The sequence below is a fragment of the Bartonella sp. AP150HLJHH genome (assembly GCF_042196385.1).
Lineage (GTDB): Bacteria > Pseudomonadota > Alphaproteobacteria > Rhizobiales > Rhizobiaceae > Bartonella.
In genome coordinates this window covers 1-57,671 of the sequence record NZ_JBHIQC010000010.1, presented here as the reverse complement: position 1 = coordinate 57,671, position 57,671 = coordinate 1, and the positions used below count along the sequence as shown (strand labels likewise).

43 protein-coding genes and 4 pseudogenes are annotated in these 57,671 nt (G+C 38.0%); 29 read left to right on the top strand and 18 right to left on the bottom strand.

From position 1 onward, the window contains the following. Positions 1-907: 907 nt before the first annotated feature. The 7 genes and pseudogenes from ACFING_RS05775 to parA all read right to left on the bottom strand — a co-directional run. Positions 908-1,107 (bottom strand): annotated as a pseudogene (locus ACFING_RS05775) (EexN family lipoprotein); the annotation flags it as partial. A gap of 3 nt (positions 1,108-1,110) precedes the next feature. Next, entirely contained in the window at positions 1,111-1,380 is a 270-nt protein-coding gene (locus tag ACFING_RS05770; RefSeq protein WP_375621544.1) for an EexN family lipoprotein, read from the bottom strand. A 46-nt stretch (positions 1,381-1,426) separates the two neighbouring features. Beyond that, entirely contained in the window at positions 1,427-1,639 is a 213-nt protein-coding gene (locus tag ACFING_RS05765; RefSeq protein ID WP_375621543.1) for an EexN family lipoprotein, read from the bottom strand. A 3-nt stretch (positions 1,640-1,642) separates the two neighbouring features. Continuing rightward, the gene (locus ACFING_RS05760; RefSeq protein ID WP_375630158.1) at positions 1,643-1,909 is read right to left on the bottom strand and encodes an EexN family lipoprotein; all 267 of its coding nucleotides are present in this window, start codon (positions 1,907-1,909) and stop codon (positions 1,643-1,645) included. Between the two features lie 189 nt (positions 1,910-2,098). Next, the gene (locus tag ACFING_RS05755; protein WP_375621541.1) at positions 2,099-2,386 is read right to left on the bottom strand and encodes an EexN family lipoprotein; all 288 of its coding nucleotides are present in this window, start codon (positions 2,384-2,386) and stop codon (positions 2,099-2,101) included. A gap of 1,088 nt (positions 2,387-3,474) precedes the next feature. After that, entirely contained in the window at positions 3,475-3,705 is a 231-nt protein-coding gene (locus tag ACFING_RS05750; protein ID WP_375613561.1) for a plasmid partition protein ParG, read from the bottom strand. Continuing rightward, positions 3,702-4,331: a ParA family partition ATPase gene (gene parA / locus ACFING_RS05745; protein WP_375613562.1), complete on the bottom strand. Its 630-nt coding sequence runs from the start codon at positions 4,329-4,331 to the stop codon at positions 3,702-3,704. The genes ACFING_RS05750 and parA overlap by 4 nt, the downstream gene beginning before the upstream one ends. A 997-nt stretch (positions 4,332-5,328) precedes the next feature. On the opposite strand from parA, the gene ACFING_RS05740 reads away from it, so the two are divergent. Next, positions 5,329-5,658, top strand: a complete 330-nt coding sequence (locus ACFING_RS05740) for a TIGR01244 family sulfur transferase (protein ID WP_375613563.1) — start codon at positions 5,329-5,331, stop codon at positions 5,656-5,658. 2,100 nt (positions 5,659-7,758) lie between these two features. Here the strand turns inward: ACFING_RS05740 and ACFING_RS05735 are convergent. Both ACFING_RS05735 and ACFING_RS05730 read right to left on the bottom strand, forming a co-directional pair. Next, positions 7,759-8,760 (bottom strand): bifunctional riboflavin kinase/FAD synthetase, encoded by a 1,002-nt coding sequence (locus ACFING_RS05735; protein ID WP_375621540.1) that lies wholly within the window; start codon positions 8,758-8,760, stop codon positions 7,759-7,761. After that, positions 8,760-9,605: a TIGR01459 family HAD-type hydrolase gene (locus ACFING_RS05730; protein WP_375630157.1), complete on the bottom strand. Its 846-nt coding sequence runs from the start codon at positions 9,603-9,605 to the stop codon at positions 8,760-8,762. Before ACFING_RS05730 ends, ACFING_RS05735 begins: the two co-directional genes overlap by 1 nt. A 1,194-nt stretch (positions 9,606-10,799) precedes the next feature. Between ACFING_RS05730 and ACFING_RS05725 the strand changes: the two genes are divergently transcribed. Beyond that, complete coding sequence (locus tag ACFING_RS05725) at positions 10,800-11,159, top strand: helix-turn-helix domain-containing protein (RefSeq protein ID WP_375630156.1); 360 nt, start codon at positions 10,800-10,802, stop codon at positions 11,157-11,159. Positions 11,160-12,194: 1,035 nt separating this feature from the next. Here the strand turns inward: ACFING_RS05725 and ACFING_RS05720 are convergent. Then, positions 12,195-12,317: pseudogene (locus ACFING_RS05720) on the bottom strand (hypothetical protein); the annotation flags it as partial. 1,144 nt (positions 12,318-13,461) lie between these two features. Continuing rightward, positions 13,462-14,187, bottom strand: coding sequence for a hypothetical protein (locus ACFING_RS05715; protein WP_375630155.1), 726 nt, complete (start codon positions 14,185-14,187; stop codon positions 13,462-13,464). A 398-nt stretch (positions 14,188-14,585) separates the two neighbouring features. On the opposite strand from ACFING_RS05715, the gene ACFING_RS05710 reads away from it, so the two are divergent. The 26 genes and pseudogenes from ACFING_RS05710 to ACFING_RS05585 all read left to right on the top strand — a co-directional run bounded on the left by ACFING_RS05710 (position 14,586) and on the right by ACFING_RS05585 (position 47,308). Next, the gene (locus ACFING_RS05710) at positions 14,586-14,906 is read left to right on the top strand and encodes a TrbC/VirB2 family protein (protein WP_375610628.1); all 321 of its coding nucleotides are present in this window, start codon (positions 14,586-14,588) and stop codon (positions 14,904-14,906) included. Further along, positions 14,907-15,215, top strand: coding sequence for a type IV secretion system protein VirB3 (locus ACFING_RS05705; protein ID WP_212112790.1), 309 nt, complete (start codon positions 14,907-14,909; stop codon positions 15,213-15,215). Positions 15,216-15,237: 22 nt separating this feature from the next. Further along, positions 15,238-17,592: a VirB4 family type IV secretion/conjugal transfer ATPase gene (locus ACFING_RS05700; RefSeq protein ID WP_375612194.1), complete on the top strand. Its 2,355-nt coding sequence runs from the start codon at positions 15,238-15,240 to the stop codon at positions 17,590-17,592. Continuing rightward, positions 17,589-18,074 (top strand): type IV secretion system protein VirB5, encoded by a 486-nt coding sequence (locus ACFING_RS05695; protein WP_375630154.1) that lies wholly within the window; start codon positions 17,589-17,591, stop codon positions 18,072-18,074. Before ACFING_RS05700 ends, ACFING_RS05695 begins: the two co-directional genes overlap by 4 nt. Beyond that, positions 18,061-19,047 (top strand): type IV secretion system protein, encoded by a 987-nt coding sequence (locus ACFING_RS05690; protein WP_375610597.1) that lies wholly within the window; start codon positions 18,061-18,063, stop codon positions 19,045-19,047. Before ACFING_RS05695 ends, ACFING_RS05690 begins: the two co-directional genes overlap by 14 nt. A gap of 210 nt (positions 19,048-19,257) precedes the next feature. Next, positions 19,258-19,560 carry a type IV secretion system protein VirB7 gene (locus tag ACFING_RS05685; protein ID WP_375610598.1) on the top strand — a complete coding sequence of 101 codons (303 nt, stop codon included), beginning with the start codon at positions 19,258-19,260 and terminating at the stop codon, positions 19,558-19,560. Beyond that, complete coding sequence (locus tag ACFING_RS05680) at positions 19,514-20,218, top strand: virB8 family protein (RefSeq protein WP_375610599.1); 705 nt, start codon at positions 19,514-19,516, stop codon at positions 20,216-20,218. The genes ACFING_RS05685 and ACFING_RS05680 overlap by 47 nt, the downstream gene beginning before the upstream one ends. Further along, a complete protein-coding gene (gene virB9, locus ACFING_RS05675; protein ID WP_375621532.1) occupies positions 20,215-21,081 on the top strand; it encodes a P-type conjugative transfer protein VirB9 in 867 nt (288 codons plus the stop codon). Before ACFING_RS05680 ends, virB9 begins: the two co-directional genes overlap by 4 nt. After that, positions 21,074-22,234: a type IV secretion system protein VirB10 gene (virB10, locus tag ACFING_RS05670; protein WP_375612191.1), complete on the top strand. Its 1,161-nt coding sequence runs from the start codon at positions 21,074-21,076 to the stop codon at positions 22,232-22,234. The genes virB9 and virB10 overlap by 8 nt, the downstream gene beginning before the upstream one ends. Then, positions 22,231-23,301, top strand: a complete 1,071-nt coding sequence (gene virB11, locus ACFING_RS05665) for a P-type DNA transfer ATPase VirB11 (RefSeq protein ID WP_375630153.1) — start codon at positions 22,231-22,233, stop codon at positions 23,299-23,301. The genes virB10 and virB11 overlap by 4 nt, the downstream gene beginning before the upstream one ends. Before the next feature lie 61 nt (positions 23,302-23,362). Further along, complete coding sequence (locus tag ACFING_RS05660) at positions 23,363-23,581, top strand: antitoxin VbhA family protein (RefSeq protein WP_375621556.1); 219 nt, start codon at positions 23,363-23,365, stop codon at positions 23,579-23,581. A gap of 10 nt (positions 23,582-23,591) precedes the next feature. Then, positions 23,592-25,226 carry a BID domain-containing T4SS effector gene (locus tag ACFING_RS05655; RefSeq protein ID WP_375630152.1) on the top strand — a complete coding sequence of 545 codons (1,635 nt, stop codon included), beginning with the start codon at positions 23,592-23,594 and terminating at the stop codon, positions 25,224-25,226. A 155-nt stretch (positions 25,227-25,381) separates the two neighbouring features. Next, positions 25,382-27,298, top strand: coding sequence for a Ti-type conjugative transfer system protein TraG (gene traG, locus ACFING_RS05650; protein WP_375630151.1), 1,917 nt, complete (start codon positions 25,382-25,384; stop codon positions 27,296-27,298). 516 nt (positions 27,299-27,814) lie between these two features. Next, positions 27,815-29,443, top strand: coding sequence for a BID domain-containing T4SS effector (locus ACFING_RS05645; protein ID WP_375630150.1), 1,629 nt, complete (start codon positions 27,815-27,817; stop codon positions 29,441-29,443). A gap of 248 nt (positions 29,444-29,691) precedes the next feature. Further along, positions 29,692-29,877, top strand: a pseudogene (locus ACFING_RS05640) (type IV secretory system conjugative DNA transfer family protein); the annotation flags it as partial. Positions 29,878-30,295: 418 nt separating this feature from the next. Next, on the top strand, positions 30,296-30,451 hold the full coding sequence (locus tag ACFING_RS05635) for a hypothetical protein (RefSeq protein WP_375630149.1): 156 nt from the start codon (positions 30,296-30,298) through the stop codon (positions 30,449-30,451). Positions 30,452-30,784: 333 nt separating this feature from the next. Then, positions 30,785-32,383, top strand: a complete 1,599-nt coding sequence (locus ACFING_RS05630; protein ID WP_375630148.1) for a BID domain-containing T4SS effector — start codon at positions 30,785-30,787, stop codon at positions 32,381-32,383. A 309-nt stretch (positions 32,384-32,692) separates the two neighbouring features. Next, entirely contained in the window at positions 32,693-33,964 is a 1,272-nt protein-coding gene (locus tag ACFING_RS05625; protein ID WP_375630147.1) for a BID domain-containing T4SS effector, read from the top strand. 344 nt (positions 33,965-34,308) lie between these two features. After that, positions 34,309-35,154, top strand: coding sequence for a BID domain-containing T4SS effector (locus ACFING_RS05620; protein ID WP_375630146.1), 846 nt, complete (start codon positions 34,309-34,311; stop codon positions 35,152-35,154). Between the two features lie 354 nt (positions 35,155-35,508). Beyond that, positions 35,509-36,792, top strand: coding sequence for a BID domain-containing T4SS effector (locus tag ACFING_RS05615; protein ID WP_375630145.1), 1,284 nt, complete (start codon positions 35,509-35,511; stop codon positions 36,790-36,792). Positions 36,793-37,097: 305 nt separating this feature from the next. Beyond that, complete coding sequence (locus ACFING_RS05610) at positions 37,098-39,062, top strand: BID domain-containing T4SS effector (RefSeq protein ID WP_375630144.1); 1,965 nt, start codon at positions 37,098-37,100, stop codon at positions 39,060-39,062. A gap of 316 nt (positions 39,063-39,378) precedes the next feature. Continuing rightward, positions 39,379-42,624 carry a BID domain-containing T4SS effector gene (locus ACFING_RS05605; RefSeq protein WP_375630143.1) on the top strand — a complete coding sequence of 1,082 codons (3,246 nt, stop codon included), beginning with the start codon at positions 39,379-39,381 and terminating at the stop codon, positions 42,622-42,624. Positions 42,625-43,413: 789 nt separating this feature from the next. Next, positions 43,414-44,985 carry a murein biosynthesis integral membrane protein MurJ gene (murJ, locus tag ACFING_RS05600; RefSeq protein ID WP_375621521.1) on the top strand — a complete coding sequence of 524 codons (1,572 nt, stop codon included), beginning with the start codon at positions 43,414-43,416 and terminating at the stop codon, positions 44,983-44,985. A gap of 60 nt (positions 44,986-45,045) precedes the next feature. Further along, positions 45,046-46,116 carry a tryptophan--tRNA ligase gene (gene trpS, locus ACFING_RS05595; protein ID WP_375630142.1) on the top strand — a complete coding sequence of 357 codons (1,071 nt, stop codon included), beginning with the start codon at positions 45,046-45,048 and terminating at the stop codon, positions 46,114-46,116. Between the two features lie 62 nt (positions 46,117-46,178). Further along, positions 46,179-46,670, top strand: a complete 492-nt coding sequence (locus ACFING_RS05590; RefSeq protein WP_375612177.1) for a universal stress protein — start codon at positions 46,179-46,181, stop codon at positions 46,668-46,670. Positions 46,671-46,729: 59 nt separating this feature from the next. After that, entirely contained in the window at positions 46,730-47,308 is a 579-nt protein-coding gene (locus tag ACFING_RS05585; RefSeq protein WP_375612176.1) for a NifU family protein, read from the top strand. Positions 47,309-47,754: 446 nt separating this feature from the next. On the opposite strand, the pseudogene ACFING_RS05580 reads toward ACFING_RS05585, so the two are convergent. From ACFING_RS05580 to ACFING_RS05570, 3 genes and pseudogenes are all read right to left on the bottom strand, one after another. Next, positions 47,755-47,835 (bottom strand): annotated as a pseudogene (locus ACFING_RS05580) (DUF4102 domain-containing protein); the annotation flags it as partial. Between the two features lie 876 nt (positions 47,836-48,711). After that, positions 48,712-49,047, bottom strand: coding sequence for a zinc ribbon domain-containing protein YjdM (locus ACFING_RS05575; protein ID WP_375621518.1), 336 nt, complete (start codon positions 49,045-49,047; stop codon positions 48,712-48,714). 1,076 nt (positions 49,048-50,123) lie between these two features. Next, positions 50,124-51,752 carry an alpha-D-glucose phosphate-specific phosphoglucomutase gene (locus ACFING_RS05570; protein WP_375630141.1) on the bottom strand — a complete coding sequence of 543 codons (1,629 nt, stop codon included), beginning with the start codon at positions 51,750-51,752 and terminating at the stop codon, positions 50,124-50,126. Positions 51,753-51,969: 217 nt separating this feature from the next. Here ACFING_RS05570 and ACFING_RS05565 point away from each other — a divergent pair, with 217 nt between their 5' ends. Next, positions 51,970-52,494: a peroxiredoxin gene (locus tag ACFING_RS05565; RefSeq protein WP_375613588.1), complete on the top strand. Its 525-nt coding sequence runs from the start codon at positions 51,970-51,972 to the stop codon at positions 52,492-52,494. Positions 52,495-53,371: 877 nt separating this feature from the next. On the opposite strand, the gene ACFING_RS05560 is transcribed toward ACFING_RS05565, so the two are convergent. From ACFING_RS05560 to pyrF, 4 genes are all read right to left on the bottom strand, one after another. Then, entirely contained in the window at positions 53,372-53,905 is a 534-nt protein-coding gene (locus tag ACFING_RS05560) for a replication protein (RefSeq protein WP_375621516.1), read from the bottom strand. Positions 53,906-54,494: 589 nt separating this feature from the next. Next, positions 54,495-55,979 carry a histidine--tRNA ligase gene (hisS, locus tag ACFING_RS05555; RefSeq protein WP_375630140.1) on the bottom strand — a complete coding sequence of 495 codons (1,485 nt, stop codon included), beginning with the start codon at positions 55,977-55,979 and terminating at the stop codon, positions 54,495-54,497. Positions 55,980-56,021: 42 nt separating this feature from the next. Then, positions 56,022-56,279, bottom strand: a complete 258-nt coding sequence (locus tag ACFING_RS05550) for a hypothetical protein (protein WP_375630139.1) — start codon at positions 56,277-56,279, stop codon at positions 56,022-56,024. 49 nt (positions 56,280-56,328) lie between these two features. Next, on the bottom strand, positions 56,329-57,174 hold the full coding sequence (pyrF, locus tag ACFING_RS05545; RefSeq protein ID WP_375630138.1) for an orotidine-5'-phosphate decarboxylase: 846 nt from the start codon (positions 57,172-57,174) through the stop codon (positions 56,329-56,331). Between the last annotated feature and the right edge of the window lie 497 nt (positions 57,175-57,671).

Here is a 57,671-nt window from a genome sequence, read left to right as displayed (position 1 = left end):
TCCACACGGCTCTCCCCGCTTGTACCATGCAAGAAGATGGTTTTAATTAATTCAACCGAGAACAGATTTGGAATAAGAGAAGCTTACGTTATTCGAGATCCTTATTCAACATAAAATAATTAAATTATTTTTATAAATCAAAGTGTTATTCAGAAAAACATTCATCACACACTCGAGAACAAAAAACACCTCATACGTAAAGTTTTATATGCGCTCCACCGCTCAACATGATAATATCACAACACAATTAAGATAAAAAAATAACAAGGAAAACCCTTGTAAACTCAGAAAAGAGAGGAGAAAAATGAAAAGATGTGGAGAGCGCTCAATTCCTCACACATCCAGCAAAACCGTCCTAGCAAAACTGTCTCACAACTTAACTAATGTTATAATATTCTCAAATCAAAAGAAATTTTTTAAAAATAGTTTGAGAAAAACATTTGAGTATGAAACGATAATAATTCTATTCTGAATGTTTTTCTCTTTATTAAAACAGAGAAAGTAATTTCCAAACAAATGTTTCCTCCTAATTTTTCCGAAATTAGCCGCAACACTTAAAGACGATCTTAGTGTGATGAAACATTTATTTGTGATAAACGCAAAAAAACACCCCAAAGATAGATTTAATCTCATATTTTAAATACATGTAACCAAAACATTAAAAAATTAGCAGTAACACGTAACAACTCATTGGGAGGCAATACTATCTACAATTAAAAACACTTTTGGGCTGAACAAATGACAGTATAGCATACGTTTACACAAAGAGTACTGATCGTAAACAACTAATTCTTGAAGCCATAAAAAGACTCTCTAAAAGTTAGAGAGAGCCTAAAAACGCAATAGAATCAAGAACTAAACAATTCCTTATTTATTGAACTGTATGTTTTTAATTAATGCCAAACATAAGTTCCATATATGCTTGTCTGGCATGTTGGCAATTTTTAGATTTCTCCATAGAAGATTGATCCAGCTTTTCACATTTTTTTGCCCACTCTTCAAGTAAGATTTTATCTTTCTTAAATTCCGCTACGCTGTAGTTTTTTCGCAACCAGCAACGACAAGTCCAGTACAAAGCAGCAATGCTGTAATAATAACTTTATTCATGATTTAATTCCCTTCCTTTTTCTCTTCAGTTTTTTTCTCGTCATCATGTACAAAGCTTGAACCAGGCCAATCTCGGGCATGAACTTCACGATACGCTTTATCTGCATTTTTACAATTTTGAGAATCTAAATCCTCTGATATCATGCATTTCATTGCCCATTGCTCGAGTAATTTGGGATCCTTCTTAAATTCCGCTACGCTATAAGTTTTTTCACAACCAGCAACGACAAGTCCAGTACAAACCAGCAATGCTGTAATAATGGCTTTATTCATCAATAAAATTCCCCTTTTTTCAAATTTACAAAGTTTAGGACACAATTTAGGGCCTTAAAAAAAGTTCTACATATGCTTGTCGAAGGTTTTTACAATTTTGAGAGGATTTGAGCGGTGAATCATCGTTCTCACATTTCTTTGCCCATTCCTCGTATAATTTTTCATTTGTTTTAAATTCTTTTACACTATAAGTTTTTTCACAACCAGTAACAGCAAGTCCAGTACAAAGCAGCAATGCTGTAATAATGACTTTATTCATAATTTAATTCCCTTCCTTTTTATCTTCAGTTTTTTCTTGGTCGTCCTTTCCAGAGCCAAAAATTCCCCATTTTTTACGAGTTTCTAATTCAGCTTGTTCTGCGTTTTTACAATTTTTTGAATCAAAACTTCCTGCAATAAAACATTTCTCTAACCACTGATTGAGTAATTGGGGATCTTTCTTAAACTCTGCTACGCTATAAGTTTTTTCACAACCAGAAACGACAAGTCCCACGCAAAGCAGCAGCGCTGTTATAATGGCTTTATTCATCAATAAAATTCCCCTTTTTTCAAATTTACAAAGTTTAGGACACAATTTAGCACCCGATTAAAATTGTACATTCGGTTCATTGTGCATTTTCAAAAATTTAAAAATCTACTTCTGTACGCGATTTTTCCCAACCTATGATGATAAATCGCGTACAAAGAAAAATACCGCTATCAATATATTTTTTATGATTTAATTGTTATCCTGCTTTTTTTCAGTTTCATTCCCCTTTTTGCTACTTTCACGAAGTTCCTTTGCAAGATTTCTATAATGCTCTTGAAAAAGTTCCATATCGGCTTGCATGACATTTTGACAATTCTTGGTTTCAAAAGCAGAGGGGCCCATTTTATCGCATTTCTTTCCCCATTCTTGCATCAATTTTTTATCTTTCTTAAACTCTGCTACGCTATAAGTTTTTTCACAACCAGAAACGACAAGTCCCACGCAAAGCAGCAGCGCTGTTATAATGATCTTGTTCATGATTTAACCCCTCTCTTTGTTTTATATTTTATTAACAATAACTTTGGGTTCACATCCCCTCCTATATTGTGACCTTGCGTCTAATTTTCCTTTGCAAATACGCACATTTTCAACGCAAACATGTTAAATCATGAGAGCCGCTTTCATTTATCAGACTTGCATTTGTAACATTATCTGCACGGCAGCTCTTTGTATTTGAAGTGTTAAAACTTCAGCAAAAATTCTGATATCTTGACATTCTCAAAAAGCTTTTTAATCATTTCTTTTCCTTCAAGAACCTCTTGGTAACGAGAAGCAGCACGATTTCTTACCCCAAATTCGTCATGCCTATACCCATTGCAAATTCCCTGCAAACGAAAGAATACAGCTTTTAGTCAACTAATTGCGCTCTTATCATTTCTAAACCACCGGAAAAGAAAGAAAGCTTTAAGTCCCCTGCACTTTTTAAAAGCCAATAGAAATGCTAAAAAAGCAATCTTATACATTCCAATTGAAGAAAAAAGCCTATTGCCTTGCGTACCATTACAGCTGGCATTAACTATTTAAGACTATAAAATCATATAAATGTAAGAAATATTGTCTATAATATGCTCAATGAATTCTTTTGTTTATTAGGAAAAATTATAGCGCGTCAATATCAGTAAATTTTACTTATTTTTATCCCCCCCCCTTTATAAACATGAATATAATTTAATAAAACGGATTACTGCATAACAGAAAAAAATAATCAACGCTACTCTTAATTACATTATTGACGCATGTATTAAGTACAATAAACAAAAATAACCTGATGTTTAAAATCATTATCAAGATAATTTTTATGGAAGAATAAACTTATCTACTCATCTAGCGGATAAGATCACAAGTAGTATGATGATTATCACATTTATAGGGAAAAGTTTGAAACGGAGAATTTTTCGCAAACTCATAGCTCTTTCATGCGATGATACAGAACCTTATGAAAAACAACTTGAATGAAGCAACCATCGTGAAAAAAGAAGAGCACTTTTATTATTAACTTCGTATAAAAACAATCGATATCATCTCTAGAAAAAGAACTCAAACCAATGAAATTATCGTATCATTTTTTACACTTTTCCGTATTTTTGTGAAAGCAATTCGCGGACCTCATCAGCTATTTTAGTTCCACGACTTGCACAACTGACCTTAATCAACCGATGCAAACTTTCTGGTATATCAATCGTGAGGCGCTTCATACCTCCACTCATGCTCCCTTTGTGGCTTCCTATCCATGCATCCGCTGTTAAAGGAATTGATTTATTGGTTGGTTTTGTGCCAATTTTAATTTTTTTACTCATCGTGCTAACTCCTTGATTTCCGCTGCAACCGCTTCAATCTCTGCCGCTGCGGGTCCTTGCTTATCAACTTCATAAACGGCCTTCCCCTGTGCTGCTGCTTCTGCAAAAATCACGCGCTGCGCAACACTAGAAGAAAGAACATGCACAGGGTATATGCCAAGAGCTTCGTTCACATCGCGCCCTATCGCTGTATTGACGATTTTACGATTAATAACAAAAGCAGATTTGAGATTCTCTTTATAAACGCGTGCTTCATCAATCAGCTTTACAATTCCATCCGCTGCCCAAATATCATAGGGACTAGGCAAAACAGGGATAAGCACCAAATCCGAAGCCATAAGAGCACTACGAGCAAGATCCGTCACACGCGGAGGACCATCGATAATAATATGATCATAACCATGACCAATCTGTGTAATCTCTTTGTGAACCGTTGCACGCGGTAAACCAATAACTGAAAACAAAGGAGCATCTTCACGTACAGCAGCCCAATCCAATGCGCTTCCCTGTGGGTCAACATCAATAAGCAATACCCGTGTACCAGTACGTGCAAAACTGGCAGCAAGATTAACACTCAACGTCGTTTTTCCGACACCTCCCTTTTGATTCAAAAGTCCAATGATCATCCATTACGCCTTTCAGTATTATCGTTTTTACGATTATACTGAAAGTAATAAAAGAAACAAGCATCCAATACGTGCAAAATAACCATTTCTCCCATTTTCAGGATAAATAACAATAGCCCGCAATTTTTTATAATATTCTTTAACATGAGCAAAACATTATGAAGATGATATTCTTGAAAATAACAAAATAAATTTAAAAGAGGCATGCTCTTCTTCCCCCCCCACCCTAAAACGAAGATTCTTAAATCCATGTCGATCTGTAAACAATGCGCTGTAAATGATCCAGCTTCTTATTTTGCACCGGCCTTTTGGGATTCTCCCTTCATGCAATCCACTTAATGCAACTCTACAAACAAGCTCCACTCTGAATATACAACAAACTATAAGGAGAATTCATTGTTTTGCACGTTGAATGAGAGAGCCGAAATCAGGAAGATTCTCTCATTTCATGCCTCTTATATTAAATTAATCAAAATCATATCTCTTGTACGTACAAGCAGGGCTGGCGTGTGGGTAAAAACTGTACAAGAAAGGATTTAAAATGCTTCTTATGCAGAATCTCAAGTACCAAGAACTATTACAATATTGGAGGTTGGCAAATATAACAATGGTACCGACTTCCTTCTTCATAAGCGTAAAAAGGGTGGTGATCCATGAATTTTATACTCTTTGACGCTCGACAGAGTAAAATGGGCTTAAGAGAAATAAGGGTACCTCTAGCAAACGCGTAAACAAACAACACAATGAAATGTCTATGCTGAGTAAACACTATAGATTATCCATAAAGACCAAACATCCGTCTTTCATAAGATCGCATAACGAACATGTTGCGGAGTGAGATATTTTGCATCTTACAGCTCATTTTTCCCAAATAGATCTTCTCGACAAAAAGAATATTTTTGTTAAGATGCCACTGAAAAACTTACCTTCATTATGTTCTTTCTATATACCAGACCAGAGGGTATCGTGAAGATCGTGCAATTGGGAATAAACAAAAATGAATTTACAACAAATTGAACCTGATATTTTTATCAGCGCCCAAATTAGCATAGAAAATATCAAAACATTGGCACAAGCTGGTTTTAAAACAATTATCTGTAACCGCCCCGATCACGAAGAGCTCCATCAACCTGACTTTTCTAGCATTAAAACGGTCGCAAATGAATATGGCATAAAAGCCTATCACATTCCCATTTCTCCTCCAACTATAGAAAAGTCAGCTGTTGAAGCCATGCAAACAATTTTAAAAACAGCCTCTCTGCCTCTTCTTGCCTATTGTCATCACGGATCACGCTCGCTGCATCTTTATCGTTTAGCGCGTCTTTAAACAGAGGGTTCGCACATTTCCTCCGCACCTTAAAAGACGAAGATTCTTAAATACGCATCGATTTGTAAAAAACAATCTGTCAATAATCTTTGTCTTGCGCCTTTCCCTTGGCTTGCCACTTCATAAAACTCTACAAGCAAGCTTTGCTCCTCAATATACAACAAGCATACACACCCGAAGCCATAAAAATGCGTGAAAATTCATATGATGATCGAAGAAAATTATTTTCACCTCACCTTTTATCACTGCTCCACCTTCTTTTTCTCTTCCTTTACCAATACGAACTCATTCGTACGCCACAGACACCTAAAACGACAGTAAAACCACTAAGAAAACCCTATAAGGCATGCAGAGTATTTTATAAAAAAAGCCGTAAGCCATAATCTATGGTTAACTACAACATATTGATTTATAACAATTAATTATTTTGCACGTTGAATGATAAATCCTAATACCGTAAGATTCTCTCAAGCCTATTTATATTGAAGCAATCAAAAGCGTGTTTCTTGCATGTCATAAGCAGGAAGTGTTCGTGTGAAATAAAACGAGTTAAGAAAAAACTCTCATAAGCGCTCTCAAATAGCCTAGACTGTACAACACTAAAGGCTTGTCAATATAACGGATGGTGTCGGATTGCTCTTTTATTAGGCATAAAGATGATAGCGCTCAACGAAACTTGTATGATACCATTCATGAGAGCCATCATGAAAATGAATATGAGAAGCGTTGAGAGATATTTCTTTAAAAGAAGTGCATAAATTAGCAAAACAAGGATATTCCAGCATTTTATTTTACCTGTGGGACGTGATATCCTATTCAAAGAACAACAAAAGCCTGAAGCTGTTATTTTCATGATTTAAGAGATATTGCTCTGGACCCTTTTGAAAGTGGCAAACCCGAATGTAAAAAAGACTGTCATCTGGACTGATTTTCCCCTTGATAACTTCATATTTTTCCCCAATAAGGCTGTAGATTGATTTCAGAGATTATCCAAATGAATATAGCAATAGACTCTCCCCATCTGGTATACAAAAGCTGTAACAGTAGAGAGAGCACTAAAGCGCCTTAATCCTTATCTCAAACATACTGCTCGCGTTGAGAATCGCTAAACAAAAAGTTTTATGAGAAAAACAACACCATAAAGTCATGAATAGACCGAACATAGATTGGAAAGATGTTCTAACTTTTATCCAATATTTCTATCAAAAAACAACAAAACATTATTGGCTTTGTGTTTTCATATCCTTACAAGACTGTCTTTCCTTTGCATTATAGGCGTTACATTTGTGAAAGACAAAGGAAATATATAGATAGTTTTTAACTTGAAAATCTGAAAGATTGACGTGTTACGACAACAAAATTGTGCCTTTATCCATCAAAAGCATTAGAAATTTTGAAACAATACACCTGCTTTCTCGCAATGATTTCTTTTATCTACAATCAATCGCAGTCTCCTTAATATGCATTCCCCATCACAATATACAAGAGAAACGAAACTTAAAGCATTTTCCAGCAGCTTCATTCTCGTTTACGTGATTGGTTAGCACGAAAACTGCTGCTGACCACTAATCTTCTTCACAAGACTCGACAAACAAAACTTTTGTAAAAATATTCATTACATAATACAAAATATCACATGCGTAAGGTTACACGAACCAACTCTCATCATAAACGATGATACGGCATAAATGACATAATAAAAAAAATTAGAAAGAAGAAACAATAAACTTTTAAAATAAAAAAAGTCATCAATTAAATTTTATCAAACTATAAGCTTAAAATCGCAAGAAATTTTAAAAACAGCCTTTCTCCCTCTTCACGTCTATTATTGCTAAATAGGCTGGTTGCTTATTCTTTACTGCATCTTTTATGACGAGTTTTAACGGATCAGAAAGAAACAAGCAGTAAAGTTTTGAATGACAACAAAAACCATAAAGTTAACTTTGAAAAAAATGATGCCAAAATCAGATCTTCAGATATTCGATTCTCCCTCTCAACAACGGAAAAAACATATATTCCACGATGTTTTGGAATATATCTTTGTGATTATAATCACTTTAAGTGCTATTTTTACGGCTCTTCTCTCTTTTTCAGATCAGTTTAGGACATATTTTTAAAAGTAAGCAGCCTATCCAACGTTGATAATGGTTGTACTGTCTTTAAAATTTCTTTTGCTTTCTTTTCATCACGATGCATTTGCGCAATCAAAGGTTCAAGTCCATCAAATTTTTCTTGTCCTCGCAAAAACTGGAAAAAAGAAACGGTACAGCTTTCCCCATAAAGGTCGTCGTTAAAGTCAAACAAATAGGTTTCCAAAAGGGGCGCCCCATCCTTAACAACCGTTGGACGACAACCAAAGCTTGCAACACCATCATACAAAACACCGTTCGCACGACGCAAACGTACCGCATAAACACCATGAGCCAAACGAACTTGGGGAGGCAACATTTGATTAGCGGTAGGAAATCCCAAAAGACGTCCAAGTTTTTCACCTTGAATAATATTGGAGCGTATCCGATAGTGATACCCTAACAAATGGGCTGCTTTGTCCACTTCCCCTTGTGAGAGAAGTTGCCGAATAAAACTCGAGGAAATGATCAAAGATTGTGACTCTTGAGGACGAGAAACGCAAGAAACTTGCACAACCTCAAATCCATATTTCTCTCCCCTTTGGCAAAGAAGATGTACATTTCCGCTTTTCTGATGACCAAATTGAAAATTTTCGCCTGTCACCACAACTGAAACATCAAAAACTTCCTTTAAAAACGACTTAATAAATTCGTCCGCTGAAAGAGCGGCAAACTGTGCATCAAAGGGCTGTTCAATCACGCCGTCAAAACCAAGGGTTTTAAAAATTTCAGCTTTTTCAGCTGCCTCTGTCAAACGATAGACAGGAGCTGAATGTTGAAAAAAACTTCTTGGATGGGGTTCAAAAGTTAAAACAACAGATGATTTCTTTTTTATACGCGCGAAATCAAGTGCTTTTTGCAACACCACCTGATGCCCACAATGAACACCATCAAAATTTCCAAGTGCCAACACTGCTCCCCGCCAAGCCGAGGGAAACATATGAATTCCCTGAAGACGCAAAAAATTAGTCATTACTGAAGTGCCCACATGATTGCTTGTGGTTTATAACCATGATGTTCAAGAAAAGAATGCAAAGCTTGCTTATCAACCACACCCTTTTGCGTATAATCATAATGATGAATCCCCCCCATAATATAAAGGGCATCAAGACCAAAGTGAGCCGCCCCCTTAATATCCGTTAAAAGACCATCACCAATAGCTAAAACTTGACTTTTTTCTACTGTTCCCCGTAGTTTTTGAAGTTTTTCAAAGGCACATTCATAAATAGGCGCGTGAGGTTTTCCAGCAATGCGCACTTCCCCCCCTAATTGTTGATAAAGACGAGCCAATGCACCAGCGCACCAAAATTCTTTATTTCCATAATGGACAATCACATCTGGGTTCGCACAAATAAAAGGTAAATTCCGCGACCGTATACGACGAAACATCTCCTCATAAGCAGAGGGTTCTTCGTCAAAATCTTCAAGAAAACCGCTACAGACGACAACAGAAGCCTCCCATTCTTCAACAAATTCACACTCTAACCCTTCAAACAGCACCAAATCACGTTGTGAACCAATGAAAAAAACTTTACGTGGAGCAGTCTGAATGAGATCGCGCGTTACATCCCCTGAAGTGATAATGGCATCATAATAGTCGCTATGAACATTCATGCTTTGTAATTGAGCAGCAACATCTTCCCGTAGCCGAGGAGAATTGGTTAATAAAATGACAGTTTTTCCCATTTGTCGGATTTTATACAACGCCTTCAACGCTGGTTCAAATGCATGTACACCGTTATGCACAACACCCCACACATCACAAAAAACAGCATCATAATGCGCTATAATAGTCTCAATATGGGTAAGTTCATTCATGGTGCACCTATCTCTATTTGTCATTTAAAGCTGTCTTTTACTTCAAAAATACTTACCGAAAGATAATACTTGTGTCATCTGCTTTCTCAAACCATATCCCAACTTTTTATCGTCTATAGAGATCATAAGAAATGATAAAATAACTAAGTTATCATTAAGTTGTGCAAAATTCTAAAATGCTTGATAGCAAAAGCTTATCATTCCCCAATGCTATTTTTCTCATAAAAATTTTAATTCTAACAACAACGACGTTGATAGAGTTTTTTATCTAAAATACTCAAATTCTTCACTGAGAAAATAAACGTATCCCCCTCTTAAAAACATGCATCATGAGAAAGCCCAATATATTTTCTCATTTCAAATTTGTTTATATTGAATCAATCAAAACCTATTCGCTTACATATTATAAGCAGAGAGCGTACAGATAAAAACACGTGAAGAAAGAAAAAATAGCTCTTATGCTCCCTTTCAAAAGCAAAAACTGTCGTAATATTTTGAACTGGCCGAGAGTATATGTCGTCCGAGCATCTTTTTTTCAGTAAAGATAGCAATATAGCTTTTATCCCATTCATAGAGGCTTTTACGCTATATACTTTACGAAGCGCCATTGTAAAATAGGCGCTAACATTGAGAAATATCTTCCAAAACAAACATGTGAATATACAACAATCAGATCTATAATGTTTTGAGTTTATTTTGCATGAGGGCTCTTTACTCATAAAAGCTTTCCCCTATCATCATGATATCTCAGACGCATCAAAACAAGTCATTTTGATTATTGGTTAAGGACAGCACCGTAAGCGGTGACTTGAGCTTAAAAACCAAGCTTTACCTTCGTAAAATGCATATCTGATGTCATGAGTTGAGTAAGCAAACCTTAAAACTTTGAAAGGCAAACAACCTCCTATTTAAAAAAATCTATCCGTCTCAAGAAAAACTATTTTTATTGCCAATCTCCTAAAATTACTTTATGAATCGAAAAATGTTTTGATCGCATACGCAACGATCAAAAGGGGTCTTGAAAACCCGAAACCCTAGCGTAAAAATAAACCCACTATGTGGGTATCCCGGAATTCCGGGAGATTTTGCTATGTCCAGGTGCTCCAAGCACTAAAAGCAAAATGCTGACTAGGGTTCAGTGTTTTCAAGCTCCCGGAATACCAATGCGAGGGCGCTCGCACCTGGAGGGGGAAAATGCAAGCTCAAAATCTTAATATTGATCTTTTTGTAGACAAAAAAGTTCGCTTTAGGCGAAAAGTGCTAAAAATGTCTCAAAAAACATTAGGGCATCATTTAGGTGTCACTTTTCAACAAATCCAGAAATATGAAAAAGGCTTAAATCGCGTGAGCGCAGAACGTTTAAAGGAAATTTCCGATATTTTGAATGTTCCACTTGCCTTTTTTTACACTGATATCATCAAAAAAGACAACGCCCCGTACCATTATGATGAAATCGCCTCGAGCAAAGAGGAATATTTGCTTTTAAAAAGTTTTAGAGTCCTCACATCTGTCAAGCAGAAAGCGATTTTAAACTTAATTTGTGATCAAAATTAAAACGCTTTAAAAGCATAGCTATAAAGTGCTACACACCCTATTCTTGTCTTTCTCCCCACACCCCAAAAGGATGCCCCCCTCCTCAAACCGGTTGATAAACGATCCGCCTTTTCAAAAATAGCTCCTTCTCAGCTTCCCATTTCATATGGTTCCTTTCACAAAATTATATAAACAAGCCCTCCCTTGAATATTCATCACACTCTCTTATCAAAACACCCCATGTATAAAGTTTTATGTCTTATATCACCACACCCGCAAACAATAGCGTTTTACAGCACAACAGAATAAGTATTTATCTGTATTTAAAGAGTGGCCCCCTTTTCGCTATGGACGCTCTATTTATTTTAAATGATGTACATTTAATATACCTGCTATTAAAGACTTAGTATCTGTTATAGAGTCTTAAAGGCATATTTTCCCTCTAAAATCTCAATGCTACACCAACTCTATCATAAGGCAAAACATTGATTTATAAAGAAAATTTATTGTTTTACATGTTGAATGAGAATCCAGAATATCGTAAGATTCTTTCATTTCAGACTTGTTCCATGTTGAATCAACCAAAACTATATCTCTTGCAGGTTACAAGTGGGAAGAGGCGTATGGATAAAAACTATTAAGTAAGAATTAAAAATGCCTCAAACGAACCGTCTTAATGCAAGATCTGTCGCAACATTGGGGGCTGGCAAATATAATGATGGTGCCGGCTTATTCCGTTATGAAGCGTAAAGATGGGGGGCTCAATGGATTTACCCTTATACCCCTTTACGAACAGCGTCGCAAAATAGGCTTGGATACCTTAAGAGATGTTTCTATAAGACAATGCTATCCTGTTTTCTCATGATCATAATCCTCAATCTAACAAAGATGAAACAAACAATAGGATTGCGAATATGATTTGGGGAGCTCATCTGAAAGATGAAAAATGATAAAAAAATCCGCTATAACAATTGAAGAAGCGAGCATTCGTTGAGCCGTAACTTCTTTATTTTAGAATTTTTATATCACACTTTACTGTTGAGTAATATGTATTTATTAAAATACATGACCACGGTCTAGAGCATCAAGCTTTGGCGAGAAAAACATTTCAGTATCTGCTTGTAAGACATTTTGACAATTTTTAGATTCCTTAACAGCTTGTCCTGAAAGAGAACACTTCGTTCCCCATTCTTCTCTTAATTTTGCATCTTTTTTTAAATCTTCTACGCTATAGGTTTTTCACACCCCACGACGAATAATAGAGTCATGCATAATAAATAATTTTTTTCATTTTACTCCTCTTTAAATACCTTATCTGTTAATATCATCTCCCCAAATGAGGGTTGAATTTCTGTATGAGAATACAGCCTCACTATCACTTGCTTACTTTCAAAGTGAATACTCTGAGTAAAATAACGCAAAGAAGAGCTCACAATAGCTATCGTATGAGTTTGACATTAAAACGCAATAAGAAGGGAAAGGGCAAAAACTGAACACAAATGACGAAATCAGAAGACGCATTAATGCTTTTGTCCAACTGATTTCAAATAGTTACATTGCAATAGGCATCGCCCCTAGCCCTATAGAAAGCCTATGAGCATTATAATACTTAAATCTCACGATCAATGGACTATGCAGCCATAACAAAAAAGTATGAGCTCTTTTTACCTATTTGTATGTTGATTATTGTTCCTCCATCGAGGCCTAAATAGAAACGTTTTGTGATATATAGAAAACAATCAGCAATGCAAATCATTTTACGAAGATTTCTTCGTGTAGAGTCTATTTGAAATCCATCCATCATTTGGAAGTCTGAATTTAAAAGCAGATAATTATGAAAGCTTTTCAAGGAATGCAACAGATTGATCACTTTTAAAGAAGTAAAAAACGTGATCCAATCCTGAAGACAAAATTCTGATGAAAAAACTTTTGTTATGAATTCTTTTAAGGCATTGTGAAAGATTTTATCCATTATATCAAACGTTACACCATTTTTGGGTCTGTTTATTTTTTACTTTTATCAACACCGCTCTAGAAATCCGTTTCTTGAGCGTTTTTTATCGCCTCACTTCTCCTTCAAACACAAATACTCAAAAATGCTTTGCCACCAACAATGACATTTTCCTGCTTTTATAAAACACATAAGTAAAAATAGAGAAGCGATTTTGAAAGCAACCCTACCTTGAAAAGGGAATTACCATCCATTTACTTCCTAAACGAAAATAATCTCACCGTTTATTCAAATTTGCTCTACGATTTGGTACAATTTTATTGATAAAGTTTTCTCTATAAAAATTTAAGTAAATATGTTCGTTAAAACCAATCATGGACTAGCAAAGGGGTTATAGGATCCATTATCTCGCCGCCATTTTAAAGGTTCAGTGAAATCACTCGACCAAAGACCAATCTTGTTGCCACGTGCTTTTTCTTCCGCATGATGATACTGGGATGGAATAGGATTTTTCCCCTCTTTTGAGAGTACCAACATACCTTCTTTAAGACCTTCCTCAGCTAAATCAACCCCTTGAACAAAACATTGCGCATAATAAACACCATTGTGCATCAAAGCCTGTTTACAGGATAAATCCTGCCCAAGTGTTTTGGTGACAAGCCAAGCCGTTGTAACCGCACCACAGGGCCATTCTTGATCATTTAATCTTGCTTTTTGACGGGGTGCACATGTGTCCACACCATAAAGATGAATATCACGGGAGATATGTGAGCGCCAAGATTGTGCAGCAGGCGTCAGTAATTTAAATGTAGCCCCACTTGTAACAGAAGCCTTACCATGAAAAACAACAGCATTATTTGCAACATCATTTAATGAAACACTCTTCTGCAAATCGAGAGCTGGTTCATTTTTTTCTAATTGCTGTTTGGTGATAGATCTACCCAACTTTTTTTCTTCTCGATAGAGATCGACAATATCTTGGATATCTTGCATCTCAAATGTTTTAAGAATGCTGAAATCCATTTTATCTTTATATTGGCTTAATCCCCACACCGTAGCCCCCATAATGTAAATAATAACAATCAATTTAAATAGCATCTCTTAACACGCTCGCTCAAAAAATTCGTTTTTTTCCTATCATGTCAGATTATTGATCAGCAATCCCCTTGTTTTTAAAGAAAAAATCCAAATATAAGTGTTGCAGATTAACTACATTTTGTAAAGAATGATATTCTTTCTTTCATTATTTTAATATTGTTATTTTTACCAATATACACAACTTAAAATTGCCATTTTCATGTAACACAATCTCAATTTGAAAAGACTTCTGTCTCTTTACGAAGAAGAGCTTGAGAGTGAACAGATCCACGATCAAGGCTTTTAAAACAAACAAACGAGAAGAATTAAACTGTCATCAAATGACAGCACTTTCCAGTTTGTTAGAGGCAATGGAATGTCGACATATGAACAAATATTATTTGTTAAAGAGAGGTAAAATGACAGATAATAGATTCCAAAACATCATTTTTATCGTGACCATGCTGCTTTTTACCGCATTGCTTGTATCAGATCCTTCTTATGCTGCTTCTACTGCTGGTGGAGGTGGTTTCGGGAAGCTCGATGGTGTTTTAGGCAACATTGTCGCAATGATGACGGGTCCAACGGCAAGACTCATTGCTATTATATGTGTTGCTGCTGTGGGGATTGGTTGGATGTACGGCTTTATTGATTTACGCAAAGCAGCTTACTGTGTTCTGGGGATTGCTATTGTTTTTGGTGCTCCCACTCTCGTCGGTAAATTAGCGGGCACAACATAAATGAATGAAGATACTCTTTTCCTTGCCTGTACGCGCCCGGCCATGTTTGCTGGTGTTACAATGGAAGCGATGGCGCTCAATGTCATGGCGACATCCATTCTTTTCATTTTGACCAGTGATTTTACCATGTTTGGTCTTGGGATTGGGATGCACTTTATTTTGCGAGAAGTGACAAAGTACGATCACAATCAATTTCGCGTATTGTTTGCATGGCTCAATACCCGAGGAAAACAAAAAAACCTCAACCGATGGGGAGGAGGTTCTACCTCCCCTTTACGCCTTATCCGCACCTATAAGGAACTAAGCTGAAGGAACGAAATTGGTGAAACAGATGTCAATAATGAAACGGGAAACTTTGCCTGAAGAATATATTCCCTATATACGCTACATCAACCAACATGTCGTTGCTTTAAATTCACGATGTTTAATGGTTGTGATGGCTGTTGAGGGTATAAATTTTGACACTGCGGATATTGATCAATTAAATTCTTTACACAACCAATTAAACACCCTTTTAAAAAATATCGCAGACGAACGGCTTGCTTTATATTCTCACATCATCCGCCGCCGTGAAACGATATACCCAGAAGGTCATTTTCTTTCATCTTTTGCAACAACATTAGATGAAAAATATAAAAAGAAAATGGTTTCGCAAGAACTGTATAGAAATGATCTATTTATTTCACTGCTTTGGAATCCGGCCGCGGATAAAACAGAAAAGCTGGTTTCATTTTTTCAGCGCTTGAGCAAAGCCAAGAAAACACAATCTGAGCCCGATGAGGAAGCTATTCGTAAACTCGAAGAGTTAAGTCAAGATCTTATGCAAGGTTTGGAAGAATATGAAGTTCGTCTGCTATCCATCTATGAACATGAAGGACTTTTATTTGCCGAACAAAGTGAATTTCTCCACCAGCTAGTGGGGGGAAGACGTGAGCGTATTCCTCTCACATTTGGAACTATTGCTTCAACAATTTACTCGGATCGTGTTATTTTTGGGAAAGAAATTATCGAAATTCGCCATGAAAGCAATGAACGCTTTGTGGGCATGTTTGGATGGAAAGAGTATCCTTCTAAAACACGCCCAGGTATGACTGATGGTCTGCTTACGGTGCCATTTGAATTCATCTTAACACAATCCTTTGTCTTTAAAAGTAAGGCAGCCGCCAGTGCGATTATGAGCCGCAAACAAAATCAAATGATCAATGCAGCTGACCGTGCTAGCTCACAAATCGATGCACTGGATGAAGCGCTAGATGATTTAGAATCAAACCGTTTTGTTTTGGGAGAACACCACATTTCTTTAGCTGTTTTTGCTGATCATCCTAAAATATTGTCTGAAAACTTATCAAAAGCACGTTCCCATTTAACCAATGGAGGAGCCGTGATTGCCAGAGAAGATTTAGGATTGGAAGCAGCATGGTGGGCACAGCTTCCTGGAAACTTTAGCTATCGTGCACGTTCAGGCGCCATTACCAGCAGAAATTTTGCCGCTTTATCGCCCTTCCATTCTTTCCCTGTTGGAAAACTGAACGATAATGTTTGGGGAGCTGCTGTCGCATTGCTAAAAACACAGGCTGGTTCACCTTACTATTTTAATTTTCATTATGGCGATCTTGGAAACACATTTGTTTGTGGTCCATCAGGATCTGGTAAAACAGTGATTGTTAATTTTCTTCTTGCACAATTACAAAAACACAATCCAACAATGGTTTTTTTTGATAAAGATCAAGGAGCAGAGATTTTTGTACGGGCTGGAGGAGGGAAATACAAACCTTTAAAAAATGGGCAGCCCACGGGTATTGCTCCCTTAAAGGGCATGGAATACACCGAAAAAAATAAAATCTTTCTTCGTAATTGGATCTTAAAGCTGGTGACTGCTGAAGGGCAAATCGTAACAGAAGAAGAGCGACAAGATATCGCCAAAGCCATTGATTCCTTAGAAAACTTACCCCCAACCCAGCGCTCTCTTGGTGCCCTTCAACTGTTTTTTGACAACACATCCAAAGAAGGAATTGCCATACGGCTGCAACGCTGGATTAGAGGCAATGATTTAGGATGGGTTTTTGATAATGACCAAGATGATCTCAATTTAAATGCGCAGTTCATTGGATATGACATGACCGATTTCTTAGATAATGAAGAAATTCGGCGCCCCTTAATGATGTATCTTTTTCACCGCATTCTTGATTTGATTGATGGGCGACGTATCATTATCGTCGTTGATGAATTCTGGAAAGCTTTAGAAGATGATTCATTCAAAGCTTTTGCGCAAGATCGGCTAAAAACAATCCGTAAACAAAATGGCATGATGCTCTTTGCAACACAAAGCCCTAAAGATGCTTTGAACTCAACAATCGCACACACAATTATTGAGCAATGCCCCACCCAAATATTTTTTCCAAATCAAAAAGCAAATTACAATGATTATGTCGAAGCTTTCAAACTTACTGAGCGTGAATTTGAACTGATACAGTCAGAGTTAAGCAGAGAATCCCGTCGTTTTCTCATCAAACAAGGACAAAGTTCCGTCGTTGCAGAACTTAACTTACGTGGAATGAATGATGAGATCGCCGTTTTAAGCGGCACAACAAAAAACATTGAACTCATGAATGAAATTATCAACGAATATGGAGCTGCCCCTGACAAATGGCTGCCCATATTTTATCAAAGGAGAAAAAATCAATGAAAAAATATGGCTTAGTTACACTGTTATCTTTTTCTTTTATTTCTCATGCAATAGCGCAAACAACACCCGATGTAGATGAATATTATAAACAAGCACTCGAGAACACACAAAAATTAGATGCTGCAAAATCAGAAACAGCTGAAAACATTTATAAAAGCGCAACTGAAACTGCAAATAAAATCAAAGAAATAAATCATCAATTTGAAAATATTCAATCAAAAAAAGACACTAAGCCTGAAGAATTGCAAGCCCTTCAACAAGAGCTTCAAATAAAACTTTCTCTTCTTCAAGCCGATCTTCAAGTGAATTCTTTAAAACTTCAGTCTCTTGATATGATTCAAGCAAGAGATACGAAGACAAAAGATGAGCTACGTGAAGAAAAGGAACAAAAAAAGCATAAATATCTTGAGGCACAATTAAAAGAAAAAGAAAAACAATTAAAAGAAAAACTTGAAAGTACAAGTACAAATGTCAGACTTTAGTTTTTCTCCCTTTGAAAGCGTTTCTGGGTATATTTTAAAACCCCTTGATAATGTGATGGACACGACGGTGAGTGGGCTGTCTTCTGCTATTTCAGCGCCCTTAAATCTCGCCGCAATCATTTTTATCTTTCTTTATGGCTATAATGTTATGACAGGTCGCGTTGCGCTTTCCATGCATAGTCTTCTCAATAATGTTGTTAAAATCGTTGTTGTTACAACAATGGCAACGAATGCGGATACATTTAATACTTATGTCAAGGATATTTTCTTCAATGATTTATCCAATGCTATTGGGAATGCGCTTAACAGTAATCCTGCAAGCTCCAATGTTTTTGATTATATTTTGTTAAAAGCAAGTTCGCGTTATCAAGAAGTCTTATATAATGCTTGGTTTTTTGAAAAGATCATTGTGGGTCTTCTTGGTTCTATCATGCTTCTCGCGGTTATTCTTTTTTGTATAGGTGGTTTTATTGTGCAAATGTTTGCACAAGTTGCACTCGTCATGATTATAGGTCTTGGGCCTCTATTCATTAGTTTGTATTTGTTCAATGCAACGCGAAAATACTCCGATGCATGGATTACAACTTTGATCAATTTTACCATTTTACAAGTTCTCGTAATCATGCTTGGAACTATTATATGTCAAGTTATCCTACAGGTTCTCAAAGTTTCATATGAATCAATTTATGTTCTTTTTCCCCCTGTCATCGTCATTTCGATCATAGGAGTTATTATCTTCCGTGCGCTTCCTGGTATTGCAACAGCGCTGGCCTCTGGCGGACCATACTTTAACGCTGGTGTCTCTTCAGGAGGACAGATTTTTACAATGCTTTCCAATGGTGCAAGAGCGAGTGGCAATGCAGTAAAAAGTGCCACTTCACAAATCTCAGGAGCTGCCGGTAACGCTGTTAGAAGTGCGGCAGGGGCGGCAGCAAAAGCAGGTAAATCCGGAGGCGGTCGTGGTCGATTTTAAGATAAAGCACCTTTTTAAAAGAATAAGCATTTTTGTTTTTGCCTTGTGTGCGCCCTTTGGCGCACACGCCATGATCCTGTTTCAGATAAGATCTAACATCTTGGGTCTAACAACAAAACCAATCAAAATCTTGCATCACATAAACTTGTAAAAATGTTCAGAACAAAGGCTCTCATGCATTGTATTCCAAGATATTTGTGAGTTCAAAAAATGAAACGAAAAATAACTTTTGTTATGGTCCTAACAATCGCTCTTACTGGTTGTGCCTCTTTGAGTGGCCCTAAAAAACCACCACGCTGTAATGGCAAACATACACGCGCTTTAAATAAAGATAAGTGGAATTGGGACAATAAAAACATTGTCTACCCAGAAAAGAGCGTAAAGCCTGTTACCACTCCCATCATTCTCAATACTTTGGAAAGTGAAAAAGTAACAGCCAATTCAGCTTTATTAAAGCCGGTTATTCATGAAGCACGATCTGATAAAACTGTGGAGGTTATGCGTGAAAAGTGATGCCCTTGAAGAATATATAAAAGAAGCGCGCTCATTTGACATTGATCGCATGCATAGCATGCGTGTGCGGATGAAAATCTCCATGGCTTTAACAGTGCTTTTTGGATTGATGACAATTGCGCTGGCTTTAGCTGTCGCAGCTTTGACGCCTTTGAAAACAGTAGAGCCTTTTGTTATCCGCGTTGATAACTCAACAGGCATTATTGACACTGTAAGCGCCCTAAAAGAATCCCCTAACGACTATGATGAAGCGATAACGCGTTATTTTGCCAGCCAATACGTTCGCGCTCGTGAAGGTTTTCAAGCATCAGAAGCAGAAAACAATTTTCGCTTAGTCTCTCTTTTATCTTCTCCAAAAGAACAAAACCGTTTTGCAAAATGGTACGCGGGCAATAATCCAGAAAGTCCGCAAAACATTTATCATAACATGATTGCTACGATCACAATCAAATCAATCTCTTTTATAAGTAAAGATCTTATCCAAGTTCGTTACTATAAAACGATCAGAGACTTGAATGAAAAAGAAAATATTTCCCATTGGATTTCAATCTTAAATTTTTCCTACGTGAACGCACACATTTCAACGTCTGATCGTCTTATCAACCCTCTTGGTTTTCAAGTATCGGAATATAGATCTGATCCAGAGGTGATAAAATGATCAGACTTTTACAAACAATCTCTTTAATTTTTACGATCACTGTCAGCTTGCACACAGTTCTCTCACTTGCGGAAACAGCGCCTGTCAGTGCACGTAAAGATAACCGCATCAGATTTGTCAATTATGACCCCTACAACGTCGTACAAATCATTGGCTCCATTCGCTCTTCGGTTCAACTAGAATTTGCCGTTGATGAAGAAGTAACCTATGTAGGAATTGGAAATTCGGTTGCTTGGCAAGTTGCACCGGCTGGACACTTTGTTTTTCTCAAACCACGTGAAGTTCAGCCTGTGACAAATTTACAAATTGTCACAAGCCGCCAAGATGGAACACAACGCTCTTATCAATTCGAGCTACAAGTCCGTGAAGGCGATGTTTCAGCCGGCAATGAGACGTATTTCTTGGTAAAGTTTCGTTATCCAGAAGATGAAGCCTTACGTAAGAAATTAGCCGAAGCAGAAAAAGAAAAACAACGTGAAGAAAACTTTGTCAATGATATTTTAAATATCCATGAAGATTTTGGACCACGCAATTGGGCTTATGAAGCTCAAGGCTCATCTCTTATTGAACCTGCTTCTGTCTATGATAATGGGAAAACAACAACCTTTACCTTTTTAGGCAACATTGAAATCCCTGCCATTTACATTGTATCGCCTGATGGGCAAGAAGCGCTTATTCCCAAATCGATTAAAGGCAACAAGGTTATTGTTCATGCAACAGCTGCACAATTCACGCTACGACGTGGGAATGAAGTATTGTGCATCTTTAACAAAAGGTTCGTACCAAAAGGAATTAATCCTGAAACAGGTACGACATCACCATCTGTACAACGTAAAGTGAACCTAGGAAGCAGCCATGAATAACACCGTGGATGAAAAAAGCATTAATGATCGCGATACAATAAAAAATGCTCAAGGGAAAAGTCAACAAAACAATGTGGGGAAAGCTATTGCTCTTATTATTCTTTTCAGTGTCTGTCTTTATTTAGCCTATTCAACACTTGTTACAGACAAAAAGCAACCAATTGAATCTTCAAAAGAAGGAAAAGTTATAAAACAAACAGAGCTTTTTCATCCTGCAAAGCCTACCCCTCCCCCCTTTGAACAGCCTCAACGAAATAACGCTCTATTACCAAAAGTCGAGCTACCAACACCAAACATCAATCAATTAAATTCTGATGACTCACTGCTGGAGGCAGCACAACGTGCTCCTGTATTAGCTTATGCAAGTACACAACAAGGCAAAATAGATTCACAAACAAATAATGGTGCTTTGCCTCACCAACTTGAAAGCAAACCTGATGAAACGACACAACGTTTTAATCATCTTCTCAAACCCACAGTGCTTGAAGGTATTCGTGCTTCAACCCTTGGCAATCGAAACTACATCATCGCGATGGGAACTTCTATTCCTTGTATTTTAGAAACAGCCATCAACAGTGATCAACAAGGTTTTGCCAGTTGTATCATCTCCAGAGATATCTTATCAGACAATGGTCGTGTTGTGCTTCTTGATAAAGGCACCCAAATTGTTGGTGAATATCGCGCCGGATTGAAAAAAGGCCAAACACGTCTCTTTGTACTATGGAATAGAGCAAAAACCCCCAATGGTATCATTATATCTTTAGCTTCACCGGCAACGGATGCTTTAGGGCGTTCTGGTATGGATGGAGATATTGATAACCATTGGCTCGAGAGGATTGGGTCTGCGCTTCTTGTCTCACTAATAAAAGATGCAACACACTATGCCAATAAACGTTTATCAAAAAAACAGGAAAAAGAAGAAACTGAAACAATCTCTTCAGGACAAAACATCGCAAACATTCTCGTAGAAAATTACGCCAATATTCCTCCAACATTATCCAAAAACCAAGGGGAAATGGTGAATATCTTTGTTGCCCGCGATTTAGATTTTTCCAGCGTTTATAAATTGAAAGTCATCGAAAACAAAAAACAGATTATCAATCGAGCTGTTTCAAGAAACTTTTACAAAAATTCGGCGGTAACTTTAGAATGAACTCAAACTTACATACCATGAGCGATGAAACCGTTGCGATTGTTCTCACAAAACTTGAACCCATCAGTGCTTTTTTGAAAGATGATAGACTCTTTGAAATTGTTATCAATCGTCCCTATCAAGTCATGACTGAAGGATTTGATGGATGGAAAACAATAGAAGCACCGAGGCTCTCTTTTAATGAGCTTATGGGGATTGCGAAAGTTGTCGCCTCCTATTCCAAGCAAAACATATCGGACAAAAACCCAATATTATCTGCAACGCTACCAGGCAATGAGCGCATTCAAATTGTCATTCCGCCGGCTGTCGAAAAAGACACGATTAGTATGACAATTCGTAAACCATCATCGCAGAGTTTTTCTCTCGAAGAACTCGCCAAGAAAGGCCTCTTCTCGCTCTGTGAACAGGTCTCTTTCACACCTTTGAATGACTATCATTCTCGTTTTAATGAACTCAAAATCATCGAGCATAAATTAGCCAATGCCTACTGTAATAAAGACTTTGTCTCTTTTTTAAATCAAGCTGTAGAATGCCAGAAAAATATTTTAATTGCGGGAAAAACCGGTTCGGGTAAAACAACATTATCAAAAGCATTAATCGCCAAAATCCCTCAAGAAGAGCGTATTATCACCATTGAAGACACGCAAGAATTGGTGATACCACACCCTAACCATGTCTCAATGTTCTATTCAAAAGATGGACAAGGCTTAGCCTCCGTTGGGCCCAAAGAGTTACTTGAATCATCTTTACGGATGCGTCCTGATCGTATTCTTTTGCAAGAACTTCGAGATGGTACAGCCTTTTATTATATCCGCAATGTCAATTCAGGCCATCCAGGTTCCATTACGACGGTTCACGCATCAACAGCACTTGCAGCCTTTGAGCAGATGACCCTTTTGGTCAAAGAAAGTGAAGGCGGTGGTGATTTAGAGCGTGATGATATTCGAGGCCTGTTGATTTCAATGATTGATATCATCATCCAATGCAAACGGATTGAAGGAAAATTTAAGGTCACAGAAATTTATTACGATCCCTTCAAACAACGAAACATCTTTGGAGGTGACTAAAAGAAGATCACACCGGCTGCCAAAGGCTCTTTTAAAGCAACAATTGCAAATAAGAGAAAAAATGCATGAAAACCAACGAAACAGAAATAGAGAAAATCTTTTATCGATGACAGAGGAAGAATTAAAAAAACGCCGTGAAGCCGTTGAAGCAGCCATCAGCACCCATACGATAGAGGGAATAGCGCTTCATCCTACAACACTCAAAATTTTAGAAGAATACGCAAAGGGGAATATTTCACTCGAGGAATTTAACACTCTTATGGACAACGTAAAATTATAAGGAAGCTGCGATGCCAAAAGCAAAAGCAAAGACAAAAAATATACAGACAGTTTCTCCCCATCATTATGTCTACCCAAACACCACAACACTCAAAAATAAATATGGAATAAAAGACTTAAAATCCTTTCTGGAGAAATGCTCACATGATACAGCAGAAGCAATGGTTAATCTGCGTGAATCCCCCGTACCAGAAAAGTTTGATAGCTCCTATCTATGCTCTATACATCACCACTTATTTAAAAATACCTTTGAATGGGCTGGATATCTGCGCCATCTCCCCTTTACATTTGAAGATGGCACCATAGCCGCTATGCCCGAAATGAAAAGAACAGGATGGGAAAATCCTTTTGCACTCGGCGATGAAATCCAAGACGGTTTACAAAAATTAGATCAAACGCTTGCCGAAAAAGATAATTTGCAAGGCTTAACGCGTGAGAAATTTAACGCTGAAGCAATAAGCTTATTTAACGCCCTTAACCAACTTCATCCTTTTAGAGAAGGCAATGGACGTACACAACGGGTCTTTTTTGAAAATCTTGCCAAAGCCGCAGGGCATCAGCTTGATTTTTCACTTGTTACAAAAGAACGCATGATGCTCGCCAGTGTTGCTGTAGCAGAAAATGGTGATCTAGAACCAATGCAACATCTGTTTGAAGATATCTCTAATCCCAATAAAATACTTCTTTTAAAGGAATTCATGAGCAACATGAAAGAACTTGGGCGCAATGTTAATGATCGTCCTGTTATGGTTGCAAAAGAAGGTGAAACCTACACAGGTACCTATAGGGGTGCTGGTTATGATAGCTTTGCTTTCAATGTGAAAGGCGCTTACATCATCGGCAATAAAGAACAGCTCACGCCAGAACAACTCAAAACATTAAAACCTGGTGATAGATTTACCTTTACCGTTCCCAAAACAAAAAAGCTTGAAAGCATTCTCATTCCAGAAGAAAGATTAGCCCCTTTGACAGAAAATGAAACGGCCCAAATGGTTGCAGAAGATTCTTGTGTCCACGCAAGCCTAAAACAGGTTCAGCAATTGTCAAAAATTGTTTATGGTAACGAAAAAACATTAAACAAACAGATGGTAGAAATCATCAAAAATCCAAGCTTAGGCCAACAGCTCGCTAACCAGATTGAAAGAGCACCGCACTCTATTTCTCATCTTGCCGGTTTCAGTTTATGTGGACTACAAAACCAGACACGTGCAAACGCTAAAAATCATCTTGAGATGCTCTGTACTGCCGTTGCAAATTTCGCGTATGCTGTAAAACATGCTGAAAAGGAAATTACGCAAGAACATGCAACAGAACAAAGTCGTCGTGCAAAAACGGTAGAAATGCCAAGTCAAAGCTTGCAAGACCTCTTCGCCTTGCCAAAAGAATTACAACAAGAAGCTTTAACAAAAAATCCTTTATGTCAAAAAGAGCTCAGCAACTTTGTAAAAAAGATCAACACCCGTCTCTCACCAAATGAACATAAAGCAGTTCAAAATAATGATTATGAAACATTGGCTCAAAGCATTGGTGTATCAGAAAATAAAGCCAAACAAATTACACAAATTATTAAGCAAACCAAAGAAGTACACCAGCAAGCACAAGTATGCACAATGCACCGTTCCAAAGCATTCGCTATGGCCTGCTAAGAATAGACAAAACCTTCCTCCTTAATGAGAAAGGCTCATAAGCGAAAACTGTTTGGCGTTATCTGCACCTTTGCAAAAAGAGATGAGAGTTCATATCACACAACGGGAAAAGAGCACTTCGCAACATATTCTGACAGAATTGAAAGTAAAATACAATGAAATATACCAAAACACAAATGGTACTCATTTTAACACCGATCGCTTTAGGTGCTTTAACGATATTCCTTGTCCCTCATTTTTTATTGTTTATAACAAATGGACTAAAAAGCGATCAAATTTATTGGACACTTCGTTCTGAGCCTTTATTAGTCTTAGCACTAACGGCTGCTGTTTCATTGTTGTATAGTCTCTCGCAAAAACTGCACCTGCGTAAAATGATCACTTTTGTCTCCGTTGTCTTTTTTGGAACAACCGCTCTTTACTATATTAGTGGTGAAATAAAACGTTTAAGTCCCTATGTTGGCCAACAAGGAATAACATGGGGCTATGCTCTTCAATTCATGGACCCCATGGTTGTTTTTGGCATCATCATTGGTGTTTTTTTTTCCATCATTCAATTCGTAACAACCCTTCCCCCTAAAAGTAAGGTCAAGCGTGCAAAAAAAGGTATTTTTGGTGAGGCCGCTTGGATGAATTTAAGAGAGGCAGCAAAAATCTTTCCTGCCAATGGGCAAATTGTTGTGGGTGAAAGATACCGTGTCGATCAAGATAATGTGTGCAACATTCCCTTTGCACCTGGCAATAAAACAACATGGGGAAAGGGTGGAACAGCCCCTTTGCTAACCTTTAATCTTGATTTTGGTTCAACTCATATGATCTTTTTTGCTGGTTCTGGTGGCTATAAAACAACAAGTACAGTAGTTCCCACGTGTTTAACCTATCCAGGGTCTATTATTTGTCTTGATCCTTCAACAGAAGTTGCCCCAATGGTCAAATTTGCGCGTCAAAAAATGGGAAATAGAAATGTCATTGTTCTCGATCCCAACTCATTGTTAACAAAAAACTTTAATGTCATCGATTGGCTTTTAGACGACAGCGTACCACGCACACAACGCGAAGCAAATATTGTAAGCTTTTCAAAGTTGCTTCTTACAGATAAAAAATCAGATAATTCTTCAGCGGAATATTTCTCAACACAAGCCCATAATCTATTAACAGCTCTTCTTGCTCATGTTGTATTTTCTGATGAATATGAAGACAGCGAGCGCAATTTAAAAACATTGCGTGGTATTCTCTCTCAATCAGAAACAGCTGTTGTTAATCAATTACGCATGATTCAAGAAACAACACCTTCTCCTTTTATTCGTGAAATGGTTGGTATTTTTACAGAAATGGCAGAGCAAACCTTTTCAGGGGTTTATACCACCGCCTCAAAAGACACCCAATGGCTTTCTTTATCCAATTATGCAGATCTTGTCTGCGGAGATGATTTTTTTTCCTCAGATATTACCAATGGCAATACAGATGTTTTTCTCAATCTCCCCGCAAGCATTTTAAACAGTTATCCAGCTATTGGACGTGTGATTATTGGCGCCTTTCTCAATGCCATGGTTACAGCAGACGGTAACTATAAAAAGCGTGTTTTATTTGTCTTAGATGAAGTTGATCTTTTAGGCTATATGAATATTTTAGAAGAAGCCCGCGACCGTGGACGTAAATACGGTACATCCTTGATGCTCTTCTATCAATCCTCAGGCCAGTTGGTCAACCACTTTGGAGAAGCAGGAGCACGTTCATGGTTTGAAAGTTGTTCCTTTGTCAGCTATGCTGCCATTAAAGATCTCCAAACTGCCAAAGACATTTCAGAACGCTGTGGCCAAATGACCGTTGAAGTAACCGGAACAAACAAATCAAGAGGTTTATCTTTAGGAAAGAGTTCATACAACGTCAATTACCAACAAAGAGCCCTGATTTTACCCCACGAAGTTATTCAAGAAATGCGTCAAGATGAACAAATTATTCTGATGCAAGGACAACCCCCTTTACGTTGTGGTCGAGCGATCTATTTTAGAAGAAAAGAAATGTTAGCCGCAGCTGCAAAAAACCGCTTTGCTCCACAAAAGAAAAACTAAAAAACACCCTCTAATGGAGGCAATGCATCAAAACAAAAACATCAAAGGATAAAAGCAGAGATTCTATCTCATAAAAGCCTATAAAGAAGGAATTCCCGCTTGATACAACAAGAAAAATATGGGGAAAAGTCTTTAAATGATGGTATTATGCCTGTGCTTACCAATGCCAATTTTCTTTATAAAGCACTCTCCTCATCTCCAAATAATAAATACCAATCATATCTATGCCTTGAGAATCCTATCAGGAAACTTTTGAAGGCACCGCTTTTATAGGGAAATTTTTCTACAAAAAAATTAAAAGACAATATGCATGAAAACAACCCAAATGAACCATTCTCTCTCAGTAAAAGAAAAAAATGCCAAGATAAAGATTGATACACTCAAAAACACCTACGAATTTGAGGGATTTTTTCCTCACCCAAGTCTCAACATCTCAAAACAATATGCGTGGGGGATTTTCAAACAAAAAGTTTAACACACTCTCATAGACAATGTAACATTATAAGGAATGTAACAATGCCCAAAGCAAAAGAAAAAACAAAAGGAATTCCCTCACCCCATAATTATATCTATCTTGGTACCCAAATTCTCAAAAATAGATATGGAGAAACAGATTTAAAACGTTTTCTGGAAAAATGCTCACATGATAGGCAAAAAGCCATGATCAATCTGCGTGCAGAACCCCTGCCAGAATATTTTAATTCAACTTATCTATGCCATATCCACCAACAATTGTTTAAAAATACCTTTGTATGGGCTGGACATCTGCGCCATATCCCCTTCGCATTTACAGACGATAGCATTGCCGCCATGCCAGAAATGAAAAGAATGGAATGGGGCAATAATTTTGCAACCGGTGAAGAAATCCCTGAACTCTTACAAAAATTAGATCAAACGCTTGCCGAAAAAGACAATTTGCAAGGCTTAACACGCGAAGAATTTGTCAAGGAAGCAACGAGTCTATTTTATTCTCTTCACAAAATCCACCCATTCATAGATGGCAATGAGCACACAGAACAAGTCTTTTTTGAAAATCTTGCCAAAGCTGCAGGACATCAGCTTGACTTTTCGCTTGTCACACAAAAACGTATGATGGCTGCCTGTAGCGAAGCAATGCAATATAGCAATACACAACTGTTGAAAGATCTTTTTGAGGATATCTCCAATCCCCCCAAAATACGTCTTTTAAAAGAATTTATGGACCACGTAAACAATACGGGACGCAACGTGGATGATCGCCTTGTTATGGCAACAAAGGCAGGAGAAACCTATATAGGAACTTATAAAGGTTGTTATTCAGAAAGTTTTATACTCGATATGCAAGGAACTTACATCATTGGTAGCAAAGATGATCTCACACCAGAACGATTAAAAACACTAAAACCTGGTGATATCATTACCTTTACCGCCCCCAACAGCAAAGAGCTTGAAAACACGCTTATTCCAAAAGAAACATTAGCGCCTCTCACAAAAAGTGAATGTGCCAAAACAGTTGCGCTAGATAGTTACGTTCTCAAAGCTCAAAAGCAAGTCCGAGCTTACGCAAAAACTGTTTATGGTGACGCAAACGTATTAAACGAACAGATAGAAGAGATTATTAAAAATCCAGAATTAGGCAGACAGTTTGCTAATCAGATTAAACAGGCACCGCACTCTGTTTCTCCTCTTGCAGGTTTTAGTATATGCGGTCTACAAAATCCGGCACGTGTACACGCTCGAAATTATCTTGATGTGCTCTCTCTTGCAATTGAGAATTATGTGTATACTGTAGAAGCTACCTATAATATAGTCACTCGAGACCATAAAATTAAACAAGAACGCCTTGGAAAAGCGGTAGAGAATCCCAGTCAAAACTTGCAAAATATTTTTGCTTTATCACCGGAAAAACAAAGAGAAATCTTGTCTCAATCTCCTCAATTATACCAAGAGCTCCGTACTTTTATAAACAGTTTAGAACATCGTCTCTCATCAAACGAATGTAGTGCGATCACAAACAAAGATTATGAAACACTTGCACAAAGTATTGGTATATCAGAACAGAAAGCACGAGAAATTACCGACATTGTTCAAAAAGCAAGGAACGCTCATAGCCAATTCTACACACGCACACAAAATCGTTCAAATACACTTGCTATGGCCAACTAAAAAATATGAAACTTTGTTTTTTTGATTTAAACACCTATGTGGAAGAGATATTTTAATATTCTTATCATACATGCAAAAAACAGACTACTTAAGCGCCCTACCACCAATTTTGCACATAGCATATACACCATATCCAAAGCAATTGGACAGGATAATTGTTAATTCCTTTTAAACGTCATGATTACTACCGACGAAAGCTACAAAAGCCTATTTTATTTGTCTTAGATGGAGTCGATTTTCGTGGTTATATGAATATTTTAAAAAGAGCACTCATTTTACCCCACGAAGTTATCCGAGAAATGCGTCAAGATGAACAAATTATTCTGATGCAAGGCTCCCCTTCGCGATGTGGTTGCGCCATCTATTTCAGAAGGAAAGAAATGTTAGCCGCAGCTGCAAAAAACCGCTTTGCTCCCAAAGCTTTTTGTTTATAATTTATCCCCTACAAACAAGCAAAAACATTTCACAACGCTAATCACCAATATCAAGACTTAAAAAAAACGGTTGATCTTTGAGACAACAACTCTCAAAACACCTACACTCAAGAACATCGATTTTTCCCAAAAAATATTTAAGATATACATCAAAATGAATAAATCATTCTTATACAAGCTTTTCCCCCTTTACGATATCATAAAGTGTTCTATTTTAATGATAAAGCGCTGAAAAAGGCTTTTCTCCCCAACCAAAGAAAGGGTTTCCTCTCTTATGGATCTTAAAGCAGCGCAATATAATAAGAGCAACAATACAAAAATAAAAAACATTTTGTTGCAAAAATACACAAAAGAGATGTTCGTATGGCAAGATATTCATATGGAACAATAAGAAAAACATAATGGAGAAAAATTTTTGATGACTGCTTTTGCCCATAGATTCACCAATCTGAGAGCTGTGTATGAAAAGTACCAGCACCATCCGCTAACCAAGAGCGATTACACCCGCGATATCCACGCTCCTCATCAAAGCGCTCTTGCAAACAACTTTGTTAAAGGAAAAAAACAATTTTAAGCAACATTTTTCTTTTGACCTCTTCCTTACACCTCAAAAAACGAAGATTTTACCCAGAGTCAATTTATAGAAAATCCATTTTCTGACTACTTATGGGATTCATATCAGCGTCCTAAATACCAGCATTTTACAGTACAAGATAATAAACAAAGGAAACATCAGAAAAGCTTTTCAAAAGCATCACAAAACGATTGATACATCCCATACACTGGAGGGAAAAGTGCTCCCTCTCATAACAACCAAAATCTCAAAAGAATACGCGAAGGGGAATTTTTCACATGCAGCGTTTAAGACGCTCATCAACCATCACCCTACCTACTTAGGAGAGATTACATGTTAGAGCAAAATTATCTATATAAAGGAACCAAAACACTCAAAAATAAATATGGCATCAAAAACCCTAAAAAACTGTATCAACGCTGTGCTCATGATACAGCCAGAGAAGCGGTCAATTTTCGCCATGAACCACCCCCACAAAAATTTGATGCTTCCTATCTAAAACTAATCCATTGGAGCCTCTTCCACGAAACTTTTGAATGGGCAGGCCACACCCGTGATACATCCTTTACATTTGAAGACGGCACCTCTGCCCATATGCCAGCGATGCGTCCCAAAGGTTATGAAATTCCTTTTGCTATCGGTCCACAGATTAAAAAAGAACTCACACAACTCGAAAAAATACTGAACCAGAAGAACAATTTAAAAGGTTTATCGCGCCAAGAATTTGCTGAAAGTGCCGCTGAAGTTTTTATGGCGCTAGAGCACGCACATCCTTTTAGAAAAGGGAATGGGCGCGTCAATCGAATGTTTATGGAAAAACTTGGACAAGCAGCAGGGCATACCATTGACTTTTCTTTCATCACAAAAGAACGCATGGCAGTAGCTTGTATTGAAGCCATGCAATATGGCAATCCCCAACCGATGAAAGATCTTTTTGAAGATATCACCCATCCGCAAAAATCCCTTGTTTTAAAAGAATTCATCTCCCAAATGAGAAACGCTGGACTGGATGAAATTAACGATCGTGTTGTTGTTGCAGCAAAGGAAGATGTAACCTATGAAGGCGTCTTTAGAGGTTTTTCAGCAGAAGGTTTTGTCATGGAAATAGAAGGGGCTTTCGTCGTCGGACACAAAGATGATCTCACCCCAGAACTCGTCAAAACATTACAAAACGGTGCCCGCCTCTGCTTTCAAAAAACCAACGTTCAAAGCTTAAAAGAAACACTGATCCCAAAAGAAACATTAGCCCCTCTTACCCATGAAGAGTTATTTGAAAGGATTTCAAATGACGCTTATGTTGAAGGGAGCCGAAAAGAAATCGAAAATTTATCAAAGACTGTTTATGGTAAAACCCACGCCTTAAAGACAACATTAGATATCATAACGGCAGCTCCAAACTTAGGAAATCAGTTTGCCGATGAAACTTTACAAAACCCTCAATCAATTTCTAAATTTGCTGGGAGTAAAATACTTGGCATGAAAAGTTCAAATCGCAGACAAGCCGAACAGGCTGTTCCACAACTCAGCCAAGCCCTTAAAAATTATGGCGCAATAACACAACAAACAAAAGATGCAATTCTAGAGCAACACCAAAGAGAACAAAATCGCCTGAACCACACTGTCGAAAAACCTGGAAAAAATTTACAAAACCTTTTTGCCTTACCAGAAGAACAACAAAGGGAAGCTTTATTCCATTCTCGTTCACTGCGACAAGAACTCCATACCTTTTCACGACAACTACACAATCGTCTATCCTCAGAAGATCGTAAAGCCATACAAGAAAAAGATTATACCAGACTAGCTTGCCTCCTTGGGACATCGGAAAGCAAAGCAAAAGAAATTGCGAATACTGTAAAGAACACCCAAGAAGCACAATGCCAAGCTCGCAGCTTGAAAGTTAGTCGTTCCTCATCGCTGGCTCTTACCGGCTAAAAACGCGTGAACTTTTGCCTTCCAACAAAACTCTTTATACCAATCATTTTATCTCCATTGCGCCCACCAATTGTTTTAAAATGTTACAAAAGATAGTCCTAAAAATGAATCCTATAATTTACTATAACTTATTGATAATATTTCATAAAAAAACTGTATAAAAGACATAAATATCCATTACATATCAATATGAATAGCGCGAAGTCTTTGGAGACCATTCAGTTTGATATTCTTCTTTTGTCTTAAAAAATATCAAAAAGTGGGAAATGCGCCAAAGAGGTTTTCTAAAAATATTGAAAGGAAACAGCCATGAAAAAAAGTCACCCACAACCAGCCCCCCAGAACCCACAACCCCAGAGCCAAGCCCCCCTTTACGCAAAAGTTAATAAACCACCCAAAGAACAGCGCAACCCACAACAATATACACTTCAACAACCACCAGAAACGGTCTTTGCTCCCCAAAAGCCACTTGACCAACAAAAACTAGGAGCTTCTAATGTAGAAGACCTCTACGCAAAAGTTAATAAGCCACCCAAAGAACAGCGCACCTCACCTCAATATACACTTCAACAACCACCAGAAACGGTTTATGCTCCCAAAAAGCCACTTGACCAACAAAACCTAGGAGCTTCTAATGTAGAAGACCTCTACGCAAAAGTTAATAAGCCACCCAAAGAACAGCGCACCTCACCTCAATATACACTTCAACAACCATCAGAAACGGCCTATGCTCCCCAAAAGCCACTAGGAAATCCCTATGACAGACTTGGTGGGAGACCGAGTGATGGGCGACGCACCGACGGACTCGTAAACCCCTATTCAATAACGGATCTGGCGGCGCAAGGTTGGCAAACACCCTACGACACAGTTGGTGGAGGTGCGCAGGGTGGACGACATCCCCATGAACCAGAACATCTCTATGCAGAGCTTGACTTTAGTGAACGTGGTGAGCACTCTCCCCAAAGACCTCTCGAATCTGTCTATACAACGGTTGGCATGGGAGCTGAAGGTGGGCAAGAATCCCAACAACTAGAAAATCCCATCTATCAAGGCGTTGGAGGAAGAAAAATCTCCCCTCCCAGAACCCCAAAAGATGTGGTTACAACAAAGCTTTTAAAAAACGTAGACTTTCAATATGGTGTAAGAGAAATCCAAGAGCGATGCAGAGTTGTTTATAAAAACGAGCATGCTTTGAATGGACCACTTGCGAAGATCCTTGATGATCCTCAGGGTGCAGAAAAAGTCTTATTGGAGCTTGCAGAAAATCCTGAAAGCGCTGGTAAGCTTGCAGGTCACAAAATACTTGGTGTAAAATCTCCAAGCCGCAGAGAAGCTGAAGAGAGTTTTGCTCCCCTTTGCTCAGCTCTTGAAAGACATATACATAATACACAAAAGCTCCATAAACAGTTTACACGGGAGCAGGAAAGAGAAAGAAGTCAAAGACACGAAAGTCCAGAAAGAGACCCAGAACACAGACATCACCACCATCATCATCACGCAAGAGGACGAGAACACAATAGTCCAGAGCACAGCCCACAACGACAAAGACATGGAGAAAAAGGAATGGCTTTTGCCATGTAAGTGGACATAAACGTAAAAACAGATCAATTTTTGTTTTTCGTTTAATCACTTTTTCAGTGAGTTTCTTGGCGCAAATCGTTTCATCGGGATTGCGCCAAGAGTTGTTTTAGAATGTTACAAAAAATAGTTCTAAAAGTGGATCCTGTAATTTATTGTAACTTATTGATAAAATTTCATAAAAAAACTGTATAAAAGACATAAATGTTCATTACATATCAATATTGAATAGCGCAAAATCTTTGGCGGTCATTCGGTTGGATATCTTCCTTTATATAAAAGTTATCAAAACTAAAAGTGGGGAATGCACCAAAGAGGTTTTCTAAAAATATTGAAAGGAAATATGTATGAAAAAACATCATCCACATCCTTCTGCAAATCCAGAAGCCCTCTATGCAAAAATTAATAAACCAACTAGAGGAAACCAGCGCGGACCAACCCCAGAAGAGGAAGTTCTATACGCATCAGTTAGCACCTCTTCCCCTCTTTCAAGAGACAGACATCATGCTCAAAGGAGTGAAGATCCTGAAACCGACTATACAACGGTTGCTTCTCCAAGACATGAAACTGATGTTCTATACGCATCAGTTAGCAGCGTTACCCCTTCTTCAAGAGGTAAACATCAAAGGACAGAAGATCCTGAAACCGACTATACAACGGTTGCTCCGCACCAAAGAGGAAAGCCTTCATCTTCCCTCACAGCTGATCAAATAAGTGTCATGCTTTTAAAAAATCCACACGTCCAAGCACATGCAGAAGAAGTCATACACTGGAGTAAAATTGTTTATGGCGATGATACGATTTTCCAGCAGCACTTGCAAGGAATACTTACAGATCCCACTAAAGGAAAAGACCTTTCAAATCAACTTGCTGAAAATCCTGAATCTATACATAAACTTGCTGGCCGCTCCACACTTGGCTTAAAAAATCAAACACGCAAAGCAGCTGAAGATGGTTTTAGATCGCTCGTTGATGCCGTTGATGGTTATACAAAGGCTGTACAAGACGCAGCAACAAGACTATCGCAAACCCCTCTAGCGGAACAAAGACGCCATCAAGAAAATTCTCAGCAAGTTGAGAGACACCATCATCATCATCGTCATCATCACACAAGAGGACAAGAACACAATAGTCCAGAGCACAGCCCTCAACGACAAAGACACGGAGAAAAAGGAATAGCTTATGCCATGTAAGGGGGCATAAACATAAAAACAGATAGTTTTTGTTTTTCATGTAATCTTTTTTTCAGTGAGTTTCTTGGCGCAAATCATTTTATCGCGATTGCGCCAAGAATTGTTTTAGAATGTTACAAAAAATAGCCCTAAAAATGGCGCCTGTAATTCATGCCGACTATTGATAACTTATTGATAATATTTCACAAAAAAACTGTATAAAAGACACAAATGTCCATTAAGCTGATTGCAAATAGCGCAGATCTTTGGAAGCTCATTCAGCTCGATATTTCTTTTGTCTCAAAGCGATCCAAGCATAAAAGGCAAGAATGCACCAAAGAGGTTTTCTAAAACAATTTTTGAAAGGAAACATGCATGAAAAAAAAACACCCTCATCCTTTTCCATCCTCTTCAATACAAGAACTTATAAAGCTCTATGAACAAGCGGCGGCAGAGGTCTCAGGCGCAGCAGCCCCCCTTCCTAAAGAAACGCCTTCAAAAAGCAAAAGACTGTCATCCATACCGGAAGAAGATGAGGAAAGACAATCTTTTTTAAGCGAAGAAACTGTATATGCATCAACAAATCCAACAGCTTCGTTAACAAGAGGCGGCTCTACCAAAAGACCGCAAGAAGCTGAAACGACACACGCAACAATTCCTTCACAAGTTACCCAGAGGGCAACAAGAGTTATCTCAGAGGAAGAGATCATTCTATTGCTTCCACACCATTCATTGGTTCGAACCTATCAAGAAGAAATCCAACGTTTATCCGCAAGTGCCTATGGTAACCCAAACATTTTGCAAGAACAAATGCAGGAAATTCAAAGAGATCCCGCTGCAGGAGAAGAGCTCTCATGGCGCATGGCAGCCTATCCTGAAAGTATCGCTAAACTTTCCGGTACCAGCGCGCTGGGCTTCAAAAGTCGAGCACGTAGACAAGCGGAAGAGAGTTATTCCGCTCTCAGTGTCACTGTTGATTGTTATACAGAAGCTGTAAAACAGGCAAGAGAGAGCCTCTTACAATCTCCAGAGCAAGAACTCAAAAACTATGAACGCTTCATGGGGAAGGAAGCCGTCGCTAAACTTCTGCAAAAACCAGATCATCGCGAAAAAGAAACGCTTTCAGAGACAGAAATTTCTACCAAAATTCACCAACATTCAAAAGTCAGAAGACACCATGCCCAAATCAAATATTGGTGCACTGTTGTTTTTGGGAACGCAAACATTTTGCAATCACAAACAGAAGAGCTTTTCCAAAACCCTGAAACAATAGAACAGCTGGCACAGCAACTTGCCGGAAATCCTCAGTCTTTTAACAAATACACTGGTCGTAACTTTTGTGGCTTTAAAAATAAAGCACGCAGACATGCTGAAGCGGGTCTTTCTCACCTCATTGACGCCGCTGACAATTATGCAACAGCTGTAACACAAGTAAGAGAGAGCCTTTCAAAAACTCAGCAGGCAAAACAAGAACACAATGAAGCATCTTCTGACAGAACGCAAAATTTGCATCAACAACAAAGCGTCTCACAGACTGCTCAACGCCCTGAGCCTTCAATAGTAACGCATGAAGGAGCAACACCCTCTACGCAACAAAGAGAAACAGATATTCGTCCTCGCAAAACTGCCGCCCCAAAAGCGATGGCTTTTGCCAGCTAAACAGACATAAGTTTTCACGTTGAATCTAACGTCTTGGCGCAACACAGGAAAGAGGTGTTTGCGCCAAGAAAGAGAGAAAAATTGAAACAAAATTTATTTTTCCGTCCCTTAACCCAAACACTGGAGAAAACAATCTTTAGAGAGTGATCATGATCTGCACTAAGAGAGTCAAATCGTGCGAGACCATTCAGTTTCATATCCTCTCTCATAAAAGCAAATGAAAAAGCATAAAACAGAATAAAAACCAACGTACATTTTTAAATAGTATTTAAAAACAATATTGGAAGAGTTTGAAAGGAACATGCATGAAAAAAAGAAATCCCTCCCCTTTTATCACCGAAATGATGGAAAAATTTCAACAACCGGCTGAACAATCCCCCACCAGAACCCCTCCTTCCCAAGTTTCTCAAAGTTTGCCAAAACCAACTGTACAAAAACGCCCAGAAAATTTATCACACTACCCAAAAGTTGCTCCACCACCACCCCCTCGTATGAAAAGCCCAATGCAAACCAGCACAATGCCTCCTAACGCCAAAAACCAAGAGACGCCTCCCCCACAAAAAAAAGCAGCTCCACCAAAACCTCCGCGTGTAAAAGAGAGACAACAACATAAACAAACAGTTCAAGAGTCCCCCTCCCTACAGACAAAAGTGGCTCCACCCCCTCCTCCACGCATGAGAGAAAAAACACAAGCCGACGCAAAAATCCAAAAGCATGAAACCCAAGAAAGCCCCTCCACGCGCATAAAAATGGCCCCACAAAGACCACCGCGTGCAAAAGATAGAGAACAAAACAAACCAACTGCTCAAGAATCCCCTTCTCTACAGACAAAAGTGGCTCCGCCCCTTCCCCCACGCATGAGAGAAAGAGCACAAATCGGCACAAAAATCACCAGCTCACAAATCCAAGAACATTCCTCTCCGCACACAAAAGCAGCTCCACAAAGACCTCCACGCGCAAAAGATAAGCAACAAAACAAAACAACAGCTCAAGAGGGAGAACATCTCTATGCAACGCCTGCTCCGCAAACACCCCCACGCATGAGAGACAGAGTGCAAAACGGCACAAAAATCCAAAATCCTGAAACACACGAACCAAGTGTTAGACCCAAAACACCATCACATATGAAAGTCAGGCAGCAAAGCAGTTCATCATCACAAGACAGTGGAACATATGCCATCCCGCCTTCAAGAAAATCGCACCGTATGGAAAACAGAAAACAAAGCGATACTGTCGTCCAAAAGCCTGCCTCTCCACACACAGCAATTGAACAACCAAAACCGTCTCACGAACAAAAACCATCTATTAATACAATGGAAAGAGAGCTATTGCTCGTAGCATATCAAGAAGAGATACGATTTTTGTGCAAAAAGGTTTATGGCGACCGACTTATTTTAGAAGAAAAAATTGCAGAAATTAAAGAAAACCCTGATATGGGAGAACAACTCTTATGGGATGTTACAGAACAGCCTAAGTCTATTTCTAAGCTTGCTGGTAGAAAAGTTCTTGGCATAAAAAATCATGCGCGCAAACAAGCTGAAGAAGCCCTTCCCACCCTATGTGCTGCCATTAACGGTTATGTGTATACTTCAAAATATACAAAAAGTGAAAATATTTTACAAGGTTCTCACACGGAACAACAACATCAGCGACAAGCACAAGAGGAAGAGCTAACAAATCAACATTTACAAAATCCGCTCAATTCAGAAAAGAAAATAAAGCCTCTCTCAAATGAGGAAATTGCCCGCAGAGTTCAAAAAGATCCATCGGTTCAATATGGTCAAAGAGAGATCCAATATTGGTGCCAAATTGTTTATAAGGATCCATTTATTTTGCAATATAGACTAGAAGATATGCACAAAATTCCAGAGATGGGAGAAGAGCTTGTATTTCAAATTGAAAAGGATTCTACATCTTTTGCTCCACTTGCTGGTAGAAAAAACCTTGGCGTAAAAAACGGAGCACGCAAAGCTGCTGAAGAAAATCTTCCTACCCTTTGTACCGCCATTAAGGATTATGCTGATACGATAAAACAGTTAAGAGAAACCATTGTGCAAAACCATCAGGAAGAACAACAAAAACGTCATCAACCACTTACCGATCTCGATAAAAAATTACAAAAGCAGCAAAGCTTATCGCAGCCCCCGAAGCTGCCTGAACGCTCAACAGCAAAGCGGCATCAAGAAGTTGCAGCAACTTCTAGACAAGAAGACCAGCCGCATGTTCGACCGCGCAGAGCCGAAACATCAAAAGCAATGGCTTTGTCGTGATAAATCTCCTAATTGTTGGCTTTTTATCCAAAACTTTGGTGCAATTATCTTGCCAAGATTGCACCAAAGACGGTGTATGAAATACAGAAATTTTTGAATAAGACACCCCATTATTTTACAGAATTCATTGATAAAATTTCACGATAATACTTCAAAATTATAAACTTTAACTTTGTTCCATGCGAATAAGATCAATTTTTTCAATCATTCAAATAGGCATTCTTCTTTGAAGAAAACGCTATGAAAATAATATAAGGCAAAAAATGTAAACAAAGAAGATTTCAAAAATAATGTTACCATTTGAAAGGAAATATGCATGAAAGAAAACACAGAACATTGTGCCTCCTCTACACAGGAAGAATTGCAAGAACAACACTCTGTAATTAATGCAGCCATTTCAAAGCAAATCAATGAAGAAGCGCAAAATTTTTTCTACCCCAATAGCAAGGTGCTTAAAAATAAATACCGCATCAAAGATAAAGAAATATTAAAAGAATGCTGTTCTAATGATGTAAAAAAAGAAATGATAAAACTGCACCAAGAACCTCTACCAGAGCAGTTTAATGCCTCTTATCTAAAATACCTTCATCAACGCCTCTTTTCCCATGCATTTGAATGGGCCGGACAAACACGCGAAAAGCCTTTTACATTTGAAGATGGCACTGTTGCTTCTATGCCCATTTTGAAAAGAAAAGAATTTACAAAAACTTTTGCGATTGGCAGAAAAATACAGGAGGGACTAGAAAAGTTAGATAAAACGCTTGCTGAAAAGAATAATTTACAAGGCTTAACGCGCGAAGAATTCGTTGAACAAGCAGCTAGTATAATGATAGATTTGCACCACTTGCATCCTTTCAGAGAGGGCAATAGGCGCACAAAGAGACTGTTTGTTGAAAAACTCTCTCAAGCAGCAGGACATGAGCTAGACTTTTCTCTTGTGAGCAAAAAACGTAAAGACTTTGTCCGCGCCGCTGCCATGGAACATGGCAACCCAGAGCCTATGAAGCATCTGCTTGAAGATATCTCAAATCCAGAAAAATTGCTCCTCTTACGAGAATTCACCAACTCTATGAGAGAGCTTGGATTGGATGAAAAAAATTATCATCTCGCTGTCGTTGCAAAAGAAGGAGAAACCTATCATGGTACCTATAGAGGCAGTGGACCCAATGGCTTCATGCTTGATGCCAACGGGATTTTCATCTTGGGAAATAAAAAAGATCTCACCCCAGAGCAAATACAGACATTAAAAATCGGTGATGCCCTCTCCTTTACAGCACAAAAAGTTCAAAACCCAGAAAAAACCCAGCAAAAAACATTGCTTCCAGAAGAAAAAGAAGAAAAAAGAGCCACTCTTAAAAACGATGAAATAACTGAAAAGAGCAAAGACAACGCATCCATTCAAACAAAGAAAAAAGAACAAGCCCATTTTTCACCGTGTATTGCCCCTCATGCTTTACATGACAGCGTTAAAGTTATGCCCCAAAGTTTGCAAGAACAAGAAAAAGAACAAATGGCACAACCAATTGCTCAATCGGCTTCCGCTATGAGGCAAATGCAAAAAGATTTTCAAAAAAACATTTTACAGAGCAGTAATACAGCGACAAATAATCCAATATCTGTCAAAATGACAAAGGAAACACGCTCTGATCATCAAGAAAGAACAAAACAGCCCCCAAAAAAAGCAATGGCATACTGGGATACTGGTACAAGAAAAACGGACACCGTCCCTCTCACCTTACAGGAGAAATTATCATCACCGCCTGAAACCGAAGAAAATAAGACAATACATCGTAATTTCTTTTATCCCAATAGTATCACCTTAAAGAATAAATATGGAATAAAAGACTATGGAAAATTAAAAGTGCAATGTGCCCATGATACAACAAAAGCAATCATTCATCTGCGCCAAGAAGCGCCACCACAAAAACTAACCTCCACATATCTCCAATATATTCATCACACCCTATTTAAAAATACTTTTGAATGGGCCGGACAAACACGCGAAAAACCATTTACATTTGAAGATGGTACCGTTGCTTATATGCCAATGATGAAAAAAGCTGGTATTTCTTTTGCCTCAGCAAAACAGATACAGGAGGGTCTAGACAATTTAGATAAAACACTTGCTGAAACGAATAGTTTAAAAGGCTTAACCCGCGAAACATTTATTGAACATGTCACTGAAATGTTGATACAACTCAACTATACGCATCCTTTCAGAGAAGGTAATGGACGCACACAACGAATGTTTTTTGAAAAACTTGGGCAAGTTGCTGGCCACACACTCGACTTTTCTCTTGTAACAGAAAAACGCATGAATCTTGCCAGCATTGCATCGCTAAAACATAAAGATAAAGAAGAAATGAAACATCTGCTTGAGGATATCTCAAATCCAGAAAAAATACTTATTTTAAAAGAATTCATGGACAGTATGAAACATATCGGGCTTGAGAGTATTCATCATCATCTTATTATAACAGCAAAAGAAGGTCATACCTATAAAGGCTTTTACAGAGGCAGTGGACCCAATGGCTTTATGCTTGATGCTAACGGAACTTTCATCTTGGGAAATAAAAAAGATCTCACCCCAGAGCAAATACAGACATTAAAAATCGGTGACGCCCTCTCCTTTACAGCACCAAAAATTCAAAACCAGCAAGAAGTGCTTATCCCCGCACAAACAATAGCCCCCCTTACCAACAATGAAATTGCCACAAGGATAAAAAACAACGTTTCCATTCAAGCAAGAAGAAAAGAAATAGAAACTTTGTGCCAAATCATTTATGGCAATCGTCATATTTTGCGGGAAAGAATTGAGATGATCCATGAAAATCATACTGAAGGAGAACAACTCACCTATCAAATTACCACCTCTCCCCAATCGATTTCTAAGCTTTCTGGTAGCAATGTATTTGGCATAAAAAACAACGCGCGCGCCCATGCTGAAGAAAATATTTTGCCCCTCTGTAGAGCCATTGATCGTTATATCAATATTTCTAAACAAACAGAAAGAGACATTCTCCATACCCATCATGTAAAACAAAGGCGGTGTGAACAGTCGGTAGAAATGCCTAAGGCTTGGATGAAAAATCTCCTTTCCTTGTCAAAAGCACAACAGCAAGAAATGTTATCAAACTCTCCTGAATTAAGGGGGGAGATAAGGACTTATATCAAAAAAATCAATGAGCGCTTATCTTCAAACGAGCATGAAGTTATAAAAGAAAATAATCCTGAAAGACTTGCGAAGAGTCTTGGCACATCAACCATTAAAGCAAAAGAGATTATGGAAATAATCAAGCAGATAAAAGAGATAGAACCGCATATACAACCCATGTATTTTTATAACCATAAATTCGATGAGCGCTTCGCACCAAACCAGTATCAATCTATCCAGCATCAATCTATAAAGAAAAACAATGAAAAAAAATGTTCCAACACCCTTGATAAAGAAGCAATTAAAGTGCAAAAAATGACAGAAAACGTCAATCAGAGTCCCAAAAGACAAGAAAATATTCAACCTCACAAAACGGCGCACGCAAAAGCAATGACAATGAATGTCTAAAAGGTTCATAAACTTTAACTTTTTCGCCCCCTCTGGTAAAAATGATAGCCTTTATCCCCTTGCCTTCATCGGCAAATCAATTGCACCTCAACGAGAATGGAAACCATGAGAGAGTAATTTTATCTTATTTCCTCAGATTTTATCCTCATCAACTGTGAAAAGAAACCTGAACAGCAAAAATGCTGTTGAAAGATCATATCTTCCTATCCTCTTGTTTATGTAATCTCTAAAACGGGAGGGCAGACAAATTTTGGGAGAACATAAAGCCGTAAAAGTGAAAAGTAATCACCAGTTTTACCATCACCTTTTAGCTTAGCCTTACGACTTTTTAAAACATCTAAAGCGCTGTTTTTTTTTAAATAATGAATAAATAATGGAAATTACGTATTGCTCCACGCTTTTATTTTATTTGCATTCTTTTAATAGGGGCACACCCCTCACATAAAACAGAACGGCATTGGGTTGCACTATTCACGACATCACACCATAAAGAGAAATTATCATTATATATCCCTACATGTCTCTTCAAACTGTTATGATATCACTCCCATATTTCAGTTTGAAAAAGAAATTTTAATTATTTTATGGCAACAATAAAAATTTTAATGCAACAGTAAACAAGGAGCATAAAAAAGTCTTCAAGCACCATTGTTGACAGAAAGATAAACACCGTCGTAAAACGCTTTCAAAAAGTATCCTTGATTAGGATAGAGATCAGATTTTTACGATTTAAAACGCTTTATTTCTCCTGTCATCGCTTCTCTTTTACAACAAAGTTGATATATCTTTATGACATTGATTAAAAAAATTGCAACAGTTGCTTCCGGAACCCTCATGAGCCGTATTTTTGGCTTCGTACGCGAAATGTTGATGGCCGCAGCCCTAGGGACTGGTCCTGTTTCTGATGCGTTTAATGCTGCTTTCCGTTTTCCCAACACATTCCGCCGTTTTTTTGCTGAAGGTGCCTTTAATGCTGCTTTCATTCCTCTTTTTGCCAAAAAAATCACTGAAGATGGTCACGAAACGGCATGCAAGTTTGCAGAAGAGGTGTTTGGCGTTCTCTTTTCACTGCTCTTACTGTTAACGATTGCGATGGAACTCAGTATGCCTTTTTTGGTACGAACCATTATTGCTCCAGGTTTTACCGAAGATGCAACAAAGCTTAACGCCACAATTCATTTTACGGCGATCATGTTTCCCTATTTAACCTGCATGTCGCTTGCTGCCATGATGGGGGGCATGCTTAATGCGCTGCGACGCTATTTTATTGCCGCCATTGCCCCACTCTTTTTAAACATTATTCTGATTGGTGTGCTTGCCTATGCTTGGATCTATAAACTTGACGCTTGGCATATCGGTTTAAATCTCTCTTGGGGTGTATTGGCAGCAGGTCTTATTCAACTCACCTTAATTGCCCTTGCTTTGCGTCAAAGTGGCATGAAAATTTCCTTCCGCCAGCCCCATTTAAGTCCTAATGTTCGTAAGCTATTAACTTTAGCATTCCCCGCAGCCATTACGGGTGGCATCACGCAAATTAATTTGCTTATTAATACCAATATTGCTTCTAGTCAATCTGGTGCTGTCTCTTCTTTGATGTATGCTGATCGTCTTTATCAATTGCCTTTAGGCGTAATCGCCATTGCCGTTGCAACCGTTCTTTTACCAGAATTAACACGCGCTTTGCGAAGTAAAAAGCATGAAGAAACCCACCATTTACAAAACCGCTCTATTGAATTAACGCTATTTTTAACACTTCCAGCATCCATCGCTTTTTTGCTGCTCTCCACTCCCATAGTCAGTTTGCTCTTTGAGCGAGGACAATTTACCAGTCAATCAACACACCATGTTGCACAATTACTAGAGCTTTATGGACTAGGACTTCCAGCTTTTGTTCTTATTAAGGTCTTTATTCCTAATTTTTTTGCCCATGAAGATACCAAAACACCGATGATTTTTACAGGTATTTGCGTTTTTATCAATATCGGTCTCGCCTTAACATTATTTCCTATTCTATCTGCACGAGGCATTGTTATTGCTGAAATTACCTCTGGATGGGTCAACACACTGTTGCTTTGGGGGGTCCTTATCAAACGCGGTTATTGGAAATACGACTTCCAACTGATAAAGCGAATATTATGTCTCATGATGGCAACTCTTTTGAGTGCACTAGCCCTCTATTACGGATTGAATGTGCTTGGTTTTTTGTCTTTTCCTTTATCCTCACAAGCATCCTTTTTCTTGCGCGCGATCACCTTAGTAGGGATTATGCTCGGCATATTCTTGATCTATTTTAGTGCCTATTTTTTATTCAACACCCGTTCCTTTTTTCACACGCTTAAAAATTTGAAAAAACGCTCATAATATCTATACTTTGTCAAAAACAATAAAATGAATAACCTTAATTGAAGAAAGAGCACTCCTATGGATACCTTCACACCACTTGTCTTTTCCGGCGTACAACCGAGTGGTCACTTACATCTTGGCAATTATCTTGGAGCCATTCAGCATTGGGTTGAACTACAAAACTTTCATCACTGTCTCTATTGTGTTGTGGATATGCATGCGCTCACCGTCAACCCAGATCCCCTTACTTTACGCGAATCCACCAGAACAGTGACAGCAGCCTTTTTAGCCGCCGGTATTGATCCTCAAAAACATATTATTTTTAATCAATCACGTGTTTTTCAACATGCTGAACTCGCCTGGATTTTAAATTGTGTTGCCCGCATTGGCTGGCTTCAACGCATGACACAATTTAAAGATAAAGCGGGAAAAGATCGTGAAAAAGCATCCCTCGGGCTTTTTGCCTATCCCACTTTGATGGCTGCTGATATTTTAGTCTATCGTGCAACGCATGTTCCAGTGGGTGAAGATCAAAAACAGCATGTTGAACTCACACGCGATATTGCACAAAAATTTAACAACGACTATGCACAGCGTATTGCCGAATTAAATTTTGGCGTCTCTATGCAAACGGATGAAGAAAAAAGACAAGGCTTTTTTCCCCTCCCAGAGGCGCTTATTGGAACAACAGCCACACGCGTTATGTCTTTGCGCGATGGGACGAAAAAAATGTCAAAATCAGATCCTTCAGATTTTTCACGCATTAATTTGACCGATGACGCTGATCTTATCGCAAAAAAAATACGCAAAGCCAAAACGGATTCGGCTCCACTTCCCGATACCCTTGCCGCTTTAAAAGAACGACCAGAAGTAGATAACCTGCTTGGTATTTATGCCGCCTTTGCCAAAGTTAGCAAAGAAAAGATTCTTTTAGAATTTTCTGGTCAACAATTTTCGCATTTTAAAACAGCTCTAGCCGACCTTGCCGTCCATAAGCTTGCCCCTATAACAGAGGAGTTACGTCGCCTTCATCAAGAAAATGATTATATCGACTCTGTTTTGCATGATGGCGCTAAACGTGCTAGTATGCTCGCAGAAGAAAATATGAAAAAAATTCGTGAAATTGTTGGATTTTTGCAAGATACATAAAAATAATAAAACTAAAAACTGTAGAGAGCAAAAAAATCGTTTGTACAAAATAGAGAAAGTGCATGATTTCAAAACCCCAAAATCCGAAAAAAGAACCAAAGAAAAAAAACTTAGTTATTATCGATGAAACACCAGAGTGTCGGCGTGCCGTTGCGTTTGCCGCACAGCATGCCCAAAATACTAGTAGAACATTGGTATTACTTTGTGTCGTTGATAGTGTAGAATTTCAACATTTTCTGGGTGTAAACAACGTTATGCGTACAGAATCAAAGCAAAGTGCTCATAAAATATTAGGAGACATTGCCAGTGAAGTCCGCACCACCCATGCGCTTGAAACAGAAATAGTAGTGCGTGAAGGAAAAAAAATTGATGAGATTTCTAAACTGATCGACGAAGATAAAAGGATTGCACTGATTGTTTTAGCAGCCAGTGGACATACAGAAGGGCCAGGACCCCTTGTTCAATTAATCGGGAATAAAGGAACAGCTTTTTCAATCCCTGTCATTGTTATTCCTAGCAATCTTGCCGATGAAGATATTAGATCTATTGCCTAAAAAATATAATATTCTACAATGTAAGATCTTCCCAATCCTTCATTATAAAAGGAGAATTTATGTTTATTCAAACTGAAACCACCCCAAACCCTGCAACACTTAAATTCTTGCCAGGACGCGTGGTTCTTTCTGAGGGAGTATTAGAATTTCGTGACCGTGAAGAAGCAGCTAAAAACTCACCTTTAGCGGCTAAACTATTTAATATTCCCAATATCAATGGTGTTTTTTTAGGCTATGATTTTATCACCGTAAGCAAAAAAGAAGGAGAATGGCAACATCTCAAGCCCGTCATTTTAGGCACAATCATGGAACATTTTCTATCCAATGAGCCAGTGATCACCACCAACGCTACAACACAAGCACAAACCCATGCCCTTAACGAAGAATTTTATGACGAAAAAGATGCTGATATTGTCTTAACCATTAAAGAGCTCCTTGAAACACGTATCCGCCCCGCAGTTGCCAACGATGGTGGAGACATTACTTTTCGCGGATTTGAAAATGGTATTGTTTATCTCAATATGCGCGGCTCCTGCGCTGGATGTCCCTCTTCAACAGCAACACTCAAACATGGTATTGAAAATCTTTTACGTCATTTTATCCCTGAAGTTTTAGGCGTTGAAGCCATGCCACAATAAATATTGACCTCAATAGGTAAAATAACCACACCGATTGCCCCTCTTCAACAGTGCTCAAACATGGAATGTAAAGATCTTACGTCATTTTATTCCTGAAATTCTCGAAGTAAGCCATGCAGTCATAAAAATAGAGTACTGTTACAAAAATCTGTCCAATAATGATACCTTCACTCACCTTTCACCTCCACATATGCCTTAAAAAGATTTCAAAGCCCCCTTTAAGAAGCATAAGTTATTCCAACAAACCAATCGTACACAGAAGTACAATGCATGGGTGTGCACTTTAAATTTATTTTATCTCATAATCTTGTCATGCAATTTTAACGAGGAAAACACGACCTCGTTAAAAAAAGAAAACCCAAAAAAGAAAACATTGTACGATAGAGTGCTCATTTGCTCTATCTTTCTCAGTGCTTCCAACGACAAATCACGCAAAATACTTCTTGTAGCAAGCCGGCACCATCATCATATCTGCCAGCCCCTAATGATGCGACAGCTCTTTCATTAAGACGATTCATAAGAGTCATTTTTAATCCTTTCTTTCCTCATTTTTACCCACACGCCAGCCCCGCGTGTGGTGTGCAAGCAAGTGATTTTAATTGATTCAACATGGAACAGATTTGAAATAAGAGAATCCTACGTTATTCGGGGTTCTAATTCAATATGAATAACGCTAATTTATTATTATAAATCAATATGTTGTTTCAGCCACTCGACAAAGATCACATTTTGCAACTTGCAATGAGAATTCTGACATTCTTCTTATTTCAATTATGTTTTTATTGCATCAATCAAAATCGTCCGCTTACACAGCACAAACTGGATAATAACAAAAACTATTTTTAATAGCTCTTATGTACACTTTTATAAGAGACTGTTGCAGCACTAAGAGCTGAAAAATGAATGACAGTACGACCTTATCAAGGTCATAGCATCCTTTTTCCATTCTTAAAATCAAGAATTTCGTCTATCATTTTCAATCTCATTTCCATAAATATGACGCAAAAGGTGTAACTACCCATAAAAAATAAATACATTGAAGCCAGATCTATTATGGTTGTTTGAGAAATTATCTGATAAAAAAATGAGAATATTTTTTCAATTCAGCAGAAATAAGTTTGTCTACTTTACGGCGTTGTTTTTCTCATAAAGCGCACACTTTTATTGTTGCTTATGAGTCAACATCCAGTCCCCTCATAACCCCATATTAAAAGAAAAGAAAGAGTCGCTATTTCTCTGCGATACATGGCTTTGCAATAAAGGAAAACATATTGCTCCTATCTGATTGGTGTAATCTATGAAACAAGAAAAGAAGCCCATTGGAGAAAAATATGCCCAATTAGAGAAGAATGTAAAAATAGAAAACCAACGAAATGCAAAAACAATTGCAAGAAGATAAATGCCTAAACTTTTTTCACAAACTCCGACTTTAAACTCATCTGACCGATCCCAGGAATTTTGCAATCGATATTATGATCCCCATCCACCAAGCGAATATTCTTTACCTTCGTCCCCCCTTTTAAAACAGATGAAGCGCCTTTTACTTTCAGATCTTTTATCACTATAATGGTATCTCCGTTTGTTAAAATCTGACCATTGGCATCATAAACAGTATTGGCAAGAACCGTATCATCGTTTTTTTGTGGCCATTCATGTGCGCATTCAGGACACACAAAATTTTCACCATCTTCATAAGTATAAAGACAATCACAACGAGGACATTTGGGATATTGGGTCATAAATTCCCCTTTTTTAGAAAAAACATTCATTATGACTGGTCATAAAGCAAGAAGTGCTTATTGTCCATTATTTTAGAAAAATGTTTCCCTTTGTTTCAATCCTCATCTGCCAACTGTGTTCATGAATACTATCATCACATACTATACACAAGTTTATAAAAATGATTGATCATTATACAACTCAAATAAGCCCCCCGCATATCATAAAATTTACGCACTTCATTCTCTCTAATAAATTAATCAAAATCATTTTCTTATACATCACCAATGCAATTAACGAATGGATAACAAAACAATTAGAAAAGGAACATCTCTGAATAAAACGTTCTCAGAGAGCTAAAAACTATTGCAGCATTGAGAAACAAGAAAATGATGTCCCCAACTTAACCTTTTATTTAAGTAAAGATAACAGTCATAATGTTAGAGAACAGACTGATTTATGATCATAGTTAATGGTTTTGTATATTGAATGAGAGCCGATAAATAAGCTGAGATTCTCTCAACCCCTTTTACATTGAAACAACCAAAGCCTTTTGTTTGCATGTTACAAGTAGGAAAATCCGTGTAACACGATTATCCAAAATACTAAACACTCTCAAATATAAGAGCCAACATTGAAAGCGGGCAAAGTGAATGATGGTGCCGTCTTACTCTCTCATAAGCGTAAAAATGATGCTGCTCAATGGATGGCCGGTTATACCTTTCAAAGCAACACGCATAAGATGCGTTTTTAGCGTCTTGAGAGAGAAGCTTCTTTAAAACAAACATATGAAATGTGCAACAATGATCGTATGTTGTTTTGCATGAGAAACATTCCCCTATTAAACAAAAATTTCTATCAAGCCATTGAGCAAACCCATTGGACATAAATGCTCCGATTATGCTCGATTATAATTTCCTACAGCATTTAGTTTTAAGAATCCGGCAGTTTGAGGAATCCGATTGATATGTAAGGGAAGAAAAAACAAAGAGAGCTTGAAAATGGAAGATCTCCCTTATGCACATAAAATCACACCCCTAAAATCACACCCATGTGATCAATCATCATACCTTTACAAAAAAACATTCCAATGATCTTAGGTGATAATATCAGGGTGATCTCTCCCCAATGCTTGTTGTATGTTTAACAGTTTTAATGCCACCTGTTGCAAAGGTTTAAGAACATCTTGCGGATTAAAATTGTGTTTGCGCGGATCACTTTCATATTGTTCAAAATAAAGTCGTAAAGTAGCACCTAGCGTCCCTGTTCCCGACAAACGAACCACCAACCGTGCGCCATTCTCGAAAAAAATACGGATACCTTGCTGCGTACTAACGCTCTGATCAACGGGATCACGATACGTAAAATCATCTGCTTTTTTGACGAAAAATCCAGCAATTTCGGTTCCTTCTTGTGGTAAATGCCCACGCAAATGCTCTATAAGTGCCAAGGCTTTGTCTGCTTCGACTTCTTCATAATCATGCCGTAACGTGTAAAAACGCCCATAGGTGAACCAATGCTGTTGAACAATCTGTGCGACAGTTTTTTCTGTTACCGCTAAAAGATTTAACCAAAATAGGACAGCCCATAAACCATCTTTTTCGCGGATGTGATGAGAGCCCGTTCCAAAGCTTTCTTCACCACAAAAGGTTACTTTCCCCGCATCCAAAAGGGTTCCAAAAAACTTCCATCCCGTTGGCGTTTCAAAAAAATTTAATCCGTGTTTTTCCGCAACCAGATCAGCAGCACGCCCCGTTGGCATAGAGCGCGCTATCCCCACAACACCTTTTCGATATCCTTTAATAAGGTGTGCATGTTCAGCCATAATAGCCAAAGAATCCGAAGGCGAGACAAATTGTTGACGACCAATAATGAGGTTACGGTCTCCATCACCATCAGAGGCTGCGCCAAGATCTGGTCCTTGCTCTGACATCAATAAATCATAAAGATCCTTAGCATAAACCAAATTGGGATCTGGATGACCGCCTCCAAAATCTGGCAAAGGAATACCATTAACCACCGTCCCTTCAGAAAATCCTAAGCATTTTTCAAAAATTTCATGGGCATAAGGCCCTGTTACCGCATGCATGGCATCAAACCGTAAAGTAAGACCTCGAGCAACAGCCTTGGCAATACAGTCAAAATCAAAAAGCTCCTGCATCAAAGCAACATAATCAGCGACAGGATTAATAATATCAATCCGCATGGCTCCCATAAAGATCGTACCTTGCCTATCTAAATCAATATCTGGTGCTTCAAGAATTTTATAAAAAGAAAGACGTTGCGATGTTGCAAAAATAGCATCACATAAAGAATTAGGAGCGGGTCCCCCATTGGAAATATTATATTTAATACCACAATCTCCTTCTGGACCACCAGGATTATGGCTTGCAGAAAGAATAAGTCCACCATGGGCATGAGTTTTACGAATAAGATGCGAAACAGCAGGTGTAGAAAGAATACCGCCCCTTCCCATTTTAACACAAGAGACACCATGCGCCGCTGCCATCTTCAACACAATCTGAAGGATAGTACGATTAAAAGTGCGCCCATCCCCCCCCAGAATCAACATTTTTCCTTCAAGAGGTCCAATATTATCAAAAAGAGATTGTATAAAGTTTTCTACATAATGGGGTTGTTGAAAAACAGACACTTTTTTGCGCAAACCAGACGTTCCCGGTTTTTGCCCCTCAAAAGCCGTGGTTAAAACTGTCTTTATGGTCATATCAATACCTTTATATTCTTTCCTATAATTTTAAGGTGAAGAGTATCCAAAGTCGACCATTAATTCTACTTGACGGAAGTGTGAAATATTTGCACACTCGTTAGAAGTAAGAATTTTTAAAGAAGCCCTTTTATTTAAAACGCTTTTTACCATATGTTTTTAAATACAAAGGCTGTTTTAAAACAAAATTTTCGTAAAAGAATACAGGAGCATCATGATGATGAAAAAAACAGTTCCCAATGTAACATTCCACACACGCGTACGCGATGAATCAGTGGCTGGAGACAATCCTTATCGGTGGCAAGAAGTTAACAGCGATGCTTACTTTAAAGGAAAGCGTGTTATTCTTTTTTCTCTTCCTGGAGCTTTTACCCCTACTTGCTCAACCTTTCAGCTGCCTGATTTTGAAAAGCTCTATGATGAATTTAAACAAGCGGGTATTGATGAAATTTATTGCCTTTCCGTCAATGATGCTTTTGTCATGAATGCTTGGGGAAAAGCACAAAATATCAAAAACGTGAAGTTAATTCCCGATGGCTCTGGTGAATTCACACGCAAAATGGGTATGCTGGTTGCAAAAGACAATGTTGGGTTCGGCATGCGATCATGGCGCTATGCAGCTGTTATTAATGATGGTGTGGTTGAACAATGGTTCGAAGAAGCAGGTTTTTCAGATAATTGTGCAACAGATCCTTATGAAGTTTCTTCACCACAACATGTTTTAAAAGCCTTGAAAAGCTAATTCCCCCAATCGTCTATTTAAACAAAATTTTACGACACAAATTTTCTGAGGAGGAAGATTTGTGTCGTTGACTTTTTACAACATCTATTCGTGAAAACAAACACGATAAGTTGATTGTACGCCTTCTGTGAGAAAATATTCCAACAATAATTTTTCAATAAATCTTTCATGTTTTAACGGCTTTGCAAAAGCTTGGAAAATTGCCGATGAAAAATCCCGTTGTAGCGCTAAAAAATCAAAGAGTTAAAAGCTGTTGCACGCTATCAAAAAATGGGGATGCAATTGCCAAATGCGCAAATTCATGCAAAAACTCTCTCGGAAACATCAAGGACTAACGTATTGATGAAATATGCAAGATCAATGCTAAATTTCTCATACTGAGAAAAACTTTGTGTCGAATAATAATTTGATTTATAAAGATAATTTATAATTTTGCATATTGAATGAGAGGAGCCGAATATCATAAGATTGTTTTATTTTATCCCTTCTTATATTGAATCCCTTAAAACTATTTTCTTGCTCATTAGCAAGTGGGATTGGCATATGAATAAACGATTAAAAAGAGTAAAAATACCTCTCGTAAACGCTCTAAAATACAAGAGGTATGAACATCAAGACTGCAAAGTTCACAAAAGTATCAAGAAAGAAAATACAGATCAAACATTTGTTTGAAGAGGTGCACACTTCAAATTGACTTATGTCTCATAAAAAGAAGAAAATATGGCATAAAAACTGCTCTGCATAAAGAACCATTCATGGAGAATATTAAATCAAAACAAATCCCGAAAACATTCCAATTCACATACCATAAACAGACTCATTGCTGTTCTCATAGCCATTTATTCTAAGCTTTTATTTTTCTCTAAGAGAAAAACGGTTAAAGGAGTTGTTTATTCGGGTATTCTACCGTAAAGTGTGTTTCTATCTCTTCCTCTTCATCGAACTCAAAATCTTCATCACATTCAGGAAGACCGAAAATATCTGGATTGATGAAATAACAATCTTTTTTTGTTCCCTTCGCTACAATTTTATTTGTTTCTAATTCTTTGATACCTTCTTTAAAACTTTCAAAATTAAGATATTCTGGTTCTTGAATTAAAAGATCGCAAGTCAAAAATTCTTCAAGAATATCATGATCCAATGTTATCTGATCAAACCATAAATCCACATCATCCCCCTCATCTAACATTTTCCCTACCTGCCACAACATCACAAAAAATGCTTTCATACCACTAAATGATAACCCAAAAATCATACGCCGACACGACGAGGCGCCTGAAAAGGTAATTTGCGGAAGATCTTCAAATCCGAAATTTGAAGGAGGAAGTTTAAATGATTTTCCAATATTCTCAGGTCTTTCAAGAATAAAGGGATTTCGTTCATAGAGCAGAGTAAAATCATATTGGACCATTTTCATTTCTCCGTTAAAGAATTGACTTTATGAAAAATGCATATTATCAGTATGTTACCATTATGGCAGCTTACAATTCATCCAAACATGCTCCTGTAAAAAATTGTTCGATTTAAGTCATTCCATTGTTATTTGAAGCTTAAAAAGTCTTTTAGGATAAAACGCTCTAGTTCTCCCTCCTTTTGCAATAAGGCTAAATTTTGTAATGTCCAAGAAGAGAACATCAAAGGATTTTATACTCATAGATGAGAATTCAAAGATGAAGCCAATATGAACTTGTCAATATTTTTATAAACTTTTGGGAAAGCGTTGCGTGAAACCTTTTAATTTTCTCAGAGTTTTTGTTCGTTACAATTTTTTTGCTCATTTTAACGCATTATCATCGCATCCTCAGAAGGGCACGTTTTATAGCAAATAGCGCTTATTTATCTCTTAAAAAATCTCTCTTTTATGCCGCACACACTTCAAAACCGCGCTTTTGAACGCGTGCACCAACACGTATAAACGAGCAAAGCACAAATTTTAAAAATTGAATTTCAAATTTCCAAAATATTTCGAACAATCACTTTGATAAAGACTTTTACCATTATCATTTTTGGGTGGCTAAAATATCCTGTACTGTTTTGACCAATTGATCTTCATCAACCGTCACTTGTGCTGGTCGACTTTCACGCCATGTTTGATTATCCTTAATTTCATGAGACAAACGCGCCCCTTCAATCAAATCTTTAATCTGTATTTTTCCGCTCTCACGTTCTTGTGAGCCTTGGATAACCACACAAGGCGCTTGGCGTCGATCTGCATATTTCATCTGCGCTTTTATCCCCGATGCCCCCAAATAGAGCTCAGCACGAATTCCCGCACCGCGCAACTGCATCACCATTTTTTGATAACCAGCAACCGCCTCTGGCTCTTTATCCATCATCAGCACCACAACCGGCCCTGTTGTCTCCTTCATAGGCAACTTTTCAAGATTTTGCAAAGCAGCGATCAAACGCGAGACCCCGATTGAAAAACCTGTTGCTGGAATGTTTTCACCACGAAAGCGTGCCACCAATCCATCATAGCGCCCACCACCACCAACGGAGCCAAAAACAACTTTCTGCCCATCATCATTGAAAACATCAAAAAGCAACGTAGCCTCAAAAACAGGACCTGTATAATAATCCAGTCCACGCACCACCGATGGATCAATCTTGATACGATTCTGAAAGCCATTTGCGGCAAAAATTGCTTGCATTTCCTCAAGCTCACGAATTCCCTCACGCCCTTGAACATGATCACCAACCACTTCTTTAAGAGCCTCAAGCGTTTCTTCTGCTGTTTCAGCTCCAGCAGCAGTTAAGGTAAGAATACACTCAATCTCTTTATCCTTAAGCTCCGCCCCTTTTGTAAAGTCACCACTTTCATCCAAACGCCCTTTTCCCAAAAGCAAACGCACCCCTTCAGAACCAAATTTATCCAGTTTATCAATTGCTCTTAAGACAGTTAAGCGCTTTTCAACCTGCTCATTTCCCCCCAAACCAATTTTCTCTAAAACGCAATCGAGAATTTTTCTGTTGTTCAGACGAATGGCATATTCATGATGCTGAAACCCTAGTTTTTCCAAACTATCGGCTGCCATCATACAAATTTCGGCATCAGCTGCTACCGTTGGTGTTCCAACAATATCCGCATCAAACTGCATAAATTGCCGAAACCGCCCTGGACCTGGTTTTTCATTGCGAAAAACAAAGCCAAGACGATAACTGCGATAAGGCTTTGGCAAAACTTCAAAATTCTCGGCAAAATAACGAGCAAGAGGCGCGGTAAGATCATAGCGCAAAGACATCCATTGCTCATCATCATCTTGTAGCGAAAAAACGCCCGCATTTGGACGATCTGAATCCGGTAAAAACTTACCCAGCACATCTGTATATTCAAAAATTGGAGTTTCTAGCGCTTCAAAACCGTAAAGTTCATAAACTTCACGAATTTGCGCAATCATTGTTTCAGTTGCATACAACTGTGCACTTGTACGATCAACAAACCCACGGGGTAAACGGGCTTTGGTTTTTTCTTGTTTTGATGACATGTTTTTCTCTAACAACAATATATATTCACCGATAACGTGTGTCTATCTTATAGAAACAAACGCTGCAATAACTTTATCAACTGGAAACTGGTAACAATATGCATAAGCTTTTGCTTTTAAAAGATGCAAACCTTTACCCTTAAGGCAATCTACTGAAAATATTTGCATTTTCAATAGGAACATAGCCCCCCGCTCAACATGAAATGCCCGCTTAACATTCAATGAAAAGACATCTGTGCTTGTTGAAAGAAACCTCAAAGCGACAGTTGATTCTTGATAAATCGGAAGCATCCCCCTCAAAACCCCTCCCTCTCAGAATTCTTCGGATTTATTACAGATGCAAAAATCCTCAAGACATCAGTGTGCTTTGCGCTTGTTCTGCAAAATGATTGATAACATTTTTTAAATCAACAATATTTCGTCCAGCATCTGTAATAGAGCGTGATACAGAGGGAATAACATTCTGCAAAAGTCTTTGTGGAAATTGATTTGCTAGTTGTGTCATTGTTCCACCTTGAGCGCCAATACCCGGAACGAGAAACAGACTATTGTTTAACTGCTCAATTGTATCTTTTGATTCAGATCCTAATGTCGCTCCTATAACCGCACCTATGGGGCCAATATTATGATGGAGAACCGAAGACTGACTATTATAATCACAAATACACTGTGCAAGATGAAGAGAGAGTGTCTGATCACCAATAAGCGCATTTCGTATTTGTTTTCCCTCTGGATTAGAAGACTGAACAACCACAAAAACCCCTGCTCCAGTTTCTTCTGCAACCTTTATCAGAGGAATAAGAGCATCAAAACCCAAAAAAGGATTAACTGTCATGGCATCCACCTTGAACGCACTGCTTGAACCAAGCCAAGCCTTACCATAGGCTTCAGCAGTAGAGCCAATATCCCCCCTTTTTGCATCCGCCAGAACCAATATGCCTTGTTCGTGTGCATTTTCAATCAGTTCTTTGAGAGCTTGAAGACCTTCCACACCATATAATTCAAAAAATGCGACTTGCGGCTTTATAATCCCTACTTTACCAACAACTGCTGTTAAGAGAATATCACAAAAATCTTTTAGACCTTTATAATCAAAGCTTAGTTTCCACGATTGCAAAACTTTATGGCTCGGATCAAAGCCAATACAAAGAGGTCCATAGATTTCACGATTTTTAAAAAAAGTTGAACGAAACATTTTATATCCTAACAAGGTCTCTCTTTAAACTTTTTGATACAATCAAAAAGAAAAGCATTTGTCAAAAGAATACAATAGCGAAAACACAAAGAAAGAGCTCTCTATACAAAATGTGCTTTTATTTATGAAACATAAATATATTCCCATTCGTAACGCTTATCATATGTTTATCAACCAAAACATTGTCATGAGATAAAAATTCAAATTTATGAAAGAATATAAACAAAACAGCATCTATATTATAATGACCTCATAAAGCCCTATAGACATGCCTTGTCGTTTTCACCCCCCTTTTTTTATGATCAACAAAAACTCTCTATGAACGCGCTTTAAACAAAGTTTCAAAAGAAAATGCCCCACCATGATGATCTCGATCTTAACTTTAGATCTTTCCTATTCCTTTTTAGCTGCTCTATATCCCTTTTGGAACATAATTAGCAAAAAGGCATTGTATCTCCAGCATATTCAAGGAGATAAAACATGGAAACTCGCATTCC

Excerpts from the sequence above, each read along its gene's own strand:
- ACFING_RS05770 (WP_375621544.1), bottom strand. The coding sequence starts at position 1,380 with ATGAATAAAGCCATTATTACAGCATTGCTGGTTTGTACTGGACTTGTC.
- ACFING_RS05765 (WP_375621543.1), bottom strand. The coding sequence starts at position 1,639 with ATGAATAAAGTCATTATTACAGCATTGCTGCTTTGTACTGGACTTGCT.
- ACFING_RS05760 (WP_375630158.1), bottom strand. The coding sequence starts at position 1,909 with ATGAATAAAGCCATTATAACAGCGCTGCTGCTTTGCGTGGGACTTGTC.
- ACFING_RS05755 (WP_375621541.1), bottom strand. The coding sequence starts at position 2,386 with ATGAACAAGATCATTATAACAGCGCTGCTGCTTTGCGTGGGACTTGTC.
- ACFING_RS05750 (WP_375613561.1), bottom strand. The coding sequence starts at position 3,705 with ATGAGTAAAAAAATTAAAATTGGCACAAAACCAACCAATAAATCAATT.
- parA (WP_375613562.1), bottom strand. The coding sequence starts at position 4,331 with ATGATCATTGGACTTTTGAATCAAAAGGGAGGTGTCGGAAAAACGACG.
- ACFING_RS05740 (WP_375613563.1), top strand. The coding sequence starts at position 5,329 with ATGAATTTACAACAAATTGAACCTGATATTTTTATCAGCGCCCAAATT.
- ACFING_RS05735 (WP_375621540.1), bottom strand. The coding sequence starts at position 8,760 with ATGACTAATTTTTTGCGTCTTCAGGGAATTCATATGTTTCCCTCGGCT.
- ACFING_RS05730 (WP_375630157.1), bottom strand. The coding sequence starts at position 9,605 with ATGAATGAACTTACCCATATTGAGACTATTATAGCGCATTATGATGCT.
- ACFING_RS05725 (WP_375630156.1), top strand. The coding sequence starts at position 10,800 with ATGCAAGCTCAAAATCTTAATATTGATCTTTTTGTAGACAAAAAAGTT.
- ACFING_RS05715 (WP_375630155.1), bottom strand. The coding sequence starts at position 14,187 with ATGCTATTTAAATTGATTGTTATTATTTACATTATGGGGGCTACGGTG.
- ACFING_RS05710 (WP_375610628.1), top strand. The coding sequence starts at position 14,586 with ATGACAGATAATAGATTCCAAAACATCATTTTTATCGTGACCATGCTG.
- ACFING_RS05705 (WP_212112790.1), top strand. The coding sequence starts at position 14,907 with ATGAATGAAGATACTCTTTTCCTTGCCTGTACGCGCCCGGCCATGTTT.
- ACFING_RS05700 (WP_375612194.1), top strand. The coding sequence starts at position 15,238 with ATGTCAATAATGAAACGGGAAACTTTGCCTGAAGAATATATTCCCTAT.
- ACFING_RS05695 (WP_375630154.1), top strand. The coding sequence starts at position 17,589 with ATGAAAAAATATGGCTTAGTTACACTGTTATCTTTTTCTTTTATTTCT.
- ACFING_RS05690 (WP_375610597.1), top strand. The coding sequence starts at position 18,061 with ATGTCAGACTTTAGTTTTTCTCCCTTTGAAAGCGTTTCTGGGTATATT.
- ACFING_RS05685 (WP_375610598.1), top strand. The coding sequence starts at position 19,258 with ATGAAACGAAAAATAACTTTTGTTATGGTCCTAACAATCGCTCTTACT.
- ACFING_RS05680 (WP_375610599.1), top strand. The coding sequence starts at position 19,514 with ATGAAGCACGATCTGATAAAACTGTGGAGGTTATGCGTGAAAAGTGAT.
- virB9 (WP_375621532.1), top strand. The coding sequence starts at position 20,215 with ATGATCAGACTTTTACAAACAATCTCTTTAATTTTTACGATCACTGTC.
- virB10 (WP_375612191.1), top strand. The coding sequence starts at position 21,074 with ATGAATAACACCGTGGATGAAAAAAGCATTAATGATCGCGATACAATA.
- virB11 (WP_375630153.1), top strand. The coding sequence starts at position 22,231 with ATGAACTCAAACTTACATACCATGAGCGATGAAACCGTTGCGATTGTT.
- ACFING_RS05660 (WP_375621556.1), top strand. The coding sequence starts at position 23,363 with ATGCATGAAAACCAACGAAACAGAAATAGAGAAAATCTTTTATCGATG.
- ACFING_RS05655 (WP_375630152.1), top strand. The coding sequence starts at position 23,592 with ATGCCAAAAGCAAAAGCAAAGACAAAAAATATACAGACAGTTTCTCCC.
- traG (WP_375630151.1), top strand. The coding sequence starts at position 25,382 with ATGAAATATACCAAAACACAAATGGTACTCATTTTAACACCGATCGCT.
- ACFING_RS05645 (WP_375630150.1), top strand. The coding sequence starts at position 27,815 with ATGCCCAAAGCAAAAGAAAAAACAAAAGGAATTCCCTCACCCCATAAT.
- ACFING_RS05635 (WP_375630149.1), top strand. The coding sequence starts at position 30,296 with ATGACTGCTTTTGCCCATAGATTCACCAATCTGAGAGCTGTGTATGAA.
- ACFING_RS05630 (WP_375630148.1), top strand. The coding sequence starts at position 30,785 with ATGTTAGAGCAAAATTATCTATATAAAGGAACCAAAACACTCAAAAAT.
- ACFING_RS05625 (WP_375630147.1), top strand. The coding sequence starts at position 32,693 with ATGAAAAAAAGTCACCCACAACCAGCCCCCCAGAACCCACAACCCCAG.
- ACFING_RS05620 (WP_375630146.1), top strand. The coding sequence starts at position 34,309 with ATGAAAAAACATCATCCACATCCTTCTGCAAATCCAGAAGCCCTCTAT.
- ACFING_RS05615 (WP_375630145.1), top strand. The coding sequence starts at position 35,509 with ATGAAAAAAAAACACCCTCATCCTTTTCCATCCTCTTCAATACAAGAA.
- ACFING_RS05610 (WP_375630144.1), top strand. The coding sequence starts at position 37,098 with ATGAAAAAAAGAAATCCCTCCCCTTTTATCACCGAAATGATGGAAAAA.
- ACFING_RS05605 (WP_375630143.1), top strand. The coding sequence starts at position 39,379 with ATGAAAGAAAACACAGAACATTGTGCCTCCTCTACACAGGAAGAATTG.
- murJ (WP_375621521.1), top strand. The coding sequence starts at position 43,414 with ATGACATTGATTAAAAAAATTGCAACAGTTGCTTCCGGAACCCTCATG.
- trpS (WP_375630142.1), top strand. The coding sequence starts at position 45,046 with ATGGATACCTTCACACCACTTGTCTTTTCCGGCGTACAACCGAGTGGT.
- ACFING_RS05590 (WP_375612177.1), top strand. The coding sequence starts at position 46,179 with ATGATTTCAAAACCCCAAAATCCGAAAAAAGAACCAAAGAAAAAAAAC.
- ACFING_RS05585 (WP_375612176.1), top strand. The coding sequence starts at position 46,730 with ATGTTTATTCAAACTGAAACCACCCCAAACCCTGCAACACTTAAATTC.
- ACFING_RS05575 (WP_375621518.1), bottom strand. The coding sequence starts at position 49,047 with ATGACCCAATATCCCAAATGTCCTCGTTGTGATTGTCTTTATACTTAT.
- ACFING_RS05570 (WP_375630141.1), bottom strand. The coding sequence starts at position 51,752 with ATGACCATAAAGACAGTTTTAACCACGGCTTTTGAGGGGCAAAAACCG.
- ACFING_RS05565 (WP_375613588.1), top strand. The coding sequence starts at position 51,970 with ATGATGAAAAAAACAGTTCCCAATGTAACATTCCACACACGCGTACGC.
- ACFING_RS05560 (WP_375621516.1), bottom strand. The coding sequence starts at position 53,905 with ATGGTCCAATATGATTTTACTCTGCTCTATGAACGAAATCCCTTTATT.
- hisS (WP_375630140.1), bottom strand. The coding sequence starts at position 55,979 with ATGTCATCAAAACAAGAAAAAACCAAAGCCCGTTTACCCCGTGGGTTT.
- pyrF (WP_375630138.1), bottom strand. The coding sequence starts at position 57,174 with ATGTTTCGTTCAACTTTTTTTAAAAATCGTGAAATCTATGGACCTCTT.